Genomic DNA, 55,208 nt, shown 5'->3' on the forward strand with positions numbered 1-55,208 from the left:
CAGTGGCTTCCGCACCCTCGACCGTCGCCGATGCATCCGACAGGAGCTGAACCATGGCTACCTTCATTTCCCTGGTGAATTTCACCGACCAGGGCATCCGCAACGTCAAGGACTCGCCCGACCGCTACACGGCCTTCCGGGCAATGGCCGAGCAGCTCGGTATCTCGGTCAAGGCCGCCTACTGGACGACGGGCGGCTACGACATGGTGCTGATCGTGGAAGGCGCGGAGGACGTCGCCACCACGCTGCTGCTCAAGGTGGCGTCGCTGGGCAACATCCGCACGCAGACCCTGCGCGGCTTCTCGGAGCAGGAGTTCCGTGGGCTGATTGATGCCATGCGTTGAAACGCCAAACGAAAACGGGGCGGCCCGAAACCGGTGCCGCCCCGTGCTTGCCCTGTCCGACCCGCCAGGAGCGGGTCGGAACCTCGACTCAGGCGGTCCTGGCCTTGTCGCGGAAGTAGGGGATGACCTTCTCGCCGATGTTCTTCAGGGTTTCCAGCTGCGCCCACTGCGGCACGGTGCCCATCTGGCAGATGAAGAGGATTTCATCGGCGCCGGCGTCGATCAGGCGCTGCACGTAGCCGATGCAGTCGTTCACGGTGCCGTAGGCGTGGTTGGGGTTCATCATCGCCATGGTCGGGTCGGAGAAGTCCACGGCGACTTCCTCGGAGGCGAAGCGCGAGCGGATCACCGCCTGGCCGTTGCCGTCGACGAAGGTGTCGTCCTGCCACTTGGCCGGGTCCGGGCGCTCGCCGCCGGCGTACCAGTACGCCAGGGATTCCATGAAGTAGCGCTGGCCACGGATGCCGATGGCGCGGGCTTTCTCGTTGTCGTCCAGGACGATGGCCGGGCACAGGGCGGCGATGTGGCGGTTGGGGCGGAAGCCGACCTGGCTGGCTGCGTCACGGTTGTCCCAGGCCTCGTGGTACACGGCCACTTTCTTGGCGATCTCTTCCGGGCCGCCGAAGCCCAGCACCAGGGCACCCATGCCACGGCCGCCGGCGTTCTTCAGCGACTCGGTGTTGGTGCAGGCCAGGTACATCGGCGGGTGCGGATCCTGGTAGGGCTTGGGATGGATCGGGCGCTTGGGGATCTTCACGTATTCGCCGTTATGCTCGATCTCGTCCTGCACGAACATCTTCGGGATGAGGTACATGGCTTCGTCGATCTGCGGCTGCAGGGTGGCCAGGTCGTAGCCGAAGGTGCCGGCTTCCTGCTGGGTGCCGCCCTTGCCGACGCCGAAGTGCACGCGGCCCTTGGACAGCAGGTCGAGGGTGGCGATGCGCTCGGCGACCTTCACCGGGTGGTTCATCGCCGGCGGCAGGCAGACCACGCCGTGGCCGATACCGATGCGCTCGGTCTTGCCCGCGACGAAGGCCAGCATGGTCTCCGGGGCGGACATGTGGGAATAGTTGGTCAGTGCGGTGTGCTCCACGCACCAGAAAGTGTCGAAGCCAAGCTTGTCGGCCAGCACGGCCTGTTCGACGGTGTCGTCGAAGACGCGACGGTCGCCTTCACGGGTGCTGTCCAGGGTCTGGGCTTCGTAGATCAGAGAGAATTTCATGGGATGCGTCCCTTGTTAGTATGGGCGGCCAACGGGTTCGGCCTCGTGGGCCATGTTCTGTGTTCGCCGGCGCCTCGGAATCGCCCGAATGGACTACGCCGAAACGCCGGATAGTTCTTGTGTGTGGGTCAGAGGAAGAAGTCGGTGGAGTCCATACCCATGCTCACGCCGCCCAGGTTCCAGGCGTACTTGGCCGGGCTGTTGGCGACGTGCGCGCGACCGGTGTGGATGTCGCGGAAGGTGCGGTTGATAGGGTGCTCGCGGAAGATGGTGGAGGCGCCGCTGTTGAACATCAGCGCGCCGGCCGCGCGGGCGCACTTGTCCGCCACCAGGGCCGAGTCGTAGCGCATCTTCACCCGCTCGGGCATGGTCAGCGGCTCGCCGTCGCGGGCGCGCTGCATCATCAGTTCGAAGTTGCGCAGCAGCACGGTGCGGCACTCGTCGGCCACCACCATGGCGTCCGCCAGCGCCTGCTGGGCGCCCGGGTCCTGACCCATCTTGCGACCGTCGTTGACGCCGACGCGGGCACGGTTGTGCTCGACGAACAGGTTCACCGCGCCCTGCAGGGCGCCGATGGCGGAAGAGGACACCGCACGCACGAAGATCTGCCCGAACGGCAGGCGGAACAGCGGGGCGGTGTTCACCGCGTTGCCCGGGCTGTTCTGCATGAAGCCGTCGAGGGCGCGGTGGGTGCGGTAGTCCGGGACGAAGGCATCTTCCACCAGCACGTCGTGGGAGCCGGTGGCTTCCAGGCCCATCACGTTCCAGTTGTCGACGATCTGGTAGTCGCTGCGTGGTACCAGGAAGGTGCGGTAGTCCGGCGCGCCGCCCGGTTCGCTCGGCGGCACCATGGCGCCGAGGAAGGCCCACTGGCAGTGCTTGCTGCCGCTGGAGAAGCCCCAGCGACCGGACAGGCGGAAGCCGCCTTCCACCGGGGTGACCTTGCCCACCGGCATATAGGAAGAGGAGATCAGCACGCTGGAGTCCTTGCCCCAGACGTCCTGCGCGGCGCGGTCGTCGAACAGGGCCAGCTGCCAGTTGTGGATGGCCACCACGCCCAGGACCCAGGCGGACGACATGCAGCCCTCGGCGAGGGTCATCTGCACTTCGAAGAAGTCCTTGGGCTCCAGCTCGTAGCCTTCCCAGCGCGCCGGCTGGAGGATGCGGAAGAAGCCGGCTTCGTGGAAGTCACGGATGGTTTCCTCCGGCAGCTGGCCCTGGCGCGCGGCGTCGGCGGCGCGTTCGCGCAGCACCGGTACCAGCTCACGGGCGCGCTGGCGGAGGCGCTGGCGGATCAGTTCCTGGTCGAGCATCTTGTTGTTCTCCTGTGGTCGCCCCGCAGGGCCTGCGCTTGGCCACCGCGCAGCTACGCAGGGGGCCTTCGCTGGCATTTGAACAACGCGCAACTGGCTCGACATCCTACAAACGGACCATATGCCGCCCCGGCTTCGGAGCGCCGGGGCGACTAGTCCCCTCGGACGATGTTGCGCCCTTGGCCCGGTCACAGAATTCATCGCACAACAACAAACCCCAATGAGGCCCGTGCGATGAGCCAAGACACTCTGAAAGCCGACATGATCCAGGCGATGCGCCGGCTGGCCAAGTCGGTGACCATCATCACCACCAGCGATGGCAGCGAGCGTTTCGCCATGTCCGCCACTGCCGTTGATTCGCTGTCCACCGAGCCGCCGTCGCTGCTGATCTGCGTGAACAAGACCGCCTCCCTGCACCGCGTGCTGGATGCCGGCGCGGACTTCTGCGTGAACATCCTCGGCCAGGAGCAGGAGCACCTGTCGCACCTGTGCAGCGGCCCGGTGAAGGGCGAGGGCCGCTTCGCCAGCGGTGACTGGCGCAGCGCCGAGTGCGGCGTGCCGTACCTGGCCGATGCCCAGTCCAGCGTGATCTGCGAGCAGGACGGCAAGTTCGCCTATGGCACCCACACCATCTTCATCGGACGCATCCGCGAGATCCGCAACAACCCGCGCATCACTCCGCTGATCTACATCAACGGCACCTACACCACCGCTGTCGCCGTGCAGCCGGTGAACGTGGCAGCTGCGGGTTGAGAGCCATGAGCGGCATCGGGCCGATTGCGCCGCTGCGTCTGGCCGAAGGCGTGCAGCCGAACTGGCACGCGCACACCGACCTGCTGGTGGTCGGCTTCGGCGGCGCTGGTGCCTGCGCCGCCCTGGAGGCCCGCGAACGCGGCCTGGAAGTGCTGGCCCTGGATCGCTTCACTGGCGGCGGTGCCACGGCGCGCAGCGGCGGGGTGGTCTATGCCGGCGGCGGTACGCCGTACCAGGCCCGTGCCGGTTATAACGACGACGCGCAAGCCATGTTCAGCTACCTGCGCGGTGAAGTCGGCGATGCCGTGAAGGCCGAGACCCTGCGCGATTTCTGCGATAGCAGCGTCGAACAGCTGGCCTGGCTGGAACGCCAGGGTGCGCGCTTCGAAGCCAGCGTGCCGCCGCACAAGACGTCCTATCCCAGCGACCGCTACTACCTCTATTACTCGGGCAACGAGTCGGTGCCGGCCTATGCCAGCCTGGCTCGTCCGGCTCCGCGCGGGCACCGTACGAAAGGTGCTGGAATGTCCGGTGCGGCACTGTTCTCCGCTTTGCGGACTTCCGCGAAGGCGAACGGCGTGCAGCTCTACAGCCAGTGCCAGGTGCGCCGGCTGGTGCAGGATGCCAGCGGCGCCGTGGTCGGCGTCGAAGCCTGGCGCCTGCCGCCGGGCAGCCTGGCTGCGCGCCGGCATGCCTGGCTCGGCCGCGTGGCCACCGCCGTGCATCCCTACGCGCCGCCGCTGGCCGAACGCCTGATCGCCGCGCTGCGACGTATCGAGCTGGAACACGCCGAGCCGATCCTGATCCATGCGCGCAAGGGCGTGTTGCTCAGCGCCGGTGGCTTCGTCTTCAACCGCGACATGCTCGCCGAACATGCGCCGCACTATCTCCCCGCGCTGCCCCTGGGCACGCCGGGTTGCGACGGCAGCGGCATCCGCCTGGGGCTTGGCGTGGGCGCCGCAACGCAACGCCTGGAGAAGGTCAGCGCCTGGCGCTTCATCAACCCGCCGCTGGCCTGGGCCCGTGGGGTGATCGTCAACGCCCGCGGCGAGCGCTACTGCAACGAAGAGGTCTACGGCGCCACTCTCGGCCATGCCATGGTGGAAGAGCAGGGCGGCCGCGCCATCCTGATCCTCGACCGCGCGTTGCTCAAGGAGTCGCTGCGCCAGGTCGGGCCGAGCAAGGTCTGGTCGTTCCAGCGCCTGCCGGTGCTGCTCAACCTGCTGTTCAACCGTCGCCGTGGCGATACGCCCGCCGCCCTGGCCCGCGCCATCGGCGTGCCGGCCGAGAACCTCAAGCACACCCTCGAGGAATACAGCCGCGCCGCCCGGGGCGAACACACCGATGCCTTCGGCAAGTCGCCGGCGATGCTCGCCGACCTGGACGATGGCCCCTGGTTCGCCCTGGACCTGTCGGTGGACAGCAAGCTCTACCCGTGCCCGGCCATCACCCTGGGCGGGCTGCGCGTCTGCGAACGCAGCGGCCGCGTGCTGGACGACGATGGCGCGCCGATCCCGGGGCTCTACAGCGCCGGTCGCAACGCCGTGGGTGTCGCCTCCAATCTTTACGTATCCGGCCTCTCCATCGCCGACTGCGTGTATTCCGGCCGTCGCGCCGCCGCCCATATGGCGGCCCGCGTGCAGGCCCCGATCCCTGAAACCGCCTGAAGGACAACAAGCATGAATCGAGTACAAGGCAAAGTCTGCATCGTGACTGGCGCGGCCAGCGGCATCGGCCGCGAGGACGCCCTGCTGCTGGCCGCCGAAGGCGCCCGCGTGGTGATCACCGATCTCAACGAAGAGGCCGGCCGTGCCGTGGCCGCCGAGATCGGCGGCGACGCGCTGTTCATCCGCCATGACATTTCCAGCGAAAGCGACTGGAAACACGTGATCAAGACCACCGTGGAGCGCTTCGGCCGTCTCGACGTGCTGGTCAACAACGCTGCCATCCTGGCCGTGGCCAGCATCGAGGACACCAGCCTGGAGCTGTGGCGCAAGGTGCAGACCATCAACGGCGACGGCTACTTCCTCGGCTGCAAGTACGCCATCGAAGCGATGAAGGAAACCGGCGGCGGCTCCATCGTCAACATGTCCTCCGTGGCAGCCCTGGGCGGCATGGCGGCGTTCTGCGCCTACTCGGCGTCCAAGGGCGCCGTGGCGGCCATGACCCGTTCCATCGCCGTGCACTGCAAGCAGCAGGGCTACCGCATCCGCTGCAACAGCGTGCACCCGGATGGCGTCAACACCCCCATGACCCAGGCCCTGGCCGGCGGCCAGCCGATTCCCCAGGAAGCGCTCGATGCCGACCCGATGAACCGCATGTGCGCGCCGAAGGACATTGCCAACGTGGTGCTGTTCCTGGCTTCGGACGAGTCGCGCTTCATCAGCGGCGCCGAGCTGCGCGTGGACAACGCCCAACTGATCAGCGGCGTCTGACGGAGCGTGACGATGGGCAGTGCGCAGACCCTGGCGCCGCAAGCGGAGCCAACCGCCGCCGGCACCTACCGCCTGGAAGTGGCCGACGTCATCGAGGAAACCGCCGACGCGCGCTCGCTGGTGCTGCGCGTGCCGGCGGAGCTGGCCGGACGCTTCAAGTACCGCGCCGGGCAGTTCCTCAGCTTTCGCGTGGCGCTCGACGGCAAGACCCTGACGCGCTGCTACTCCATGTCCAGCACGCCCGGGCTGGACGAAACGCTGCGGGTGACGGTCAAGCGCGTGGCCGGTGGCCGGGTGTCGAACTGGATGAACGAACGTGTGCGTCCGGGCGACGAGCTGGAGGTGCTGCCGCCCGCCGGCCACTTCCACCTCGGCGAGCCGACGCGCGACCTGCTGCTGTTCGGCGGCGGATCGGGGATCACCCCAGTGTTCTCCATCCTCCGCGAGGCGCTGGCCCATCGCGACTGCCGCATCCGCCTGGTGTACGCCAACCGCGACACCGACTCGGTGATCTTCCGCGACGCGCTGCGCCGCCTGGTCTCCGAGCACGGCGAACGCCTGCAGGTGATCCACGTGCTGGACAACCTGCAGGGCTTCCTTGCCGCCAGCGATGTGCGCCATCTGCTGCGCGGCTGGGAAGAGGCCGAATGCTTCATCTGCGGTCCCGGTCCGTTCATGGATACCGTGGAAAGCACGCTGCTGGGCGAAGGCGTCGATTCCGCGCATATCCATGTCGAGCGCTTCGTTTCGCCGCCCGACCCGGATGCGCTGGAAGCGGCCAGCGAAGAGGCCCGCAGCGCCGCCGCCGAATCCGGTGCGGAAAGCCTGGTGGTGGCGCTGGACGGCGAGGAGCACCAGGTGCCCTGCATCGCCGGTGAAACCCTGCTGGAAAGTTGCCGCCGCGCCGGCCTTGCGCCGCCGGCCTCCTGCGAGGAGGGCTTCTGCGGCGCCTGCATGTGCAAGGTGGAGCAGGGCGAGGTGCTGCTGCCGCGCAACGACGTGCTCAGCGCCGCCGAGATCGCCGAAGGCTGGACCCTGGCTTGCCAGGGCCGCGCCGGCAGCCGCGAGGTGCGGGTGCGTTTCCCCGATTGAATGGTTTTGTCGAGTTGCTCTCGAGTGTGGGGCTTGTGCCGCCCCTTCCTTCACCCGGCTTCGGCCGGGTTTTTTTTGCCTGTTTTACGGACTGTCGTGGGGATTCGGGAGGTCGGCCTGGCTGGCCGGGGGATGAGTGCCGTGCCGCCAGCGGTCGCTGGCGAGAAACCGTGCGGGCAGCCCGGAGCGGGCCGCCCGCTGCGGGCTAGATCGGTGAGCCCGGCAGGCCGGGGTAGTAGGCGCCGGCGGCCACGCCGCCATCCACCGACAGTTCGCTGCCGTTGCAGTAGCTGGCTTCGTCGCTGGCGAGGAACAGCGTGGCGCGGGCGATCTCCTCCGGCGCGCCGATGCGTTGCTGCGGCACCGTGCGGTACGCCCCGGCCAGCTCGTCGCGGGAGGCGCGGGAGGGGTTGGACATCAGGGTGTCGACGCCGCCCGGATGCACCGAGTTGACCCGTACGCCGTGCGGGCCGAGCTCCAGCGCCGCGACCTTGGTCAGGCCGCGCACGCCCCATTTGCTCGACACGTAGGCGGCCAGGGCATTGACGCCGCGCAGCCCGTCCACCGAGGAAATGTTGACGATCGAACCACGGCCTTGTTCGCGCATGATCGGCGCCACGCTGTGGATGCCGAGGAAGGTGCCGGTCAGGTTGATCGACAGCGCCCGCTCGAACTCCGCCTTGGACAGTTGCTCGATGGCGCCGAACACCAGCACGGCGGCGTTGTTCACCAGCACGTCGATTCGCCCGTGACGCTCCAGGGTGGCCTGTACCACGCGCTGCCAGTTTTCCTCGCAGCTCACGTCCAGGCGCTGGAAGCTGGCCGCGTCGCCCAGCTCGGCGGCCAGGGCCGCGCCTTCCTGTTCCAGGAGGTCGGCGATGACCACGCGGGCACCTTCGGCGACGAATAGGCGCGCGGTTTCGGCGCCCATGCCGCGGGCGCCTCCGGTGACGATGGCGATCTTGTTTTCCAGACGTTGCATGAAAAGCTCCTTGTTCAACCCCAGTAGGCTTGGCCGCCATCCAGCGGGATGGTGGCGCCGGTCAGGTAGCGGGCGTTGTCGCTGACCAGGAAGGCCACGGTGCGGCCGATGTCGGCTTCGCAGTCGCCGACGCGCCGCAGCGGAATGCTCTGGAAGAACGCCTCGGCCTCCGCCGGGTGGGCATCCACCCAGCCGCGCAGGCCCGGCGACAGCGCATGGGGAGCGATGACGTTGACGCGGATGCCGTCCACGCCCCATTCGCAGGCCGCAGCGCGGCTGAGGGAGCGGATGGCTTCCTTGGTCGCGGCGTAGTGGCCGTAACCGGAGGCATCCCAGCGCACGGCGGCGGAGGAGGCCAGGTTGACGATCGAGCCGTTGCCCTTGAGATGGGGGTAGCAGGCGCGCATCAGGCGCAGCGTAGCCATCGGGCCCGAGTCGATGCCCTTCATGAATTCGTCGTCGCTGACATCGAGGATGCGTCCCAGCGGCACGATCTGCGCGTTGTTGACCAGGATGTCGAGGCCGCCGAAAGCCTCCACCACCTGGGCCACGCTACGGTCGAGATCGCTTGCGCTCATCACGTCGCACTCCACCGCGAGCGCTTCGCCGCCACGCGTGCGGATTTCCTCCACGGTCTGTTCCAGCGTGGCGCGGGTACGGCCCGCCACTGCGACCCTGGCACCCTCGGCGGCGAGGGCGAAGGCGATGCCCTGGCCGACGCCCTGACCACCACCGGTGACCAGCGCCACCTTGCCTTGCAGCATGTTCATGCGTGATTTCTCCTTATTCTTGTTGTAAGGAGGCGGCGTTGCCCGTGATCACCCGTACTTCATGGGTGGGGCGGCGGCGAGCCTCCTGGCAGGACCTGCGATGAGGCAGGGAAGGGCAGACTTGCATCGTTCGGGGTGATGGAAATCGGCCGATCGGACTAGGGCTAGTCCCCTTGGACGATGAACGGCGGCAGGTGCGCTGACAGGCTCGTGCTCCCCCCACCGCCGGAGCCAAACAAATGGTCGAGTCCGTCGAAGTCCTTCTTGAGATCGAGCAGATCCGCCAGCTGAAGTACCGTTACTTTCGCGCCATCGATACCCACGACTGGGTGCTGTTCGCCACCTGCCTCGCCGAGGACGTCACCACCCAGCTGGACAGCGGCGCTTACGCGTTCGTCGGCCGCGACGCTTTCATCGCCGGGCTGAAAGGGATGATGGATCGTCCGACCCTGTTGTCGAAGCACCAGGGCCACCATCCCGAGATCGAGCTGCTCGCGCCTGATCGCGCCCGTGGCGTGTGGTACCTGGAAGACCAGGTGATCGATCTGGATAACGACTGGATCGTGCAGGGCACGGCGTTCTACCAGGACGAATACGTCAAGCGCGATGGCGCCTGGCTGATCCTGTCGACCGGCTACCGCCGCGTGCTCGACAACGTCACGACGCCCATCCCGGCGGATTTTCGCGTGGTCAAGAGCTGGTTCGGCGTAGCGGGTTGAGGTGGGCGCGGGCCTCGGTCCGAGGCGCCGCCAGGCGCCGGTGGGCTCGAACGCTTTCCGGGCTTGCCGTCTGGCTAGTCTCAATGGACGATCACCATCTCCCGGCGGCTGATTAGACTTCCGCCGCAGGACACCCTCAGAACAACAAGACCAGAGGTATGCAATGAATCGACTGCAAGGCAAGGTCGCGGTGATCACGGGCGCGGCATCGGGCATCGGCCTGGCGTGTGCACGCTGCTTCGCGGAAGAAGGCGCACAAGTGGTGGGCCTGGACGTAGGCACCGCCCCCGCCGATTTCCCCGGCCTGTTCATGGCCCTGGACGTGAGCAACGAGAGCAACGTCGAGCAGGTGATGGGCGAAGTCGTTTCGCGCCATGGCCGCCTCGACGTGCTGGTCAACGCCGCCGGCGTCGCCAGCCGTGGCAGCGTCACCGATTCGTCCACCCGCGAGTGGCAGCGCGTGCTCGACATCAACCTCACCGGCAGCATGCTCACCAGCAAGCACGCCGTGGGCCAGATGGTCTCCCAGCGCAGCGGCTCGATCATCAACATCGGCTCGATCTTCGGCCTGCAGGGCTGCGACGGCAACGTCGCCTACAACGTCGCCAAGGGCGGCATCAACCAGCTGACCCGCTCCATGGCCATCGACTACGGCCATGCCAACGTGCGCGTCAACGGCCTCTGCCCGGGCCTGATCGAAACCCCGATGACCCAGATGGTGCGCGAACAGGCTGCCTTCCACGCCTTCTTCGCCTCGCAGCACATGCTCAGCCGCGCCGGCCAGCCGGAAGAGGTGGCCAAGGCCGCGCTGTTCCTCGCCTCGGACGATGCGTCCTTCGTCAGCGGGCAGATGATCGCCGTCGACGGCGGCTTCTCCGCCGGCCGGCGTTTCGCTCCGCCGCAGGCTTGATCATCGCTGCAACGGGCCGGCGCTGCGCCGGCCCTTCTTCGGTTTTCGTTCGTGAGTTTTTCCTGCCATGACCAGCCCGCAATCCGCCCTGACCATTCCCCAGCTGCTGAGCGCCACGGCGACCGCCTATGGCGAGCAAGCGGCCATCGAGGACGGCGACGTCCGCCTGAATTACCGAGAGCTCGACCAGTGGCGCCGGCGTGCCGCCCGTGCCCTGCTGGCACTGGGCATCGGCCATGGCGAGCGGGTCGCGGTGTGGGCGCCGAACCACTGGGAATGGATAGTCGCGGCCACCGCGCTGCACAGCGTGGGCGCCGTGCTGGTGCCGCTGAATACCCGGATGAAGGGCGCCGAGGCCGGCCTGGTGCTGCGCGAGAGCGGCGCCAGCCTGCTGTTCGTCATCGGCGACTTCCTCGGCAACGATTACCCGGCGCTGCTGGCCGGCGAGGACCTGCCGGCGCTGCGCCAGCGCGTGATCCTGCGCGGCGAGCGAGCTGGCGCGCTGGGCTGGGACGAGTTCCTGGGCCTGGCCGATGGCGTGTCCGAGGCGCAGCTGGAAGAGCGCCAGGCGGCGGTCGGCAGCGACGACCTGTGCGACCTGCTGTTCACCTCCGGCACCACCGGCAAGCCCAAGGGCGTGATGACCGCCCACGGGCAGAACCTGCGCCTGGTGCGCGACTGGAGCGAAATGGTCGGCCTGCGCCAGGGCGACCGCTACCTGATCGTCAATCCCTTCTTCCACAGCTTCGGCTACAAGGCCGGCTGGCTGGCGGCGCTGATGCGCGGCTGCTGCATCCTGCCGCAGGCGGTGTTCGACGTGAACGTGCTGCTCGAACGGGTGGCCGCCGAGCGCGTCACCGTGCTGCCCGGCCCGCCGACGCTGTACCAGTCGCTGCTGGCGCATCCCGATCGCGGCGCCTATGACCTGGGCTCGCTGCGCGTGGCCGTCACCGGCGCCGCCTCGGTGCCGGTGGAAATGGTCCGGCGCATGCGCAGCGAACTGGGCTTCGAGACCATCGTCACCGCCTACGGCCTGACCGAGACTTGCGGCTTCGTCACCATCTGCCGCCCCGGTGACGATGCCGAAACCATCGCCACCACCAGCGGCCGCGCCTTCCCCGAAGTGGAGGTGCGCTGCGTGGACGCCGAGGGCCGCAGCGTTCCCGCCGGCGAGCCGGGGGAAGTGGTGGTGCGTGGCTACAACCTGATGCAGGGCTACTTCGGCAATCCGGAAGCGACCGCCGAAGCCATCGACGCCGAAGGCTGGCTGCACACCGGCGATGTCGGCGTGCTGGATGAGCGCGGCTACCTGCGCATCACCGATCGTCTCAAGGACATGTTCATCAACGGCGGCTTCAACGTGTACCCGGCGGAGATCGAACAGACCATCCTCTGCTACCCGGGCGTGGCCCAGGCGGCGGTGATCGGCATCCCCGACGAGCGCCTGGGGGAGGTGGCCATGGCCTTCCTGCTGCCGGCGGCCGGGCAGTCCATCGACCTCGACGCGTTCCTCGCCTGGTGCCGCGAACGCATGGCCAACTACAAGGCCCCGCGCCGCGCCATGCTGCTCGACGCGCTGCCGCTGAACGCCGCCGGCAAGGTCACCAAGGCCGCCCTGCGGGAGCTGGCGGCGAGCTGATACAACCGAATCCTTTGGCTGGTCATGCCCCGTGGGGAAATCTACCTGCGGGGCTTTTTTTTGCCTGGCGGTTGGCGGACGCATCGCGGATTGGAATGCCCCTCGTAGGAGCAACTGTCTTCTTATGGACAGTCTGTGCCGACACGCCCCTCACCCCAGCCCTCTCCCAAAGGGAGAGGGGGTAGATCGTGCCGGCTGACGTCATGGTTTCATCCTGCACCGGACGGTCCCCTCTCCCGCTTGCGGGAGAGGGTTAGGGTGAGGGGCTCTTGATCTCGTAGGAGCGGACTTCGTCCGCGATGCTCTGGCTTTACGTAGGGCGGATAACGCCTAGGGCATTATCCGCTGCTTTGTTTTTGGGTGTTTCAGCGCCGCTTCGGTGCGCGCGCGGACGTCCTGTTTCGCCCCCTCGGGCGACCCACTTTGGCAAACGACCCAAAGTGGGCAAAGGTCTTGCCCCTGCATCCGGGTCCCGCTTCGCGGGACTCCCCTCGCTCCATCGAAGTTTCAGGGGCGCGCGTCGACGGGCCATCCATGGCCCAACGACGCTCTCGCGGCATCCATGCCGCTCAACCCCTGAAACTCCGATTCCACTCGGCCTCCTGAAGGGGCGCTCGGAGTGCGCGGATATTTCTCTGGAAGTCTTAGAGAGCCAGAGCGAGAGCCAGGGCGGAGCGGCGCTTCCGTAGGAGCGACGGGGGCGCCTAGCTCTTGTCCGCGAAATCCCTCGCGGCGGAATCTGTGCGGACAGGAAAGCGCCGGTGTTTGTCGCGACCCTGTAGGAGCGAGCTTGCTCGCGAACCGCCCAACACCGATGTGGTCGGATAATTCTGTTCGCGAGCAAGCTCGCTCCTACGAAAAGCCAGGAGCCTCGCGCGGGCCGTATTCCGTAGGGCGAATAACGCGTAGCGTTATCCGCCGTGATGGGTATCGCTTCGCTCCACGCCATCCTACGAAAAGCAATCCAGCATGAAGCAGCCAAAGTCCCAGGCGCGCGCAGAGTCCCGTCAGGAGGCCGAGTGGAGGTATCGCGCAGAGGGGCGAGCGACATGGATGTCGCGAGAGGCGTAAAGGGCCAGGGATGGCCCTTGTACGCCGACCCTCGGAGCGATATCGGAAGGAGGGAAGTCTGAGCGAAGCGAAGACCCGGATGTCGGGACGGGCCCTTTTGGTTCCTTTTGGGGCTCCAAAAGGGACTCGCCCGAGGGGGCGAAACCAAATACATCAGCACACACCGAAGCGGCGCAGGAACGCCGAACAAGACGGCGGATAACGCCAAAGGCGTTATGCGCCCTACGAAAAACAAAGGCCCGCCCCGGTGAGGGGGCGGGCCTTGGTGCCTTACCGCTCGTATCAACCCTTCAGCAGGATCTCCACGATCCGCTCCGCAGCCGCCTCCGCCGATTCATGGCGGGTATCGATGCGAATCTCCGGGCTCAGCGGCGCCTCGTACGGCGAGTCGATGCCGGTGAAGTTCTTCAGCTCGCCGCGCCGGGCCTTCTGGTACAGGCCCTTGGGGTCGCGCTCCTCGGCCAGGCTCAGCGGCGTGTCGACGAAGATTTCCAGGAAATTGCCTTCGCCGGCCAGGTTGCGCGCCATGTCGCGTTCGGCGCGGAACGGCGAGATGAAGGAGACCAGGGTGATCAACCCGGCATCGAGCATCAACTTCGCCACCTCGGCCACGCGGCGGATGTTTTCCACGCGGTCGGCCTCGGTGAAGCCCAGGTCGCGGTTCAGGCCGTGGCGGACGTTGTCGCCGTCGAGCAGGTAGGTGTGCCGGCCGAGGGCGTGCAGCTTGCGTTCCACCAGGTTGGCGATGGTCGACTTGCCGGCGCCGGACAGCCCGGTGAACCACAGCACCCGTGGCGTCTGGCCCTTGAGCGCGGCGTGGGCCTCGCGGTTCACGTCGATGGCCTGCCAGTGCACGTTCTGCGCGCGGCGCAGGGCGAAGTGCAGCATGCCGGCGCCAACGGTGCGGTTGCTCAGCCGGTCGATGACGATGAAGCCGCCGGTGTCGCGGTTGTCGGCGTAGGCATCGAAGGCGATCGGGCGGTCCAGGTTGAGGTTGCACACGCCGATCTCGTTCAGCTCCAGGGTGCGCGCGGCCAAGTGCTCGAGAGTGTTCACGTCGACCCGGTGCTTGAGGCTGGTGCAGCTCATGCCGACGGTGCGGGTGCCGATCTTCATCAGGTAGGGGCGGCCGGGGAACAGGGCGTCCTGGTCCATCCATACCAGGGTGGCCTCGAACTGGTCGGCCACTTCCGCCGGGGCGTCGGCCAGGGTGAGCAGGTCGCCGCGGCTGATGTCGATCTCGTCTTCCAGGGTCAGGGTCACCGCCTGGCCGCAGACGGCTTCCTGCTGCTGCCCGGCGGTACCGAGAATGCCGCTGACCACGCTCTGCTGGCCGGAAGGCAGCACGCGAATGCGCTCGCCGACGCGGATGCTGCCGGCGGCGATGTTGCCGCTGAAGCCCCGGAAGTCCAGGTTCGGCCGGTTCACCCATTGCACCGGCAGGCGGAACGCCGCCTGGCTCTGCCGTGACTCCTCCAGCGGCACGCTTTCGAGGTACTGCAGCAGGCTCGGTCCCTGGTACCAGGGGGTGTTCGGGCTGGGTTCGAGCATGTTGTCGCCGCGCAGCGCCGAGAGCGGGATGCACTGGATGTCGTCGAGGCCGATCTGCGCGGCGAAGGCGCGGTAGTCACGTTCGATGCGGTCGAAGACGTCCTGCGAGTAGTCCATCAGGTCGAGCTTGTTGATCGCCAGCACCACCTTGCGGATGCCCAGCAGGGACACCAGGTAGCTGTGCCGGCGGGTCTGCACCAGCAGGCCCTGGCGGGCGTCTACCAGGATCACCGCGAGGTCGGCGGTGGAGGCGCCGGTCACCATGTTGCGGGTGTACTGCTCGTGGCCGGGGGTATCGGCAACGATGAACTTGCGCTTGTCGGTGGCGAAGAAGCGGTAGGCCACGTCGATGGTGATGCCCTGTTCGCGCTCGGCGGCCAGGCCGTCCACCAGCAGGGCGAAGTCCAGCTCCTCGCCCTGGGTGCCGAGCTTCTTCGAGTCGGCCTCCAGCTGGCCGAGCTGGTCTTCGAACAGCACCTTGGATTCGTAGAGCAGGCGGCCGATCAGGGTGCTCTTGCCGTCGTCGACGCTGCCGCAGGTGATGAAGCGCAGCAGTTGCTTGTGCTGTTGCTGGGCGAGGTAGGCGGTGAGGTCGTCGCGTGCCGATTGGGTGATGGCGTTCATCAGAAGTACCCCTCTTGTTTCTTCTTCTCCATGGAGCCGGCCGAGTCGCTGTCGATCAGGCGGCCCTGGCGTTCGGAGGTGCGGCTGACGAGCATCTCCTGGATGATCGCCGGCAGGTCGTCGGCGTCGCTGTCGATGGCGCCGGTGAGCGGGTAGCAGCCCAGGGTGCGGAAGCGCACCTTGCGCAGCTCCGGGGTTTCCCCGTCGCGCAGCGGCAGGCGTTCGTCGTCGACCATGATCAGGGTGCCGTCGCGGCGCACCACCGGGCGCTCCTTGGCGAAATACAGCGGCACGATGGGGATCTGCTCCAGGAAAATGTATTGCCAGATGTCCAGCTCGGTCCAGTTCGACAGCGGGAATACCCGCAGGCTTTCGCCCTTGCGCTTGCGGGTGTTGTACAGGCTCCAGAGTTCCGGACGCTGCTGCTTGGGGTCCCAGCGGTGCTGCTCGGAACGGATCGAGAACACCCGCTCCTTGGCCCGCGATTTCTCCTCGTCGCGGCGCGCGCCGCCGAAGGCCGCGTCGAACCCATGGTGGTCCAGCGCCTGCTTCAGGCCCTGGGTCTTCCAGATGTCGGTGTGCAGCGCCGAACCGTGCTCGAAGGGGTTGATGCCGCGCTCCACACCCTCGGGGTTGATGTGCACCAGCAGCTCCAGGCCCAGGCGTTTGGCGGTCTGATCGCGGAAGTCGATCATCTCGCGGAATTTCCAGGTGGTGTCCACGTGCAGCAGGGGGAAGGGCGGCTTGCCCGGGGCGAAGGCCTTCATCGCCAGGTGCAGCATCACCGCGCTGTCCTTGCCGATGGAGTAGAGCATCACCGGGTTCTCACACTCGGCGACCACTTCGCGGATGATCTGGATGCTTTCCGCTTCCAGCCGTTGCAGATGACTCAACATCACTTACCTCCTCGTGTCTTGCCGTCCTCGGGGCCGGCGTGACACCACGGTAGGTAATGCGCCGTCGCGGGTTCTTCGTCCGAGCGGACGAAAAAAACCGCGACGGCCAGAATCAGGCGGGTATCGCGACCAATGCCTCGGCACGCGCCTTGAGCGCCAGGGCCACGGCGTCGAAGCCCTGCTTGACCCACGGGCCGTGGTTGGCCATCACCTGATCGGCGGTGGGGCCGAGGAACTGGTCGGTGGTGTGGTAGCGGCAGCTGTCCGGGCCGGTGGCTTCGATGATCTGCTCGCGGCGCGCGGCGTCCGGGTTGTCGGCGCTGGCGATCATTTCCCAGGCGAGCAGGCGGTGCGGCTCGAAGTCCGCCAGGTGCTCGACCACATGAATCAGTTCGCCGGGCTGCGCCGGGTCGGGCAGGAACAGGTTGACCGGCTCGCCCAGGCGCAGGCTCGATTCCACCTTGACGGTGTAGGGGTTCCATTTCGGATAGTTCGGCAGGTCAATCAGGATCGACCAGACCAGCTCGGCGGGTGCCGCGATCTCCACGCTCAGCGAGCGCACCAGATTTTTCTCTGTGCTCATGGGAGTCTTCCTCCAGACGTGCGCATCGCACCGCGCGACGCGTCAGAGTCGATACTCGGCGCAAGCGTCTTCGCGCTCCTCGTCCGCTCGGACGAAGAATCCGAATGTCGCTCCTCCCTAAGGTCTGTTCAGTCCCACTGGAGGAGACCGAAATGCCCACCGACAGGATCGAACACGAAGTCATCAGCGGCGAAAGCTGGAACCTTTTCTGCGAACAACTGCGCCGCAGCGGCGAACAGATACTCCGCGCCGAGGCGCCCGCCGACGGGCAGACCCGCGCCGAAGGCTTCCGCTACCTGACCCGCCTGCTGCGCATCGCCCTGGAAATGCACCTGGAGTTCGCCGACCCGGACTTCCCCGGCTTCATCACGCCCTCCCACGAGACGGCGAAGATCGGCGCCGACAACCCGGACAACCTGTACCGCTACGCCCGTCTCAACGGCGAGCACCAGTACCGCGTCAGCGGCAGCCGCGGCAGCGTGTCCTACCTGAGCTTCGGCACCCAGAAGGGCGGCTACGAGACCGACGGCAAGATGATCCAGACCGGTTTCATCGACGCCAGCCAGCTGGAGATCGACGCCGACGGCAACTTCGAGATCATCCTCAGCCAGCACCGCCCAGCCCTTGGCAACTGGCTGCCGATGGAAGGCGCGAGCAACGCCCTGGTGGTGCGTCAGACCTTCCTTGACCGCTCCGCCGAGCAACCGGCGCAACTGCGCATCGAGCGGCTGGACGGCGCCCAGGCGCCGGAGCCCCTGACCCCGCAGCGCCTGCAGCAGGGACTGACCCGCGCCGCCTCCTTCGTCGAAGGCACCGCACGGCTGTTCGCCGACTGGGCCCAGGGCTACCAGGCCCACGCCAACCAGCTGCCGCTGGCGGACCAGGCGCTGTGCCAGTCGGTCGGCGGTGACCCGAACATCATCTACTACCACTCCTACTGGGCGCTGGCCGACGACGAGGCCCTGGTGATCGAGGTGGACCGGGTGCCGCAGTGCGACTTCTGGAACCTGCAGATCAACAACTACTGGATGGAGTCGCTGGACTACCGCTACCACCGCATCTGCCTGAACAAGCATTCGGCGCAGTTGGACGGGAAGGGCGGCGTGCGCATGGTCCTCAGCGCCCGCGATCCGGGCCTTCCCAACTGGCTGGAAACCGCCGGCCATCCCATCGGCACCCTCTGTCTGCGCTGGGTTGGCGCGAAGCAGCCGGTGCAGCCGACCACCCGCGTGCTCAAGCTCGCCGAACTCAAGGACCTGCCGTGATGGACGATTTTTCCGCTAAAGCCCTGCTGGCCGAAGCCAGCGCCCGCAACGGTGGGCTCGATGACTTCGGCGAGGGCGACTTCCGCGAGGCGCTGGACGTGCTCGCCGTCGCCCTGCGCGACGAGGCCAGGCTCTCCGCCCAGGGCCGCGCGCTGCTGCGCGAGAAGCTGCTGGCGCAACTGGGCAACCGCCTGGTGCTGGAGGACTACTGCAAGCGCCATCCGGAAATCCTCGAACAGCCCATCGATGACCCGCTGGTGATCGTCGGCCTGCCGCGCACCGGCACCACGCTGCTGCAGCGCACCCTGGCGGTGGACCCGCAGTTCAGCAAGGCGCAGTGGTGGGAAACCCGCTACCCGGCGCCGCTGCCGGGCGAAGCGGTGGAGCAGCCGAGCCAGCGCATCGAACGGGCGCGTATCGAAGTGGCGGGTATGATCGAGTTCCTGCCGCAGCTGCTGGCCATCCACCCACTGGATGCCGAGCAGCCGGACGAGGAATTCATGCTCATGGAGCATTCCTTCCTCTGCGCCATGGACTCCTACGTCAACGTGCCGAGCTACACCGCCTGGCTCGACCGCCAGGACCAGGCCCAGGTCTACCGCTACCTGAAGAAGACCCTGCAGTTCCTGCAGTGGCAACAAGTGCGCCGGGGCATCGCGCCGGGGCGCCGCTGGCTGCTGAAGAGCCCGCAGCACCTGCACACCGTCGAGCTGCTGTTCGAGGTGTTCCCCCGCGCCCAGGTGGTGCTGACCCACCGCGACCCGGGCAAGACCATCCCGTCCCTGGCCAGCTTCGTCCATACCCTCTGGCAGCTCTACAGCGAGCAGGTGGATGCCCGCGCCGTCGGCGGCCAGTGGAACCAGCGCATGGCCCGCGCCCTGCGCCACACCATGCAGGTGCGTGACGACCTGCCGGCCGGCCGCTTCCTCGACGTGCGCTTCGAGGACACCGTGAGCGACCCGCTCGGCGTGGTCGAACGCATCTACGCCTTCGCCGGCCTCGACCTGACCCCGGACTGCCGCGCCGCCATGCAGCGCTGGCTGGCCGACAACGGCCGCGAGAAGCGCGCCGCCCACCAGTACAGCGCCGAGCAGTTCGGCCTCGACGAGGCCACCCTCGCGCGCGACTACGCCGACTACCGTCGCCGGCACATCCAGGCCTGAGCCGCCCAACACAGGAGAGATTCCCCATGCTGCTGAAAGACAAGGTCGTGATGATTTCCGGCATCGGTCCGGGGCTGGGCATCAAGCTGGCCCTGGAAGCCGCCCGCGAAGGCGCGTGCGCCGTGGCCATCGGCGCGCGCAGCGAAGCGCGGCTGGTCGAGGCCGAGGAGCGCATCCACACCATCGCCCCCGACTGCGAGGTGCTGCGCCTGCCCACCGACATCACCGATCCCGCCGCCTGCAACGACTTCGCCCAGGCCACCGTGGCGCGCTTCGGACGCATCGACGCGCTGATCAACAGCGCCTTTTCCCATGGCGGTTTCCAGGCCGTGGAAGAGGGCGACAACGACCCGCTGCGCGAGGCCCTGGAGGTCAATCTGCTGGGTTCGCTGAACATGAGCCGCGCGGTGCTGCCGGCGATGCAGGCGCAGCGCGCCGGCGCCATCGTCATGATCAACACCCTCGGCGTGCACAAGCCCTATCAGGGCGGCGCCGCGTACTCGGCGTCCAAGGCCGCGCTGGCGGCGTCGGTGCGCTACCTGGCGAGCGAGCAGGCCGTGCACGGCCTGCGCGTCAACGCCGTGGCCTGCGGCTGGATGTGGGGCGAACCGGTGCAGGCGGTGGTGCGCCAGACCGCCGCCGCCCGTGGCGTCAGCGAGGAGCAGGTGCGCGCCGAGTTCAGCGCCGGCATTCCCGGTGGGCGCATGCGCACGGACGAGGAATGTGCCCGTGCGGCGCTGTTCCTCGCCTCGGACTACGCCAGCGCGATCAACGGCGCGCAGCTCGACGCCAATGGCGGCGAGCTGATGGGCTGAGGAGCGGACATGAGCCTGATCGACCACTGCGCCTTCAACGGCGACGCTGACGGCCTCTGTGCCCTGCAACAGCTGCGCCTGGCCGGCGAGCTGGAGGCGGGCGTGAAGCTGGTCAGCGGGGTGAAGCGCGACATCGACCTGCTGCGCCGGGTGCAGGCCGGCGCCGGCGAGCGGGTCACGGTGCTGGACATCTCCCACGCGCAGAACCATGACGACACCCGGCGCCTGCTGGAAGCCGGTGCCGTCTTGCGCTACTTCGACCACCACCACGCCGGCGAGCTGCCGACGCATGCGGCCTTCGAGTCCTTTATCGATACCGCTGCCGACGTCTGCACCAGCATCCTGGTCGACCGTTACCTGGACGGTCGCTTCCACCGCTGGGCGGTGGCGGCGGCCTTCGGCGACGGCCTGGCCGGCCCGGCGCGCGCGCTGGCGCAGCGGCATGACCTGGCCGCCGACGAGGTGGCGGCACTGGAAGAGCTGGGCCTGCTGCTGAACTACAACGCCTACGGCGAAAGCCTGGCGGACCTGCACTTCGATCCCCTGGTGCTGGCCGCCGAGCTGCTGCCTTATGAAGACCCGCTGGAGTTCATTCGCGACAGCCCCAGCTTCACCACCCTGCGCGCGGCCCACGCCGCAGACATGGCGGCCGCCCAGGGCCAGAGCCCCTGGCGCGAGGGACCGGGCGCGTCGATCTATCGGCTGCCCGGCGAAGCCTGGGCGCGGCGGGTGAGCGGGGTGCTGGCCAACCGGCTGGCGAGCCGCGAGCCGCAGCGGGCCATCGGCCTGCTCAGCGCCAAGGCCGAGGGCGGCTGGCTGTTCAGCCTGCGCGTACCGGCGGGCGCGGAATTGGCGGCGGACGCCTTCTGCCGTGGTTTCCCCACCGGTGGCGGGCGGGCCCGCGCGGCCGGCATCAATCATCTCGACGACACGCAACTGGACGAACTGGCCAGCCGTCTGCTGGCTGACTATCCGCAACTGGCCGGGCAGGCCGCTGAGGAGGCAAGTGCATGAAGCGACTGGATGGAAAGGTAGCCCTGATCACCGGCGCCGCGCGCGGGCAGGGCGCGGCGGAAGCGCGCCTGTTCGTCGAACAGGGCGGCCGGGTGGTGATCGCCGATCTGCTCGACGAGGAGGGCGCGCGCCTGGCCGACGAGCTGGGTGACGCGGCGCTCTACCAGCACTTGGACGTGACTTCGGCGGAGCAGTGGGAGGCGGCGGTGCGGGTGGCGGAAGCACACTTCGGCCGGCTCGACGTGCTGGTCAACAACGCCGGCATCCTGCTGCTGGCGCCGCTGGAAGAATGCTCGCTGGAGAGCTACCGCAAGGTCATCGAGGTCAACCAGGTGGGCTGCTGGCTGGGCATGAAGGCCGTTGTGCCGGCGCTCAAGCGTGCCGGAGGCGGTTCCATCGTCAACCTCTCCTCGACGGCGGGCATGGAAGGCGTGGCTGGCGGCAGCGCCTACGTCGCCAGCAAGTTCGCGGTGCGCGGCATGACCAAGTCCGCGGCGCTGGAGCTGGGGCGCCATGGCATCCGCGTCAACTCGGTGCATCCGGGCGGCATCGACACGCCCATGGCGCGCCCGCCGGAGATGGCCGAGATCGATGCCTCGGCCTTCTACAGCGGCCTGCCGATTCCGCGTATCGGCCAGCCGGAGGAGGTGGCCCGGCTGGTGCTGTTCCTCGCCAGCGACGAGTCCAGCTACTGCACCGGCGCCGAGTTCGTGGTCGACGGCGGCATGCTGGCGGGCGCGACGTTCGGCTGAGGCTGCCTCCTGTGTCGTGGTTGGGCTGGGTGATGGTTTCCGGCTCGGCCCCGAGTGGGGCATTGCCCAGGTCGGCGTATAACGCGGAGCGTTATACGCCCTACACAAAGCTTGACCTCGGCGTAGGGCGTACAACCGTTCGAGGTTGTACGCCGCTGCTCCGGGGGTATCGCTCAGGTCGTGAGTGAGCTCGGAGGAGGGTGACATGCTGTCCCTGCAGGAAATTTCGGATCGGCTGGAGATCCAGCAACTGGCAGTCGACTATTCCACGGCCATCGACAGTCGCGACTTCGATGCATTGGACCGGGTGTTCAGCGCCGATGCCTACATTGACTACCGCGCTATGGGCGGCGTCGATGGGCATTACCCGGCGATGAAGGACTGGCTGCGCGAGGCCTTGGGCAACTCCCCGGCCTATCAGCACATGATTTCGAACGTTTCCATCCAGCTGGAGGGCGACCAGGCCAGCGGTCGCATCCTCTGCTTCAACCCGATGCAGGTGGACCTGGCCGATGGTACGCGGCAGACCTTCTTCCTCGGGCTCTGGTATCACGATCGCTATCGGCGGACCGCCGAGGGGTGGCGTATCGAGCGGCGCAGTGAGGAAAAGAGCTATGCCTTCAATGTGCCGGAGGGGTTACCGATCTGATTGCCGTACCCCTCCCCGTAGGAGCGGACTTCGTCCGCGATGCTCTTTCTTTTCGTGGGGCGAATGATGTCTTTGGTGTCATCCGCCGTTTTTGGGGGGCGGTGTTTCTGCGCCGCTTCGGCGTGTGCTGGGAGATTTTGTTTCGCCCCCTCGGGCGAGTTACTTTCTCAAACGACAGAAAGTAACCAAAGGTCTTGCCCCATCATCCGGGTCCCGCTTCGCGGGACTTCCCTCGCTCCATCGAAGTTTCAGGGGCCCGCCGCGAAGGGCCATCCCTGGCCCATCGCGGCTCTCGCGGCATCCATGCCGCTCAACCCCTGAAACTCCGATTCCTCTCGGCCTCCTGAAGGGGCGCCCCGGTGCGTGCGGATATCTCTCTGGAAATCGTTAAATCCAGAGCCAGAGCGGTGCGCATGTTCCCGTAGGAGCGGACCTTGTCCGCGAAATCCATCGCGGCGGAATTTGTGCTGCCGGCAATGCGCAGGTATTTGCCGCCCACTTGCAGGACCGGGGGAACGCCCGGTCCGTGCTCGCGAACCGCCCGGTACGATGCGGTTCGCGTCCTCCCTTACGCCAACGACGCCACACTATTGAGCAGCGTCTTCACCAGCTCCGCCTGCCGTGTCACGCCAGTCTTGGCGAACACACCGCGCAGATGCGCGCGTACCGTATTGCGCGACACGCCCAGGGCGTCGGCAGTTTCGTCCAGGGTCAGGCCGTCCATCATCTGCATCGCCACTTCGGTTTCCGTGCGGGTCAGCTGGAACAGGCTGCGCAGCAGGGTGCGCGAGGCGCGGGGGGAGTCGGCCGGGTTGCGGATGAACACCGCCACTGCCGGCTGGCGGGCGTCGCCGTGGCTTTCGTGGTTCAGCGCCAGGGGCCGCAGCAGCAGGTTCAACGGCATCCCGCCGCTGGGCCGGGACAGCGCCAGGACCTCCACATCGTCGACGTTTTCCCGCCGCTGCAGCAGCGCCTGGATGGCGGTCTGCAGGTTGCGGTTGTCCTGGCGGCCGAAGGCGTGCAGGCGTTCCTGCCGGCACTCCAGGCCGTCGCGGCTGTCGAGCAGGCGTTGCGCCGCGTCGTTGCAGCGCATCAGCCGGCCCTGGGTGTCGAGGATCGCGGTGCCCACCAGCAGGCGGTCGATGGTCAGGGCGTAGAGACGGCGCTCGGATTCCAGCTGGTCGACCGTCGAATGCAGGTCCACCGCCTGTTGCAGGTGCGGCAGCAGCAGGCGCACCAGGGACCGTTCCGCCTCGTTGAAGTCCTCGCCATCCGGGCCCCGGCAGGCGAACAGCGCGCAGTGCATGCCGCCCGGCGTGCGCATGTGGGCGACCAGCACGTAGCGCAGGTCCAGCGGCGCCAGGTACTGGCGGTAGAAGTCGTGCGCCAGCCAGGCGTCGGTGCCGATCACCTGGTCGGCGCTGGCGACCTGGCCCACGGGCCAGTCGAGGAAGGGGCAGATGGCGTAGTAGTGCTCGCTGTACGACGGCTCGCCGGGCAGGTGCGGGCCGTGCACCGAGGCGTTGACGATCAGCCCCGGCCGTTGCTGCGCGGGGTTGCGCAGCACCAGGGTGAAGTAGCTGGCGCCGCAGCGCTGGCGCAGGTGCTCCAGCAGGCTCGCCCAGGGCGTGCTCTCCTGCGGGCCGCGGTAGACCAGGTGGAGCAGTTCGCCCAGGGCGGCGGCGTCGATGCCGGCGCTGGCGCAGAGCGCCTGGCTGTCGGGGGTGGAAAGGGTCATCTGTGCAGTGCCCGTCCTTTATTGTCGTGGGCGGAGTATCGGTGCCGCCCGCATCCGGCAAATCGTCCGTTCGGCCTAGGCAGCGACCTGCCCGTTCAGGTACCCCGTTTGCCCTGCAGCGCCCGCGCCATGCCCCTTTAGCGCTAGTCCCATTGGACGATGTTCGGCTTTGCCCGCGCTGTTTGAATCCTCATCACCAGCCATTCCGCCAGGCGGAGCGGCAATAACGATGAGGAGAGCACCCATGGATATCCGAGGACTGGGCTACGTGACCGTCCTGGCCAGCGACCTTTCGCGCTGGCGCAGCTATGCCAGCGACGTGCTGGGCATGATGGTGGACGACGCCGCGCCGGAAGGTGCGCTGTACCTGAAGATGGACGAGCGTCACTACCGCGTGCTGGTGCTGCAGGATGGGCGCGACGGCTACGGTGCCAGCGGTTGGGAAGTGGCCGGCAAGGCCGCCTTCGAGCAGGCCATCGCCGAGCTGGCCCGGGCCGATGTCGAGGTTGTCCGTGGCAGCGCTGCCGACTGCGCGGTGCGCAAGGTCCAGGAGCTGGCGCTGTTCCGCGATCCGGACGGTAACCGCCATGAGCTGTTCTGGGGGCCGTGCCAGGACTTCCGTCCGTTCGTATCCCCGGCGGGCGTCAGCGGCTTCGTCACCGGTTCCATGGGCATGGGCCACGTGGTGCTGCCGGCGCCGGCCTTCGAGCGCTGCCGCGACTTCTACGAGCAGGTGATGGGCTTCGGTCTCTCCGACCTGATGAAGGTGCGTTTCACCCCCGACCCGCAGGAGCCGGAGAAGCGCATCCACTTCATGCACTGCAACAACGCCCGCCACCATTCCCTGGCGATCTTCGAGTGCCCGATCCCCAGCGGTTGCGTGCACATGATGCTGGAGACCGCCTCCCTCGACGACGTGGGCCGCGCCCTGGACCGCATGCACGCCAACGGCGTGAAGCTCTCGGCCACCCTCGGCAAACACACCAACGACCACATGGTCTCGTTCTACATGCAGAGCCCCGGCGGCTTTGACATCGAATACGGCCACGGCGGCCTGGAAGTGGACTGGGAGGCGCACACGCCTTTCGAAAGCACCGTGGTCAGCCATTGGGGCCACGACTTCAGCGTCGGCCGCCAGTAAGGAGCGCAACATGGATAAACGCATGACGGCGGCCGAGATGGTCGCCCAGCTGCGCGACGGCATGACCATCGGTATCGGTGGTTGGGGCCCGCGCCGCAAACCCATGGCCCTGATCCGCGAGATCGTTCGTTCGGACCTCAAGGACCTCACCATCGTCGCCTACGGCGGCGCCGACGTCGGCATGCTCTGCGCCGCCGGCAAGGTGAAGAAACTGGTGTTCGCCTTCGTCTCGCTGGACTTCATCCCGCTCGAACCCTACTTCCGCAAGGCCCGCCAGGCCGGTGAACTGGACGTGATGGAAATCGACGAGGGCATGATGCTGCTGGGTCTGCGCGCCGCGGCGATGAACGTGCCGTTCATTCCCACCGCCGTGGGCCTGGGCACCGATGTGCTCAAGCACAACCCGCAGATCAAGCTGGTCGCCTCGCCCTACGCCGATGGCCGCGACTGGGTCGCCATGCCGGCGCTGAAGCTGGACGCGGCGCTGGTCCACGTCGACCGTGCCGACGCCCGTGGCGTGTGCCAGATCGACGGACCGGACCACTACATGGACGACCTGTTCGTCCGCGCCGCGGCGAAGACCTTCGTCAGCTGCGACGAGCTGGTGGAGTCCGCGCACTTCCACGCCAACCCGCAGGCGGCACGCACCGTGTTCTGGGAGCGCAACCTCACCGACGGCGTGGTCCACGTCCCCGGTGGTGCCCATCCCAGCTCCTGTGCCCCGCTGTACGGCTTCGACGTGCCGCACTTCCAGCGCTACAACGCCTCCGTCCAGGAAGAGGACGGCTGGCAGCGCTACTACGACGAATTCATCCGCGACGGCGAAGCCGCCTACCTGGAAAAGGTCGGTGGGCTCGAGTCGCTCCGCAAGCTGCCCCTGCCGGTGTTCTGACCATGACTGACGCAACCGCTTCCTGCAGCCTCGCCGAGCTGTTGATCTGCGCCGCCAGCGAATGCTGGCGTGACGACGGCGAAGTGCTCGCCACCGGCATCGGCGTGGTCCCGCGCCTGGCCGCATCCCTGGCCATGCTGACCAGCAACCCGGACCTGCTGATGACCGATTCCGAGGCCTTCATGGTCGCCGAACCGGTACCGCTGGGCGCGCGCAACGGCTATGTGCCGAAGTTCGACAGCTGGATGGGCTTCTCGCGCATCTTCGACAACGTCTGGGGCGGCCGCCGCCACGCGCTGGTCGGCCCGACCCAGATCGACCGCTTCGGCCAGGCCAACATTTCCTGCATCGGCGACTACGCCAAGCCCAAGGCGCAGATGCTCGGCGTGCGCGGCTTCCCGGGTAACTCCATCAGCCACGCCAACTCCTTCTTCGTGCCCTCGCACAGCCGCCGGGTATTCGTCGAAGGCGAGGTCGACATGGTCGCCTCGGTCGGCTACAACCCGGCGCGCCTGGCCCGTGGCTGGTCGCTGGACGACATCGACATCCGCCTGATCGTCACCGACCTCTGCGTGCTCGACTTCGGCGGCCCGCAGCACCAGATGCGCGTTCGCTCGCTGCATCCGGGCGTGGAGCTGGCGCAGGTGCTGGACAACACCAGCTTCGACCTGGCCCTGCCGGCGCAGATCCCGACCACGGCCATGCCCACGGCCGGGCAGCTGGCGATCCTGCAGCAGCTCGACCCGCACAACCTGCGCGGCCGCCAGCTCAAGGACAACCCGCCGGCGCTGCGCAGCGCCAAGGAAGCCTAGTCATGAGCGAAGTCGAAGAGGTCGTTCTCTACGAGGTGCAGGGCCCGGTGGCCCTGGTCACCATGAACCGTCCCGAGTACCACAACGCGCAGAACTCGAAGATGACCTACGCGCTGGACGCGGCCTTCCGCCGCGCCTGCGACGACGATTCGGTCAAGGTCATCGTCCTGCGCGGCGAGGGCAAGCACTTCTCCGCCGGCCACGACATCGGCACCCCGGGCCGCGACGTGAACGAAAGCTTCGACCGCGCGAGCCTGTGGTACGACCACGTGAACAAGCCGGGCGGCGAGTTTCTCTACGCCCGCGAGCAGGAGGTCTACCTGGGCATGTGCCGGCGCTGGCGGGAAATGCCCAAGCCGACCGTGGCCATGGTGCAGGGCGCCTGCATCGCCGGCGGGCTGATGCTGGCCTGGGTCTGCGACCTGATCGTCGCCAGCGAGGATGCCTACTTCCGCGACCCGGTGGTGCGCATGGGCATCCCCGGCGTCGAGTACTTCGCCCACGTGCATGAACTCAGCCCGCGCATCGCCAAGGAGTTCCTCTTCCTCGGCGAGCGCCTGGGCGCCGACCGCGCCTGGCAACTGGGCATGGTCAACAAGGTGGTGCCGCGCGACGTGCTGCTGGACGTGACCCTGGACATGGCCCGCCGCGTGGCCGAGATGCCGCGCCTGGGCCTGCAGCTGGCCAAGCAGGCGGTGAACAACGCCGAGGACCTGATGGGCAAGCGCGCCACCATGGACATGGTGTTCGGCCTGCATCACTTCGCCCACGCCCACAACGAACTGGTCAGCGGCGACCGCCTGGGCGGCTACGATGCCCGCGCCATGGCCAGCTCGCAGCGCGAGCCGGTGGAGGGCGGCCGATGAGCCTGGACCTGAGCACCCGCGTTACCGAGCTGCTCGGCTGCCGCTACCCGATCATCCAGACCGCCATGGGCTGGGTGGCCGATCCGCGCCTGGTGGCCGCCACCGGCAATGCCGGCGCGTTCGGCTTCCTCGCCGGCGCCACCATCGAGCCTCACCAGATGGAAGCGGCGATCCTCGAAACCCAGTCGCTGACCTCGGCGCCGTTCGGCGTCAACTTCCACATGTACCAGCCCAACGCCGCCGAGATCGTCGAGCTGGTGCTGCGCCACGGTGTGAAGGCGGTGAGCTACAGCCGCTCGCCGGGCAAGCAGATGGTCGCCCGGCTGAAAGAGGCCGGGGTGATCTGCATGCCCACCGTCGGCGCGCTCAAGCACGCGCAGAAGGCCGTGGAGATGGGCGCCGATATCGTCACCGTGCAAGGTGGAGAGGGCGGCGGTCACACCGGTTCCGTGCCCACCTCGCTGCTGCTGGCGCAGGTGCGCGAAGCGGTGCAGGTGCCGGTCGTCGCCGCTGGCGGCTTCCATGACGGCGCCGGTCTCGTGGCCGCGCTGGCCCTGGGCGCCGAAGGCGTGGCCATGGGCACGCGCTTCCTGATGAGCCAGGAAAGCCCGGTACCCGACGCCACCCTGGCGCGCTACCTGGGCGTGAAGGACCCGGCGAAGGTGATCGTCAGCCGCGCGCTCGACGGCCTGCCGCAGCGGATGATCCGCAACGAATTGCTCGACGCCCTGGAGGCCGCCGGCCCCTGGCGTCGCCTGGGCCTCGCCGTGCAGTGCGCGTTGGCCTACCGCCGCCATTCCGGCATCAGCATCGGGCAGATGCTCCAGGCCCTGCGCAACCGGGGCGAGCTGACCCTTTCCCAGGCGCTGCTGGCTGCCAACGCACCCATGGTGATCCAGAAGGCCATGGTCGACGGCCAGCCCGAAGACGGCGTGCTGCCGGCCGGCCAGGTCGCCGCGCTGCTGGGCAGCCGTGCGCCGTGCGCCGAGATCATCCAGAACATCGTCACCCAGGCCGAGGCCCGGCTCACCGAGCTGGCCCGCCGGGTGGAACCGCAACAGACCCAGGAGAGCCTCCATGCAGCCGTTTCGCGTTGAGATCAACGAGTACATCGCCGAGATGGTGTTCGACCGTCCGCCGGTGAACGCCTTCAACTGCGCCGGCTGGGCGGCCATCGCCGCCGAGCTGGAACGCCTGGGCCGCGACGACGCGGTGCGGGTCATCGTCATCCGCGCCGAGGGCCGGGGCTTCTGCGCCGGCGTCGACATCAAGGAACTGGCCGCCGACGGCAACCTGATCGTCGCGGTGAACAAGGGCAACTACGACAGCTTCAAGGCCGTGCACCGCAATCCCAAGCCGGTGATCGCCGCCGTGCATGGCTTCGTCCTCGGCGGCGGCATCGGCCTCTGTGGCGCGGCGGACATCGTCGTCGCCAGCGAATGCGCGACCTTCGGCGTGCCCGAGGTGGACCGTGGCGCCATGGGCGGCGGCGCCCACCTGCAGCGCCTGTTCCCGGTGCAGAAGGTGCGCCACATGTACTTCACCGGCGAGCCCATCGACGCCTACGAAGCCTACCGCCTGGGCGCGGTGGAGCGCGTGGTGCCGCGCGACAAGCTGCGCGACGCGGCCCTGGAAGTGGCGCGCAAGATCGCCGCCAAGAGCCCGGCGATGATCGCCCTGGCCAAGGAAGCGCTGACCGGCATCGAGGACGGCAACCTCGAAGACAAATACCGCTGGGAGCAGGGCTTCACCCTCGAAGCCTACCGCTCGCTGGATTCCCAGGAAGCGCGCGACTCCTTCGTCGAGAAGCGCGAAGCGCAATTCAACTGATCAACCACAGGCACAGCCCATGGACCTTAACTACAACAAAGAGCAACAGGCCTTCCGCGAGGAAGTCCGCGCCTGGCTGGCGGCCAATGTGCCGAAGAATCCCTTGCCCTCGTACGACACCGAAGAGGGTTTCCGCCTGCACCGCGAGTGGGAAGCTCGCCTGCATGACGGCCACTGGGGCATGGTGACCTGGCCGGAAGCCTACGGCGGCCGCGGCTGCGACCTGATCGAGTGGCTGATCTTCGAGGAAGAGTACTACCGCGCCGGCGCCCCCGGCCGGGTCAACCAGAACGGTATCTTCCTGCTCGGCCCGACCCTCATGGAGTTCGGCACCGAGGCGCAGAAGGCGCGCTTCCTGCCGCGCATGGCGCGTGGCCAGGACGTCTGGGCCCAGGGCTGGTCCGAGCCGGGCGCCGGCTCCGACATGGCGGCCATCCGCTCCCGTGCCGAGCGCGTCGGCGACCACTACGTGATCAACGGCCAGAAGACCTGGTCGACCCGCGCGGTGTGGGCCGACTGGCTGTTCGGCATGTTCCGCACCGACCCGGCGTCCAGCCGCCACCACGGCCTGACCTTCATCCTGGTGCCGCTGAACTCGCCGGGCATCACCGTCCGCCCGATCGCCCAGCTCGACGGCCTGCCGGGCTTCGCCGAGATCTTCTTCGACGACGTCAAGGTGCCGGTGGAGAACGTCCTGGGTGGCGAAGGGCAGGGCTGGCACGTGGCGATGTCCACTGCCGGCTTCGAGCGCGGGCTGATGCTGCGCTCCCCGGCACGCTTCCAGGAAACCGCGCGGCGCCTGCTGCAGTTGTACCTGGAGAACCGCGAAGCCGCCGACCGCGACCCGGCCATCGGCGAGGCGGTGATGCGCGCCTGGCTGGACGCCGAAGCCTACACCCTGAGCACCTACATGACTGCCTCGCGCCTGCAGCAGGGCGGCCGCATCGGCCCGGAATCCTCGACCAACAAGATCTTCTGGTCGGAGCTGGACCAGCGCATGCACGACACCGCCCTGAGCATCCTCGGCGCCCGCGCCGAACTGCTGCCCGAAGCGCCGCTGGCGGGCGAGGTCGGCCGCTGGCTGGACGGCTTCCTGTTCTCCCTGGCCGGCCCGATCTACGCCGGCACCAACGAAATCCAGCGCAACATCATCGCCGAACGCATGCTCGGCATGCCGCGCGCCTGAGGAGCCAGGACCATGGACTTCACTTTCAACGACGACCAGCTGAGCTTCCACGACAGCGTGCGCGCCTTCCTCACCAACCAGGTGACCCCCGAGCGCCTGCGCGAACTGTGGGACAGCGAGAGCGGCCGCAGCGACGAACTCTGGGCGCAGCTCGCCGAGCTGGGCCTGACCGCCCTGAACCTGCCGGAAAACTACGGCGGCCTGGGCCTGGACGAAACCGACTGGATGCTGCCGGCCCAGGAATGCGGCTACGCCGCCCTGGCCGAGCCGCTGCTGGACACCGTACTGGTGGGCGCGCCGCTGCTGGCGGCCCTGGGCGCCGAGCACGAAGCGCTCAAGGCCGAGTGGCTGGGCCGCATCGCCGCCGGCGAGGCACGCCTGGCGGTGGGCCACCCGGACAACCTGCTGGTGGCCGACGCCCACGTCGCCGACCTGCTGATCCTCGGCAGCAGCGACGACATCCACGCGGTCCCCCGTGAGGCCGTGCAGCTCACCCGCAACCCGGCGCTGGACCCGTCGCGCCATCTGTACAGCGTGACCTGGACGCCCAGCGACGCCACCCGCGTGGCCAGCGGCGAGGCGGCCCGCAGCCTGTGGAGCGCCGCCTTCGAGCGTGGCGCCCTGGCCTGCGCCGCGCAGCAGCTGGGCCTGGCCCGGCGCATGGTGGACCTGGCGGTGGACTACAGCTTCGAACGCAAACAGTTCGGCAAGCCGATCGGCAGCTTCCAGGCGGTCAAGCACCTGATGGCCAACGTCGCGGTGCTCATCGAGTTCGCCAAGGCGCCGCTGTACCGCGCCGCGCAGTCCCTTGCGCAGGGTCATCCGCAGGCCGCGCTGCACGTGTCCCAGGCGGCCCTGGCGTGCTCCGAGGCCTCCCAGCTGGCGGCGAAGAACGCCATCCAGGTACACGGCGCCATGGGGTACACCTGGGAAGTCGACCTGCAGCTCTACATGAAGCGCGCCTGGGCCCTGGACAAGGTCTGGGGCGACCGCAGCCTGCACAAGGCGCGGCTGTGCCAGGCGCTGTTCGGCGGGGCGGTCAGCGCCGGCGCCGGCCACACCTTCGCTCTTTGAGGAATTTGAAATGGCAGAAGCCTACATAGTCGACGCCCTGCGCACGCCCACCGGCAAGCGCAAGGGTGGCCTGTCGCAGATCCACGCCGCCGACCTGGGCGCCCACGTGCTGCGTGAACTGGTGCAGCGCAACGGCATTCCGGATGCGGACTACGACGACGTCATCTTCGGCTGCGTCGACACCATCGGCCCGCTGGCCGGCGACATCGCCCGCACCGCCTGGCTGGCCGCCGGCCTTGACCAGGGCGTGCCCGGCACCACCATCGACCGCCAGTGCGGCTCCTCGCAGCAGGCCGTGCACTTCGCCGCCCAGGCGGTGATGAGCGGCACCCAGGACGTGGTGATCGCCGGTGGCGTGCAGACCATGACGCAGATCCCGATCTCCTCGGCCATGACCGCCGCCGAGCCGCTGGGCTTCACCGATCCCTTCAGCGGTTCCGAAGGCTGGGTGAAGCGCTACGGCTCCACGCCGCCGAGCCAGTTCCGTTCGGCGCAGATGATCGCCGAGAAGTGGAAGCTCAGCCGCGAGGCCTTGGAAGCCTACTCGCTGGAATCGCACCGCCGCGCGCTGCGCGCCATCGAGGCCGGCCACTTCGCCCGGGAGATCGTCCCGCTGGCCGGTGTGCAGCACGACGAGACGCCGCGCCAGACCAGCCTGGAAAAAATGGCCGAGCTGGAAGCGCTGTTCGGTTGCGACCGCGTCACCGCTGGCGTATCCAGCCAGACCTGCGACGCCGCCAGCGCCATGCTGATCGTCTCCGAGCGCGCCCTGAAGCGTTACAACCTGACGCCGCGAGCGCGCATCCACCACATCAGCGTGCGCGCCGACGACCCGGTGTGGATGCTCACCGCGCCGATCCCGGCCACCGAGTACGCGCTGAAGAAGGCCGGCATGCGCCTGGACGACATCGACCGGGTGGAGATCAACGAAGCCTTCGCTTCGGTGGTCATGGCCTGGCTGCAGGAAACCGGCTACCCGCACGAGCGCACCAACGTCCACGGCGGCGCCATCGCCCTCGGCCACCCGCTGGGCGCCACCGGCACCCGCCTGATGACCACGCTGCTCCACGAGCTGGAGCGCACTGGCGGCCGTTATGGCCTGCAGACCATGTGCGAAGGCGGCGGGCAGGCCAACGTGACGATTATCGAGCGTCTCTGACACCGTTGTAGGAGCGGGCCATGCCCGCGAACAGCGCCTGTAAGGCGCTCCTTTCCGCGGCGCCCGATGTATTGACGCCGCCGGCCCTGCCGGCGGATCGCGGGCATGGCCCGCTCCTACAGGCGGGCGCTGCCCGCGACTCTCTCGAAACTGATTGACCGGAGAACCCCATGTCCATCTGCAAAGACCGCGTCGTGATCATCACCGGCGCCGGCGGCGGCCTCGGTCGCGCCTATGCCCTGGCCCTGGCCGCCGAAGGCGCCAAGGTCGTGGTCAATGACATCAACCGCGAAGCCGTTGCCGGCGTGGTCGCCCTGATCCGCGACCAGGGCGGCCAGGCCATCGGCGACAGCCACGACATCACCAGCTACGCCGAAGCCGGCGAGATCGTCCGCGCCGCCATCGACGCCTTCGGCGACCTGCACGCCGTGGTCAACAACGCCGGCATCTGCCGCGACCGCATGTTCGCCAGCCTCACCGAGGCCGACTGGGACGCGGTGATGTCGGTGCACCTCAAGGGCCACTTCTGCATTGCCAGCCATGCCGTGCATCACTGGCGCGACCAGGCCAAGGCCGGCGTGAAAGTGCAGGCGCGCATCATCAACACCAGCTCCGGCGCCGGCCTGCAGGGCTCCATCGGCCAGTCCAACTACTCGGCGGCCAAGGGCGGCATCGCCTCCCTGACCCTGGTGCAGGCGGCGGAACTGGCGCGCTACGGCATCACCGCCAACGCCCTGGCCCCGGCCGCGCGCACCGGCATGACCGAGCAGGTGTTCGCCGAGGTGATGAAGAAGCCCGAAGACGGCTTCGACCACTTCGCCCCGGAAAACGTCGCACCGCTGGTGGCCTGGCTGGTGTCCGAGGACTCCCAGCACGTCACCGGCCGCCTGTTCGAAGTCGAAGGCGGCAAGCTCTCCATCGGCGATGGCTGGCGCCGCGGCCCGGAACGCGACAAGGGCGCGCGCTGGCTGCCGGCAGAGGTTGGCGGCGTGGTGGCAGAACTGATCGAACGCGCCGTGCCGGCACAGAAGGTCTACGGCACCTGACGGAGCCAACGCTCTTCGTAGGACCGAGAGGGGCGCCTAGCCCTTGCTCGCGAACCAAACCCCGCTGCGGGGCCGTTCGCGAGCAAGCTCGCTCCTACAGGGTGGATACCGAGCCTGAGGCGCTCTTGTAGGAGCGCGCCATGCGCGCGATTCGCGGGCATGGCCCGCTCCTACAGGGGGATTCCGGCGTCCGTCGAGCGCACCGAACGGTTTTCGCGCCCGCAGTCTTTTCGCTCCAACTTCATCGCTTCCCCCACGTCCATTCGGACGATTCCCGCCCGACCATCTCCCGCCAGACTGCCCTGCATCTGAACCCACAGGGCCGCTTCCCATGGAATTCGCCTTCACCGACGAGCAGGAGATGATCCGCGACAGCGCGGAAAGCTTCCTCGCCGATGCTTCACCCTCCAGCGCCGTGCGCGCGGCCATGGCCGCCGGCGGTCATGACCTGGCGCTCTGGCAGCGCATTCGCGATGAACTCGGCTGGCAGGCGCTGCTGGTGCCCGAGGCCCACGGCGGCCTGGGCCTGGGCTTCGTCGAGCTGGCCATCGTCCAGGAGCAACTGGGTCGTCGCCTGGCGTCGCTGCCGTTCTTCGCCAGCACCCTGGCCGTGTGCGCGCTGCGCGTGCTTGGCAGCGAGGAACAGCAGGCGCGCTGGCTGCCCGGACTGGCCGAAGGCAGTCTCACCGCCACCCTGGCCCTCGGCGCCCAAGGCGCGCCGGAGGCGAGCGCGGTCCAGGTGCAGGTACGCCCGGAAGGCGACGGCTTCGTCCTCGACGGCCGCCTGCGCCCGGTACTCGACGGCCACAGCGCCGACCTGCTGCTGATCCCCGCGCGCCTGGCCGGCAGCCGGGGCGAGGAGGGCGTCTGCCTGTTTGCCGTGCCCGCTGACAGCGAGGGCCTGCAACGCCGCGGGCTACCGACCCTGGACCAGACCCGCCAGCTGGCCGAGGTCGAACTGAACGGTCTCTACCTGCCCGCCGAGGCCCTGCTGGGCGCGGCCGGCGGCGCCTGGCCGGCGCTGGACAAGGTCCTGCAACTGGCCGCCGTGACCCTGGCCGCCGAGCAGGTCGGCGGCGCCCAGCAGGCGCTCGACCTGACCGTCGCCTACACCCAGGAACGGCGCCAGTTCGGCCGTCCGGTGGGCAGCTTCCAGGCGCTCAAGCACCGCATGGCGGACATGATGCTGCAGGTGGAATGCGCGCGCTCCGCGCTCTACTACGCCGCCTGCGTGGCCCAGGAGGCGCTGGACGGGCAGGGCGACACCGCGCTGGCCGCCGAGCTGCCGCTGGCCGCCGCGCTGGCCAAGTCCCAGGCCTCGGAAGCCTTCTTCCACGGCGCCGCCGAGTCGATCCAGCTGCACGGCGGGGTCGGCTTCACCTGGGAATACGACCCGCACCTGTATTTCAAGCGCGCCCGCGCCAGCGAAAGCCTGTTCGGCACGCCGGCCTGGCACCGCGAGCGCATCGCCGCCGCCATCCTGGAGGAACGCCCATGAAGATCGGATTCGACGCCGCCGACGAGGCCTTCCGCGCCGAAGTCGCCCAGTGGCTGGCGGACAATCTGCGTGGCGAGTTCGAGCCGCTGCGCTTCCGTGGCGGTCCGGGCGACGAGCACAGCTTCCCCGAGGAACGCAAAGCCTGGGAGCGCAAGCTCGCCGAGGGCGGCTGGACCTGCGTGGGCTGGGCCAAGGAACATGGCGGGCGCGGCCTGTCGATCAACCAGCAGGTGATCTTCCACGAGGAATACGCCCGCGCCGGCGGGCCCGGCCGCATGGGCCACATCGGCGAGGGCCTGGCCGGGCCGACCATCGCCGCCTTCGGCACCGACGAGCAGAAGCGCCGCCTGCTGCCGGGCATCGTCAGCGGCCGTGAGTTCTGGTGCCAGGGCTACTCCGAGCCGGGCGCCGGCTCCGACCTGGCCGCCGTGAAGACCCGCGCCACCTTCGATGCCGAGCGCAACGTCTGGCGCATCAACGGGCAGAAGGTGTGGACCTCGCTGGCCCACGAATCCGACTGGTGCTTCGTCATCGCCCGCAGCGAGCCGGGCAGCGTCGGCCACCACGGCCTGGCCTTCCTGCTGGTGCCGATGAACCAGCCGGGCATCACCGTGCGGCCCATCGAGCAACTCACCGGCACCTCCGAATTCAACGAGGTGTTCTTCGACGACGCCGAGACCGCTGCCGAGAACCTGCTCGGCGCGCCGGGCGACGGCTGGAAGATCGCCATGGCGCTGCTGGGCTTCGAGCGCGGCGTGTCCACCCTCGGCCAGCAGATGCAGTTCCAGAACGAGCTGGACGAGATCATCCGCATCGCCCGCGCCAACGGCGCCGCCCGCGATCCGCTGCTGCGCCAGCGCCTCGCCGAGGCCTGGGGCGGGCTGAAAGTGCTGCGCTACAACTCGCTGCGCATGCTCTCCGGCGGCCAGGACAGCGGCCTGCGCCGAGAAGCGCTGATCTACAAGCTGTGCTGGTCCGACTGGCATGCGCGCCTGGGCAAGCTGGCGATGGACGTGCTCGGCGCCGAGGCGGAAATCCTCGACGGCGGCCCCTACCAGCTGAGCCGCCTGCAGGGCCTGTTCCTGTTCAGCCGCTCCGACACCATCTACGGCGGCAGCAACGAGATCCAGCGCAACCTCATCGCCGAGCGCGCCCTCGGCCTGCCCAAAGAACCCAAGGCGCCCCGCCAGGGCCCGCAGTAAGGAGACTCACCATGCTCAAACCCGAATACGTATCCGGCCGTGGCCTGCTGCGCGGCAAATCGGTGCTGATCACCGCCGCTGCGGGCGCCGGCATCGGCTTCTCCGCCGCCCTGCGCGCCGCCGAGGAAGGCTGCCGCGCGCTGATGATCAGCGACATCCATGAAGGCCGCCTCAACGAGGCGGTGGAGCGCATCCGCCAGGCCTGCGGACTGCAGGCGGTGTACGGGCAGGTCTGCAACGTCACCAACGAGGAACAGGTGCGCGCCCTGGTGGCCGCCGCCGAGGAGCGCCTGGGCGGCGTCGACGTGCTGATCAACAACGCCGGCCTGGGCGGCTCGCGTTCGCTGGTGGAGATGGTCGACGAGGAGTGGAACCGCGTCCTCGACGTCACCCTCACCGGCACCATGCGCATGACCCGCGCCATGCTGCCGTACATGATGGAGCGCCGCGCCGGCGCCATCGTCAACAATGCCTCGGTGCTCGGCTGGCGCGCGCAGAAGGAGCAGAGCCACTACGCCGCGGCCAAGGCCGGGGTGATGGCGCTGACCCGCTGCGCCGCCGTGGAAGCGGCCGAATACGGCATCCGCATCAACGCGGTGAGCCCGAGCATTGCCCTGCACGACTTCCTGCGCAAATCCGCGCCGCAGGAGCTGCTGGACAAGCTGGCCGCCAACGAAGCCTTCGGCCGCGCCGCCGAGGTCTGGGAAATCGCCAACGTGATGATGTTCCTGGCCAGCGACTACAGCTCCTACATGACCGGCGAAGTGCTGTCGGTCTCCAGCCAGAGGGCCTGACATGGCGCGCATCTTCGAGCATCCGGAAGAGCTGCTGGCCTGCGTCGGCGAGGTTCTCGGCGAGAGCGAGTGGATCACCGTCGAGCAGTCGCGCATCGACCAGTTCGCCGAGGCCACCGGCGACCACCAGTGGATCCACGTCGATCCGGTTCGCGCGGCCAGTGGCCCCTACGGCACCTGCATCGCCCACGGCTACCTGACGCTGTCGCTGGTCAACTTGTTCCTGCCGCAGATCGTCGAGGTGCGCGGCATTTCCATGGGCGTGAACTACGGCTGTGACCGCGTGCGCTTCCCCAACGTGGTCAAGGCCGGCGCCCGCGTGCGCGGTCGCGCCGAGCTGGTCGCCGCCGAGGCGGTGAAGGGCGGCGTGCAGTCCACCGTGCGCGTCAGCGTCGAGATCGAGGGCGAAGACCGCCCCGGCTGCGTGGTGGACACCATCAGTCGCTATTACCCACTTTGAAGAGCTACCCCCGTCTGAGGAGCTGCTCGTAGGGCGAATAACCTGGAACAGGTTATCCGCCGGCCATGGGTCGGCGGATAACGCTGGCGCGTTATGCGCCCTACGAAGGCCGAAACCCGGAACTACCTGAGGATTCGCAATGAGAGAAGCCGTAATCGTCTCCACCGCCCGTACCGCCATCGGCAAGGCCTTCCGTGGCGCCTTCAACGACACCGAGGCCCCCGCCATGGGCGGCGCCGTGGTGGCCGAGGTGGTCCGTCGCGCCGGCATCGAACCGGGCGAAGTGGAGGACGTCATCATCGGCGCCGCCGCGCAGCAGGGCACCCAGGCCTACAACCTCGGCCGCCTCTGCGCCATCGCCGGCGGCCTGCCGTCGAGCGTTGCCGGCATGGCGATGGAGCGCCAGTGCGCCTCCGGCCTGATGAGCATCGCCACCGCCGCCAAGTCGATTGCCTGCAACGAGCTGGACATCGCCGTGGCCGGTGGCCTGGAGTCCATCTCCCTGGTGCAGAACAAGCACAAGAACGCCTACCGCAACCAGTCGCAGGCCGTGCTGGAGCGCGACCCGGCGGCGTACATCCCGATGATCGAGACCGCCGAGATCGTCGCCGCCCGCTACAACATCAGCCGCGAAGCCCAGGACGCCTACTCCCTGCTCAGCCAGCAGCGCACCGCCGCCGCGCAGAGCAGCGGCCTGTTCGCTGACGAGATCCTGCCGATGCGCGCACAGCGCCTGGTGGTGGACAAGGCCACCGGCGAAAGCCGCCACGAATCCGTGCTGATCGACCGCGACGAATGCAACCGCGCCGACACCACCTTGGCCAGTCTCGCCGCGCTGGAGCCGGTGTGGCAGGGTGGCCAGTGGAGCGGAGCAGGGCGCTTCATCACCGCTGGCAACGCCTCGCAACTGTCCGACGGCGCCTCGGCGTCGCTGCTGATGGAAGCCCGCGAAGCCGAACGCCGTGGCCTGCAGCCGCTGGGCATCTACCGTGGCCTGGCGGTGGCCGGCTGCAACGCCGACGAGATGGGCATCGGCCCGGTCTTCGCGGTGCCCAAGCTGCTCAAGCGCCACGGCCTGAAGGTGGACGACATCGGCCTGTGGGAAATCAACGAAGCCTTCGCCTGCCAGGTGCTGTTCTGCCAGGACAAGCTGGGCATCCCTGACGAGCGCCTGAACGTCAACGGCGGCGCCATCGCCATCGGCCATCCGTTCGGCATGTCCGGCGCGCGCATGGCTGGCCACGCGCTGCTGGAAGGCCGTCGCCGTGGCGTGCGCTACGTGGTGGTGAGCATGTGCATCGGTGGTGGCATGGGCGCGGCCGCGCTGTTCGAGGTGGCCTGATGGACGCTCAGCTGATCCGCCGGCGCATGGCGCGCTACGTGGAGCTGGTGGATGCCGGCGACATCGACGGCATCCTCTCGCTCTACGCCGATGACGCGGTGGTCGAGGACCCGGTGGGCGCCAAGCCCCTGGTCGGGATCGAGGCCATCGCGCGTTTCTACCGTGAAGGACTGGGCCGCGCCGAGGCAAGCGCCCAGCTCACCGGGCCGGTGCGGGTTACCGGCAACGGCTGCGGCGCCATGCCGTTCCGTGTCGACCTGAACTGGAACGGCGCGCCGTGCAGCCTGCACGTGATCGACGTGATGGAGTTCGACGAACAGGGCCGCATCCGTTCGATGAAGGCCTACTGGGGTGACCTCAACGTGGAACGGAGACCGGAATGAACCTGGAGCAACGAATCGAGCGCCTGGAGGCGCTCGAAGCCATCCGCCAGCTCAAGCACCGCTACCTCAATGCCTGCGACCTGAAGGACGTGGAGGCGATCCGCGCCTGCTTCGTCTCGGGCGAGGTACTGATCGACTATGGCCCGCTGGGTGTGTTCCGCGACCGCGAGCCGTTCCTGGCGCTGTACCGGGAGCTGGCCTGCGTGCCGCGGGTGATCGACCTGCACCACGCGGCCAATCCGGAGATCGAGCTGGAGGATGCCGACAACGCCCGTGCGCGCTGGGCGCTGCATTACCAGAACCGTGACGGCGAAACCGGGGCGACCCGGCAACTGGGTGGCTTCTACCAGGACCGCTACCGGCTCGTGGATGGCCAGTGGAGGATCGTCGAGACGACCTTCCGTGGGCATTTCGAGGTGGCGCGGGATTGAATACGCGGCTTCCCTGTAGGAGCGCGCCATGCGCGCGAATCGCGGGCATGGCCCGCTCCTACAGGTCGGCAGGGCACCCGTAGGAGCGGACTCCGTCCGCGATGGTATCCGGCGCGATGCGGACCGATCGCGGACGGAGTCCGCTCCTACGCACAGCTCATCTCACGGAGCAGGCGCGTAATCCGGATTCTGGTTCTTGCCTGTCTCGTAAAACGCCTTGAGGTTCACCGCGATCTTCGCCACGGTCTTCTTCAGCGCACCCGCCAGCAGCCATTCGCCCAAACGCCCGCCACGCAGGTCGCCATCCAGGCTCAGGCTCAGCCGGGTACGCCCGCCGCTTTCCGGATGCAGCGCGTAACGGAAGCTGGCCTCGCGGAAGGGGAAGGGCGGCCCCTGCTCGGCGCGGTGCAGGCGCAGCACCAGGCCCTGGCCTTCGCGCCACTCGACCACGCTTTCATCGAGGAAGCCGCGCTTCATCATCACCCGGCGGCTGGCGCCCAGCCCGTCGCGCGGGCCGGGGTGGAATTCGCAGCCGGTCAGGCCGGGCACGTAGTGCGGCGCCAGGCTCAGGTCGCGCAGGCGGGCCCAGGCCGCTTCGGGGGTGAGGTCGAGAACGAGATCGTGACGGGCGCTGAGCATGCTCTTATCCCTGTGCCGCTTCGAGGAAGGCCGGACGTTCGCCGCCGCCGTGCACGGCGATCTCGGCGCCGCTGACGTAGGAGGCCATCGACGAGGCAAGGTACAGGCAGGCATCGCCGATGTCGCCCGGCTCCGCCAGACGTGCCAGCGGAATGGTGTCGGCCACGCGCTGAATGCCCGCTTCGTCGCCGTAGTGCAGGTGGCTCTGTTCGGTGCGGATCAGGCCGCCGATCACGGCGTTTACCCGTACCTTCGGCGCCCATTCCACCGCCAGCGAGCGGCCCAGGTTGAGCAGCCCGGCCTTGGCCGCGCCATAGGCGGCGGTGCCCGGCGAGGGGCGCACGGCGCTGACGCTGCAGATGTTGACGATGGCGCCGCCGCCGGCCTGCTTCTGCATGCGCTGGTTGGCCAGCTGGCAGAGGTTCAGCGGGGCCAGCAGGTTGAGCCGGACGATGGCCTCGGAGAAGCGCGGCGAGGCTTCGGCGGCATCGGCGTAGGGGGCGCCGCCGGCATTGTTGATCAGCACGTCGAGGCGGCCATGGCGCTCGTCGATGGCGGCCATCAGTGCCTGCAACTGCTCGAAGTCGCGCACGTCGCAGGGGATGAACCAGGCTTCCCGGCCGTTGTGGCTGGGCAGCTGCTCGGGGGCTTCACGGCCGCAGATCACCACCTCGGCGCCCTGTTCCAGGAAGCGCTGGCTGATGCCCCGGCCCACGCCCTTGCCGCCGCCGGTGACCAGTACCACCTGGCCGCTGAAATCCAATGCTCGTGTCATGTCCGCACCTCGATGGGAAAGGCTTCCAGCCTAGGCGCGCCGGCGTCTCGCGCCCACGTCCGAAGGGACTAGAACGGCCTGCGTAGTTCGCCGTAGGAGCGGGCCATGCCCGCGATCCGCCGGCAGGGCCGGCGTCAATCCGGAACGGGGTAGCCGGGAAGTTCGGTACGCGTGTGTGGCAATCGCGGGCATGGCCCGCTCCTACAGGTGTGCCACCCGGCTCGAATCCCCCGTAGTCCTCTCGGACGATGTGGCCCCCGCCAAGGCGCCCGAATAATCCCGGCACATTCCCCTCCCTGGAGCGACGCCATGGCCGCCTTGCCGCAAGGGCACTTCGTCACCCTCAACGACGGACTCCGATTGCATTACCTGGACAACGGCAGCGGCGACGCCGTGCTGTTCATCCACGGCAGCGGCCCCGGCGCCAGCGGCCACAGCAACTTCAAGCAGAACTACCCGGACTTCGCCGCCGCCGGCCACCGCGTGCTGGTGCCAGACCTGCCCGGCTACGGCGCCAGCGACAAGCCGGAAACCGACTACACCCTCGACTTCTTCGTCGACGCCATGTTCGGCCTGCTCGACGCCCTGGACATCCCGCGCTGCACCCTGGTGGGCAACTCCCTGGGCGGCGCCATCGCCATGAAGATGGCCCTTGACCAGCCGCAGCGCATCGCGCGCCTGGTGCTGATGGCGCCGGGCGGGCTGATGGAGAAGGAGCAGTACTACCTGCAGATGGAAGGCATCCAGAAGATGGGTGCCGCCTTCGCCAACGGCGAACTGAACGACGCCGACGGCATGCGCCGCCTGCTCTCGCTGCAGCTCTTCGACGCCTCGCAGATCAGCGACGAGACGGTCAACGAGCGCGTCGCCGTGGTCAAGGAGCAGCCGCGCTGCGTGCTGACCCGCATGCAGGTGCCGAACCTCGCGTCGCAAGTCGCCCAACTGAGCTGCCCGATCCTCGGATTCTGGGGCATGAACGACAAATTCTGCCCGTCCAGCGGCGCACAGACGCTGATGGACGCCTGCAGCAACATCCGCTTCGTGCTGCTCAGCGAGTGCGGGCACTGGGTGATGGTCGAGCACCGCGCGCTGTTCAACCGCGAAGTGCTGGCCTTCCTCGAGGAGACCCCGGCATGAGCCAGCAACTCCAGCAGCAGTATGCCGAGGAACTCTACCGCGCGCTGGTCGAAGGCCGCAGCGTGGCGCCGCTGACCGAGCGCTGGGAGCAGATCGGCGTCGAGGACGCCTACCGCATCTCCCACCTGATCCTCGAACAGCGCCTGGCCGATGGCGACGAGCTGGTCGGCAAGAAGATCGGCGTCACCTCCGAGGCCGTGCAGCGCATGCTCAACGTGCACCAGCCGGACTTCGGTTTCATCACCCGCAAGATGTGGTTCGCCAATGGCGCCGACATCTCGCTGTCGGAAAACAACCTGATCCAGCCGCGCGCCGAGGGCGAGATCGCCTTCCGCCTCAAGCACGACCTCAAGGGCCCCGGCGTCACCGAGGCCGACGTGCTGGCCGCCACCGAATGCGTGGTGGCCTGCTTCGAGATCGTCGACTCGCGCATCCACGACTGGAAGATCCGCATCCAGGACACCGTGGCCGACAACGCCTCCTGCGGCGTGTTCGTGATCGGCGAAACGGAGCGCGACCCGCGCGAGCTGGACCTGCCCAACCTGCGCATGCGCGTGCGCAAGAACGGCGTGCAGATCAGCGAGGGCCTGGGCTCCGCGGTGCAGGGTAACCCGCTCACCGCCGTGGCCTGGCTGGCCAACACCCTGGGCGCCTTCGGCATTCCCTTCAAGGCCGGCGAAATCATCCTCTCCGGCTCGCTGGTACCGCTGGAGCCGGCGAAGGCGGGCGACCGTTTCGAACTGGACATCGACGGCCTGGGCAGCGCCCAGGTGTCCTTCCGTGCATAGGAGTCATCCATGAGCAAGAAACTCAGGGCCGCGATCATCGGCCCCGGCAACATCGGCACCGACCTGCTGATGAAGATGCGCCGATCCGAGTGGATCGAACCGGTCTGGATGGTCGGCGTCGACCCGTCGTCCGACGGCCTGGCGCGCGCCCGCGAATTCGGCCTGAAGACCACCTCCGATGGCGTCGACGGCCTGCTGCCGCACGTGCTGGACGACGACATCCGCATCGCCTTCGATGCCACCTCTGCCTACGTGCACGCCGAGAACAGCCGCAAGCTGAACGCGCTGGGCGTGATCATGGTCGACCTGACCCCGGCCGCCATCGGCCCGTTCTGCGTACCGCCGGTGAACCTCGCCGAGCACGCCGGCAACCTGGCGATGAACGTCAACATGGTCACCTGCGGCGGCCAGGCCACCATCCCGATGGTGGCGGCGGTATCGCGGGTACAGCCGGTGGACTACGCCGAGATCGTCGCCACCGTGTCCTCCCGTTCGGTCGGCCCGGGCACGCGCAAGAACATCGACGAATTCACCCGCACCACCGCCGGCGCCATCGAGCAGGTGGGCGGGGCGAAGCAGGGCAAGGCGATCATCGTCATCAACCCGGCCGAGCCGCCGCTGATGATGCGCGACACCATCCACTGCCTGACCGCGACCGCGCCGGACCAGGCGGCCATCCGCGCCTCGGTGCACGAGATGATCCGCGAGGTGCAGCGCTACGTGCCGGGCTACAAGCTGATCAACGGCCCGGTATTCGATGGCAATCGCGTCTCGGTGTACCTGGAAGTGGAAGGCCTGGGCGACTACCTGCCCAAGTCCGCCGGCAACCTCGACATCATGACCGCCGCCGGCCTGCGCACCGCCGAGATGTTCGCCGAACAAGCCCACCAGGGCGCCCTGCAACTGCCGGCCCGCTGAGGAGAGACAATCCATGAACCTGCAAGGCAAGCGCGTGCGCCTGCACGATATGAGCCTGCGCGACGGCATGCACGCCAAGCGCCACCAGATCAGCCTGGAGCAGATGGTTTCCGTGGCCACGGGCCTGGACGCAGCCGGCGTGCCGCTGATCGAGATCACCCACGGCGACGGCCTGGGCGGCGCCTCGGTGAACTACGGCTTCCCGGCCCACACCGACCGCGAATACTTCGAGGCGGTGATTCCCAAGCTGAAGCAGGCCAAGGTCTCGGCGCTGCTGCTGCCCGGCATCGGTACCGTCGAGCACCTGAAGATGGCCCACGGCTGCGGTGTTTCCACCATCCGCGTGGCGACCCACTGCACCGAGGCGGACGTCTCCGAGCAGCACATCGGCATGTCCCGCGAGATGGGCCTGGACACCGTCGGCTTCCTGATGATGGCGCACATGGTCAGCGCCGAGCAGCTGCTGGAACAGGCGCGGCTGATGGAAAGCTTCGGCGCCAACTGCATCTACTGCACCGACTCGGCCGGCTACATGCTGCCCGATGAAGTCAGCGAGAAGATCGGCCTGCTGCGCGCCGAGCTGAGGGCGAGCACCGAGGTCGGCTTCCACGGTCACCACAACATGGGCATGGCCATCGCCAACTCCCTGGCCGCCATCGAGGCCGGTGCCGCGCGCATCGACGGTTCGGTCGCGGGCCTGGGTGCCGGCGCCGGCAACACCCCGCTGGAAGTCTTCGTCGCCGTGCTCAAGCGCATGGGCGTGGACAGCGGCGTGGACCTGTACCGCATCATGGACGTGGCCGAGGACCTGGTGGTGCCGATGATGGACCACCCGATCCGCCTCGACCGCGATGCGCTGACCCTGGGTTATGCGGGCGTGTACAGCTCCTTCCTGCTGTTCGCCAAGCGCGCCGAGGCCCGCTACGGCATCTCCGCCCGCGAGCTGCTGGTGGAGTTGGGTCGCCGTGGCACCGTGGGCGGCCAGGAAGACATGATCGAGGACCTGGCCCTGACCATGGCGGCCAAGGCTGGTCTGCTGCCGACCTGAGAACCTGTTTACGATCTGCCGAGATCGTAAACAGATTCTGATTCGCGGCAACCACGACAGGGTGACTCCTGAGTAATCAGGGTCACCCTGTTTTCATTTTCGGCCCGCTCAGTGTGCGTCGGCGGACGGCTGCGGCGGCGCGGCGATCTTGTGCATCAGCGGGATCAGCACCAGCGTAACGGCAAAGCACGCGCCGATGAGCAGGAAGGCGTCGCCGAAGGTCATGGTCTGCGCCTCGCGGTAGGTGAGGTTCCACAGTTGCCGCAGGGCCTGCTGGCTGGCTTCACCGGTGGCGTCCAGATGCGGCGCCAGCCAGTTGCCGAGGGCCTGGTTTTGCGCGTTCAGGTGTTCGGCCAGGCGCAGGAAGTGCAGGTTGGTGCGGTCGTTGAGCACGGTGGCGCAGGCGGCGATGCCGATGGCGCCGCCGAGGTTGCGCATCAGGTTGAACAGCCCGGAGGCCAGCTTCAGTCGCGCCGGCGGCAGCGAGCCGAGGGCCAGGGTCACGGTGGGCGCCACGCTGAATTGCTGCGCCATGCCGCGCAGCGCCTGCGGCAGCATCAGCTGGGCGGCGCCCCAGTCATGGGTGATCGGGGAGAACTCCCACATCGACAGGGCGAACATGCCCAGGCCCAGCGCCAGTATCCAGCGCAGGTCGAAGCGCTTGGCCAGGGCCGCGTAGATCGGGATACTCATGACCTGGAAGATGCCCGTGGAGAACACCGCCAGGCCGATGTCCAGCGCGCTGTTGCCGCGCACCCGGCCGAGGAACAGCGGGGTCAGGTAGATGGTGGCGAAGATGCCGATGCCGGTGACGAAGGAGAACAGGCAGCCGAGGGCGAAGTTGCGTTCCTTGAGTGCGCGCAGGTCGACGATGGGGTTCTTCGCGGTCAGGCTGCGGGCGATGAAGGCCACGCCGGTGATGGCGGAAATCCACGCGGTGACGAGGATGGTGTCGTCGCTGAACCAGTTCCAGCGCGGGCCTTCCTCCATGGTGTATTCCAGGCAACCAAGGAACACCGCCATCAGCAGCATGGCCGGGTAGTCGGCGCCTTTCACCAGCGACCAGTCGGGTTTGTCGATGCGCACCATGATCGGCACGATGATGGTGACGAACAGGCCGGGCACCAGGTTGATGTAGAACAGCCAGGGCCAGGAGGAGATGTCGGTGATCCAGCCGCCGACCACCGGGCCGAGGGTCGGCGCCAGCGAGGCGATGGCGCCGATGGTGGCGGCCACTACCACGCGCTGCTTGCCGTCGAAGTAGAGGAAGCCGGTGGTGAACACCATGGGGATCATCGAGCCGCCGAGAAAGCCCTGCAGCGCGCGGAAGGCGATCATGCTCTGGATGTTCCAGGCCACGGCGCAGAGCAGGCTGGTAAGGGTGAAGCCCAGGGCCGAGGCGGCGAACAGCCAGCGGGTGGACATTACCTTGGACAGCCAGCCCGACAGCGGGATGACGATGATCTCGGCGATCAGGTAGCTGGTCTGCACCCAGGCGGTGTCGTCGGCGCCCGCCGACAGGCCGCCGCCGATGTCGCGCAGCGAGGCGGAGACGATCTGGATATCGATCAGCGCGATGAACATGCCCACGCACATGCAGGCGAAGGCGATCACCTTCTGCCGGGTGGAGAGGCTCTCGACCGGCACCACCTCATCCGACCAGAAGTTCACGGCCGCAGCTCCTGGGCGACGCGCGGGTCGGCCTCATGGCGCTGCCCGCGGGTGTCCACCTCGACCACCACCGAGAGGCCGGGGCGCAGATCACCCAGCTTGCCGTCCTCCGCGTCGAGGTAGACGCGCACTGGCACGCGCTGGACGATCTTGGTGAAGTTGCCGGTGGCGTTCTCCGGCGGCAGGATGCTGAACTGTGCGCCGGTGGCCGGGGCCAGGCTGTCCAGATGGCCGTGGAAGACCTTGCCCGGCAGAATGTCGGCCTCGATGGTCACCGCCTGGCCGGCGCGCATGTGCGCCAGCTGGTCTTCCTTGAAGTTGGCGTCCACCCACAGCCCTTGCGCGGGCACCACGGCGAGCAACTGGGTGCCGGCGCTGACGTAGCCGCCGACCCGCCCACGGCGGTTGCCGATATAGCCGTCGACCGGCGCGCGCAGCTCGGTGTAGCCCACGTCCAGTTGGGCCCGGTCACGCTCGGCGACGGCCTGTTCCAGGGCGGCCTGGGCCTGCTGCCGCTGGCTCTGGATCACGTCCAGTTGGCGGCGCGCGGCGAGCAGGGTGGCGCGGGCCTTGTCGCTGTTGGCGCGGGCGGTCTTCCAGCTGGCGTCGGCGCGTTGCGCGGCTTCCACCGACACGGCGTTGGTGCGCACCAGGGTGGCGTAGCGGCGCTGGTCGTCGCGGGTGCGGGTTTCCTCGGCGCTGGCGGCATCGATTTCCGCTTGGCTCTGGCGGATCAGCGCATCCTGCAGCGCCGCCTGTGCATCGACGTTGACCAGCAGCGCCTGCTCGGCGTGCACCGCACCTTCGGCCTTGGCCAATGCCGCGCGGTAATCGCGGTCATCGATGCGCGCCAGCAGGTCGCCGGCGTGGACGAACTGGTTGTCGTTCACCCGCAGTTCGGTGATGTAGCCGGCCACGCGCGGGCTGATGACGGTGACGTCGCCGCCGACATAGGCATCGTCGGTTTCTTCCAGGAAGCGTGCATTCAGCCACCAGTGGCCGGCATAGGCGGCGACGCCGAGCAGCGCGGCACCGGCGATGGCCATCTTGAGGGCCTTGCGGGACTTGGGTTTGGCCGTGTCGGCGGCCGGGGTGACGACAATGGAGGCGGGCTGGTTCATGGCGGCTACCGTTCAGGCGTGGGTGGGGGAAGAGAGGGCGCCGTCGCGACGGCGAATCTGGTGCTGCGGGCCGATGGGCTCGCCGTTGCTGGCATCGACCAGGGCGATCTGCACCGGCTGGCCGTTGCGCGTATCGATCAGTTGCACGCCGTCGGCCCCGGCGGCGTGGCGCTTGCCCCACTGCAGCAGGGTCAGCAGCACCGGGCGCAGCTCGCGGCCGGCGTCGGTGAGCAGGTATTCGTAGCGCGGCGGGTGGTCGTTGTAGCGGCTGCGTTCGAACAGGCCGTTGTCGACCAGGATGCGCAGGCGGCGGGTCAGCACGTTGCTGGCGATGCCGAGATTGGCGCTGAACTGCTCGAAGCGGCGGGAGCCGTAGAAGGCTTCGCGCAGGATCAGCACGTTCCAGTTGTCGCCGACCAGATCCAGCGCCTGGGCGACGGGGCAGGGCATGTGGTCGAAGCGGCTTCTGCGCATGGCGGTCAACCTCTTTAGATTAATATCATCATCTAATCGGAGTGCTCTGTAACGACCCCTGCATGGAAGAGGACAAAGCGCTTCGGCTAAATATTATGGTTGTAATCTAATCCGGTAACTTGCTTTGCGCAAGTGACTCCGCGGGGAAGGGACGAACGGCGGAAGGGGATGTTCCATCCCGCCACGCTGGCGGGGTTCACGTTCATGGCGAGGGCTCAGGCGGCCTTGCGGTAGTCCGGCGTCAGTCGTGCGAACAGCGCCGCCAGCAGGTCCAGCGCCGAGCACAGCAGGAAGTAGATCAGCGCGACGAACAGGAAGACTTCCGTGGGGTGCACCATCACCCGGTTGCTCACCTGGGTGGCGACGAAGGACAGCTCGCCGACGCCGATCACGTAGGCCAGCGAGGTGTCCTTGATCAGCGAGACCCACTGGTTGAGGAAGGACGGCAGCATGACCGGCAGCGCCTGCGGCAGGATCACCAGGCGCAGCACCTGCCAGGGCCGCAGGCCGAGCGCGCGGGCGGCGTCCCACTGGCCCTTGGGCAGGCTTTCGATGCCGGCGTGCACCGAGTGGGCGAGATAGGCCCCGCCGATCAGCGACAGCGCGCAGACCACCGTGCCCAGCGCCGGCACGTCGATGTGCAGGACGATGGGCAGCAGGAAGTAGGTCCAGAAGATCAGCATCAGCACCGGGATCGCGCGGAAGAAGCCGAGGAAGGCCACCAGCAGCAGGCGCGGGCGGCCGCCCAGCACCGAAAGCGCAATGCCCAGCACCAGCCCGAGCACCGCCGAGGCGATGCCCGAGGCCAGCGCCAGGATCACGGTGAGCGCCGCGCCGCCCAGCGGGCCGTCCGGGTAGGCGCCGATGAGGAAGTAGGAGAGGTTGTCCTGGATGACGGAGAAGTCCATGTCAGGCTCCCTGGCGGTAGCGGCGGGTCTGCTGCAGCGCCTGGCCCAGCGCCTCGATCAGCGCAATGGCGCCGATGTACAGCAGGGTGGCGATGCCGAAGGCCTGGAAGGTCTTGAAGGTCTGCGTCTCCACTTGGCGCGAGGCGTAGGACAGCTCGGCCAGCCCGATGGCCATGGCCAGCGAGGAGTTCTTCAGCGCGTTCATGTATTGGCCCATCAGCGGCGGCAGCGCGGTGCGCAATGCCTGCGGCAGGATCACCCAGCGCCACACCTGCAGCGGGCGCAGCCCCAGCGCCATGCCGGCCTCGCGCTGTTGCGGGCTGACCGAGGCGATGCCGGCGCGGAACTCCTCGGCGATGAAGGCCGTGGTGTAGAGCGTCAGCCCCCAGGCCGCGGCGAGGAATTCGAACGACGGCCACGCCAGGGCGCCCAGTTCATGGGGCGTGTTCAGCCAGAAGACGAGGTCCTCCGGCAGCAGCGCCGGCACGCCGAAATACCAGAAGAACAGCTGCACCAGCAGCGGCGTGTTGCGGAACAGGGCCAGGTAGGCGCGCGCCGGCCACGCCAGCCAGCGCGACTTCGCCTGCCGGGCCACGGCCAGCGGCGCGCCGAGCAAGGTGGCGAGCAGGCAGCAGAACAGGGAGATACCCAGGGTGAGCAGGAAGCCGTCGAGCAGCCAGCTCAGGTAGGTCTGGGCGAGCAATTCGCCGAACATCGTGGGAGTCCATCAGGGGGAAGAACGGCAACGCCCCACGGAGTGGGGCGTGCGCGGGTGCGGCCTTTGCGGCGAGATCAGCTCTTGTCGCCGATCTTGTACAGGCGCGCCAGGGGCGTCTTGGTGTCCGGGCCGAACCAGGTGTCGTAGATCTTCTGTGCCTGGCCGCTCGCCTCCAGGTCCGTGAGGCTCTGGTTGACGAACTCGGTGAGGGCCGGCTCGCCCTTGGGAATGCCGACGCCGATCAGGTCATTGGAGATGGTGAAGGGCGGCACTTCGTACTTGTCCTTGTCCGGCACGTTGGCCAGCAGGCCGATCAGCTTCGGACCGTCCTGGGTGATGGCCTGGACCTGGCCGTTACGCAGGGCGGTGAAGGCGAAGGGTGTGTCGTCGTAGGCGATGACCTTGGCGCCGGGGAATTTCTCCCGCAGCACGCCTTCGTTGACCGTGCCCTTGTCCACGCCGACGCGCCATTTGTTCAGCTCTTCCGGCGCTTTCAGGCTGCCCTTCTTGACGATGAACTGCTGGCCGGAAGCGAAGTACGGAATGCTGAAGTCGACCTGCTGGGCGCGCTCCGGGGTAATGGTGAAGTTGGCCAGCACCAGGTCCACCTTGTTGGCGGTCAGCAGCGGAATGCGGTTGGCGGGGTTGGTCGGCAGCACCTGCAGCTTCACGCCGAGCTTGTCGGCCAGGGCCTTGGCGTAGTCCACGTCCAGGCCTTCGATCTGCTTGCTCTTGGCGTCGACGAAGCCGAACGGCGGGTTGCTGTCGAAGGCGGCGACGCGCAGCACGCCGGATTTCTTGATGTCTTCCAGGCGGTCGGCGTGGGCGAGGCCGGAGAGCACGGCCAGGGCGAGGGCGGTAACGGCAGTGAGTTTCTTCATGGATGTCCTGCTCCAGTCGGAGCGCGCCAGTGGGGCGTGCTTCCTGATGATCGAGAGCGGGCGTTCAGGGTGTGAGAGGCCCGCCGTAGAGCCGCGGGGGTGGCCCGCTGGCGATGCCGAATATGGCAGGGAGCAGGGTATATGGAGAAAGAATGAATCGGTCTACCTGATAACCATAAGGAATATAAAATTCTGATGACAGGGATTTAATTGAATAAAAATCCGCCGTGCACATCAGGCCAGTGTTTCGGCGAAACCTGTCCGCCGCAGATGCGGCAGACAGGTTTCCGTTCACTGCCGGATCACTGCTTGCGAATGCTCTGGATCGCGGCGCCGCCATTGCCGTTGCTGAACTCGAAGGCCACCTTGTCGCCGACCTGCAGGCCGTCCAGCTGACCCGGCGCGGTCTTGAACGCCATGGTCATGGGCGGCCATTTCAGGGCCGCTACCGGGCCGTGGGCGAGGGTGACGGTGTGGCGCTCGCCGTCGATGGCCTTGATGGTGCCTTCCGCGCTGGCGGTCGGGGCGGCCTTGGGGCTTTCCATGTTCATACCGTCCATGCTCATGCCATCCATCTTCATGCCGGGCATGTCCTCGGCGGTGGCGGCAAAGGACAGGGCGCACAGCAGGGCGCCGGCGGCGACCAATGGGGTTTTCATGCGATTTCTCCAGTGTGGGATTGGGTTGCCAGCTCCGACTGACGACGGCGCATCAGCCAGTAGGCGGCGGGAATGACGAACAGGGAGAGCAGCGGGGCAGTGATCATGCCGCCGACCATGGGCACGGCGATGCGGCTCATCACCTCGCTGCCGGTGCCGCTGCTCCAGAGGATCGGCAGCAGGCCGGCGACTATCACGGCCACGGTCATGGCCTTGGGCCGCACGCGCTGCACCGCGCCTTCGCGGATGGACGCGAGCAGCGCGTCGGGACCGCTGGCGTCCGGGCGTTCGGCCCAGGCGTTCTTCAGGTAGACCAGCATGATCACCCCGAACTCCGCCGCGACCCCGGCCAGGGCGATGAAGCCGACCCCGGTGGCCACCGACAGGTTGAAGCCCATCAGGTACAGCAGCCACACGCCGCCGGTGAGGGCGAAGGGCAGGGTTGCCATGATCAGCAGCGCCTCGTCGAAACGGCCGAAGGTCAGGTAGAGCAGCACGAAGATGATCGCCAGGGTCGCCGGCACCACAAGCTTGAGCCGGGCGTTGGCGCGTTCCAGGTACTCGAACTGGCCGGAGTAGCTCAGGCTCATGCCTGGCGCGAGCTTCACGTCGCGCTCCACCGCCTGGCGCAGGTCCGCCACCACCGAGGCCAGGTCGCGGTCGCGCACGTCGATGTAGACCCAGCCGGAGAGGCGGGCGTTCTCGCTCTTGAGCATCGGCGGGCCTTCGCTGATGCGCACCCGCGCCACGCTGCCGAGGGTGATCTGGCCGCCCTGGGCGGTGTAGATCGGCAACTGCTGCAGCGCATCGACCGAGTCGCGCCACTCGCGTGGGTAGCGCACGTTGATCGGGTAGCGGGCGAGGCCTTCCACCGTTTCGCCGACGTTCTCCCCGCCGATGGCGCTGCTGACGATGGCCTGCACGTCGGCGATGTTCATGCCGTAGCGGGCCGCCGCCTGGCGGTCGATGTCGACGTCGATGTAGCGCCCGCCGGTCAGGCGTTCGGCCAGTGCCGAACTGACGCCCGGAATGCCCTTGGCCACCCGTTCCACCGCCTGGGTGGCGCGGTCGATCTCGGCGAGATCGGTGCCGGCGATCTTCACCCCGATGGGGCTCTTGATGCCGGTGGCGAGCATGTCGATGCGGTTGCGGATCGGCGGAATCCAGATGTTGGTCAGGCCCGGCACCTTCACCACCCGGTCCAGCTCCTCCACCAGCTTTTCGCTGGTCATGCCCGGCCGCCACTCATCCTTCGGCTTGAAACGGATGGTGGTCTCGAACATCTCCAGCGGCGCCGGGTCGGTGGCCGACTCGGCGCGGCCGGCCTTGCCGAATGCGGAGGCCACTTCCGGCACGCTTTTGATCAGGCGGTCGGTGCTCTGCAGCAGCTCCGAAGCCTTCTGCGCGGAGAGGCCGGGCAGAGCCGAGGGCATGTACAGCAGGTCGCCCTCGTCCAGCGGCGGCAGGAACTCGCCGCCCAGATGGGCCAGCGGCCACAGCCCGGTGAGGAAGACCAGCACCGCGGCTGCCAGCGTCATGCGCGGCCGGCGCAGCACCGCATCCAGCGCCGGCTGGTAGAGCCGGATCAGCCAGCGGTTGAGCGGGTTGCGCTGCTCCGAGGGCAGGCGCCCGCGAATCCAGTAGCCCATCAGCACCGGCACCAGGGTCACGGAAAGCCCGGCGGCTGCGGCCATGGCGTAGGTCTTGGTGAACGCCAGCGGGCCGAACAGCCGGCCTTCCTGCGCCTGCAGGGTGAACACCGGGATGAACGACAGGGTGATGATCAGCAGGCTGAAGAACAGCGCCGGCCCGACCTCCGCCGCCGCCTCGGTCATCACCTTCCAGTGCTGCTCGCCCACCAGCGGCGTGCCGGGGTGTTTCTCCTGCCAGGCCTCGACGCGCTTGTGTGCGTTCTCGATCATCACCACCGCCGCGTCGACCATCGCGCCGATGGCGATGGCAATGCCACCCAGGGACATGATGTTGGCGTTGATCCCCTGGTGGCGCATGACGATCAGCGCGATCAGCACGCCCACCGGCAGCGAGACGATGGCCACCAGCGACGAGCGCAGGTGCCAGAGGAAAGCCGCGCAGACCAGCGCCACCACGAGGAATTCCTCGATCAGCTTGTGGCTGAGGTTGGACACCGCGCGGTCGATAAGCTGGCTGCGGTCGTAGGTGGTGACGATCTCCACACCCTCGGGCAGGCTCTTCTTCAGCGACTCCAGCTTGTCCTTCACCCGGAGGATGGCTTCGCGGGCGTTCTTGCCGTTGCGCAGGACGATCACTCCGCCCACCGCTTCGCCTTCGCCATCCAGCTCGCCGATGCCCCGGCGCATTTCCGGGCCGAGCTGGATGCTGGCGACATCGCCCAGGGTCACCGGGCTGCCGTTGGCGGCCAGGCGCAGGGGAATCGCACGGAAGTCGGCGAGGGTCTTCAGGTAGCCCGAGGCGCGCACCATGAACTCCGCCTCGCCCAGTTCGAGCACGCCGCCGCCGGCTTCCTGGTTGGCCTGACCAATGGCCTCGATCACCTGGCCCTGAGTAATGCCCAGGCTGGCGAGGCGCACCGGGTCGAGCAGCACCTGGTACTGCTTGACCATGCCGCCCACGGTGGCGACCTCGGCCACGTCCGGCACCGTCTTCAGCTCGTACTTGAGGAACCAGTCCTGTAGGCCGCGCAGCTGGGCGAGGTCATGCCGGCCGCTGCGATCCACCAGGGCGTACTGGTAGATCCAGCCCACGCCGGTGGCGTCCGGGCCGAGCGCGGTCTTCGCCGTGGGCGGCAGGCGCGACTGCACCTGGTTCAGGTACTCCAGCACCCGGGAGCGCGCCCAGTAGAGGTCGGTGCCGTCCTCGAACAGTACGTAGACGAAGCTGTCGCCGAAGGAGGAGAACCCGCGCACGGTCTTCGCGCCGGGCACCGACAGCATGGTGGTGGCCAGCGGGTAGGTGACCTGGTTCTCGACGATCTGCGGCGCCTGCCCCGGATAGCTGGTGCGGATGATCACCTGCACGTCGGAGAGGTCCGGCAGGGCGTCGATCGGCGTACTGC

53 protein-coding genes (1 of these 53 running past the window's edge) are annotated in these 55,208 nt (G+C 68.0%); 35 read left to right on the forward strand and 18 right to left on the reverse strand.

Annotated features, from left to right (window positions below; all coding sequences use genetic code 11):
* Positions 1–53 precede the first annotated feature (53 nt).
* Complete coding sequence (locus ACQ5BL_RS05985) at positions 54–344, forward strand: GYD domain-containing protein (protein WP_207883409.1); 291 nt, start codon at positions 54–56, stop codon at positions 342–344.
* 88 nt (positions 345–432) lie between these two features.
* Here the strand turns inward: ACQ5BL_RS05985 and ACQ5BL_RS05990 are convergent, their stop codons facing one another.
* Positions 433–1,566, reverse strand: a complete 1,134-nt coding sequence (locus ACQ5BL_RS05990) for an LLM class flavin-dependent oxidoreductase (protein ID WP_243804710.1) — start codon at positions 1,564–1,566, stop codon at positions 433–435.
* A 128-nt stretch (positions 1,567–1,694) separates the two neighbouring features.
* Positions 1,695–2,879 (reverse strand): flavin-dependent monooxygenase, encoded by a 1,185-nt coding sequence (locus ACQ5BL_RS05995; RefSeq protein ID WP_243804708.1) that lies wholly within the window; start codon positions 2,877–2,879, stop codon positions 1,695–1,697.
* A gap of 234 nt (positions 2,880–3,113) precedes the next feature.
* Here ACQ5BL_RS05995 and ACQ5BL_RS06000 point away from each other — a divergent pair, with 234 nt between their 5' ends.
* From ACQ5BL_RS06000 to ACQ5BL_RS06015, 4 genes are read left to right on the forward strand one after another with little or no spacing between them, the layout of a single operon-like run.
* On the forward strand, positions 3,114–3,632 hold the full coding sequence (locus tag ACQ5BL_RS06000) for a flavin reductase family protein (protein WP_207883415.1): 519 nt from the start codon (positions 3,114–3,116) through the stop codon (positions 3,630–3,632).
* A gap of 5 nt (positions 3,633–3,637) precedes the next feature.
* Positions 3,638–5,299 carry an FAD-binding protein gene (locus tag ACQ5BL_RS06005; RefSeq protein ID WP_243804706.1) on the forward strand — a complete coding sequence of 554 codons (1,662 nt, stop codon included), beginning with the start codon at positions 3,638–3,640 and terminating at the stop codon, positions 5,297–5,299.
* A gap of 12 nt (positions 5,300–5,311) precedes the next feature.
* Positions 5,312–6,067: a glucose 1-dehydrogenase gene (locus tag ACQ5BL_RS06010; protein WP_243804704.1), complete on the forward strand. Its 756-nt coding sequence runs from the start codon at positions 5,312–5,314 to the stop codon at positions 6,065–6,067.
* A gap of 12 nt (positions 6,068–6,079) precedes the next feature.
* A complete protein-coding gene (locus tag ACQ5BL_RS06015) occupies positions 6,080–7,159 on the forward strand; it encodes a ferredoxin--NADP reductase (protein ID WP_243804703.1) in 1,080 nt (359 codons plus the stop codon).
* A 205-nt stretch (positions 7,160–7,364) separates the two neighbouring features.
* Here ACQ5BL_RS06015 and ACQ5BL_RS06020 read toward each other — a convergent pair whose 3' ends face one another.
* Positions 7,365–8,141, reverse strand: a complete 777-nt coding sequence (locus ACQ5BL_RS06020; protein ID WP_243804701.1) for a glucose 1-dehydrogenase — start codon at positions 8,139–8,141, stop codon at positions 7,365–7,367.
* Between the two features lie 14 nt (positions 8,142–8,155).
* Positions 8,156–8,911 (reverse strand): SDR family NAD(P)-dependent oxidoreductase, encoded by a 756-nt coding sequence (locus ACQ5BL_RS06025; protein ID WP_243804699.1) that lies wholly within the window; start codon positions 8,909–8,911, stop codon positions 8,156–8,158.
* A 239-nt stretch (positions 8,912–9,150) separates the two neighbouring features.
* Here ACQ5BL_RS06025 and ACQ5BL_RS06030 point away from each other — a divergent pair, with 239 nt between their 5' ends.
* From ACQ5BL_RS06030 to ACQ5BL_RS06040, 3 genes are all read left to right on the forward strand, one after another.
* Positions 9,151–9,630 (forward strand): nuclear transport factor 2 family protein, encoded by a 480-nt coding sequence (locus tag ACQ5BL_RS06030; protein ID WP_243804697.1) that lies wholly within the window; start codon positions 9,151–9,153, stop codon positions 9,628–9,630.
* 163 nt (positions 9,631–9,793) lie between these two features.
* Positions 9,794–10,540, forward strand: coding sequence for an SDR family NAD(P)-dependent oxidoreductase (locus ACQ5BL_RS06035; RefSeq protein WP_243804695.1), 747 nt, complete (start codon positions 9,794–9,796; stop codon positions 10,538–10,540).
* A 67-nt stretch (positions 10,541–10,607) separates the two neighbouring features.
* Positions 10,608–12,179, forward strand: coding sequence for a FadD3 family acyl-CoA ligase (locus tag ACQ5BL_RS06040; protein ID WP_243804693.1), 1,572 nt, complete (start codon positions 10,608–10,610; stop codon positions 12,177–12,179).
* 1,353 nt (positions 12,180–13,532) lie between these two features.
* On the opposite strand, the gene cysN is transcribed toward ACQ5BL_RS06040, so the two are convergent.
* The 3 genes from cysN to ACQ5BL_RS06055 all read right to left on the reverse strand — a co-directional run bounded on the left by cysN (position 13,533) and on the right by ACQ5BL_RS06055 (position 16,904).
* Positions 13,533–15,425 carry a sulfate adenylyltransferase subunit CysN gene (gene cysN / locus ACQ5BL_RS06045; protein ID WP_243804691.1) on the reverse strand — a complete coding sequence of 631 codons (1,893 nt, stop codon included), beginning with the start codon at positions 15,423–15,425 and terminating at the stop codon, positions 13,533–13,535.
* Positions 15,425–16,321 carry a sulfate adenylyltransferase subunit CysD gene (gene cysD / locus ACQ5BL_RS06050; protein WP_243804689.1) on the reverse strand — a complete coding sequence of 299 codons (897 nt, stop codon included), beginning with the start codon at positions 16,319–16,321 and terminating at the stop codon, positions 15,425–15,427. Before cysD ends, cysN begins: the two co-directional genes overlap by 1 nt.
* A 112-nt stretch (positions 16,322–16,433) precedes the next feature.
* The gene (locus tag ACQ5BL_RS06055) at positions 16,434–16,904 is read right to left on the reverse strand and encodes an SRPBCC domain-containing protein (RefSeq protein ID WP_243804688.1); all 471 of its coding nucleotides are present in this window, start codon (positions 16,902–16,904) and stop codon (positions 16,434–16,436) included.
* A 152-nt stretch (positions 16,905–17,056) separates the two neighbouring features.
* On the opposite strand from ACQ5BL_RS06055, the gene ACQ5BL_RS06060 reads away from it, so the two are divergent.
* From ACQ5BL_RS06060 to ACQ5BL_RS06085, 6 genes are all read left to right on the forward strand, one after another.
* A complete protein-coding gene (locus ACQ5BL_RS06060; protein ID WP_243804687.1) occupies positions 17,057–18,169 on the forward strand; it encodes a DUF1214 domain-containing protein in 1,113 nt (370 codons plus the stop codon).
* Positions 18,169–19,332, forward strand: coding sequence for a sulfotransferase family protein (locus tag ACQ5BL_RS06065; RefSeq protein WP_243804686.1), 1,164 nt, complete (start codon positions 18,169–18,171; stop codon positions 19,330–19,332). The genes ACQ5BL_RS06060 and ACQ5BL_RS06065 overlap by 1 nt, the downstream gene beginning before the upstream one ends.
* Before the next feature lie 26 nt (positions 19,333–19,358).
* Positions 19,359–20,147, forward strand: coding sequence for an SDR family oxidoreductase (locus tag ACQ5BL_RS06070; RefSeq protein WP_243804685.1), 789 nt, complete (start codon positions 19,359–19,361; stop codon positions 20,145–20,147).
* A 9-nt stretch (positions 20,148–20,156) separates the two neighbouring features.
* Positions 20,157–21,161, forward strand: a complete 1,005-nt coding sequence (locus ACQ5BL_RS06075) for a DHH family phosphoesterase (protein WP_243804684.1) — start codon at positions 20,157–20,159, stop codon at positions 21,159–21,161.
* Positions 21,158–21,913 carry a glucose 1-dehydrogenase gene (locus ACQ5BL_RS06080; protein ID WP_243804682.1) on the forward strand — a complete coding sequence of 252 codons (756 nt, stop codon included), beginning with the start codon at positions 21,158–21,160 and terminating at the stop codon, positions 21,911–21,913. Before ACQ5BL_RS06075 ends, ACQ5BL_RS06080 begins: the two co-directional genes overlap by 4 nt.
* A 205-nt stretch (positions 21,914–22,118) precedes the next feature.
* Entirely contained in the window at positions 22,119–22,562 is a 444-nt protein-coding gene (locus ACQ5BL_RS06085; protein WP_243804680.1) for a nuclear transport factor 2 family protein, read from the forward strand.
* A 568-nt stretch (positions 22,563–23,130) separates the two neighbouring features.
* Here the strand turns inward: ACQ5BL_RS06085 and ACQ5BL_RS06090 are convergent.
* On the reverse strand, positions 23,131–24,300 hold the full coding sequence (locus ACQ5BL_RS06090) for a helix-turn-helix transcriptional regulator (RefSeq protein ID WP_243807825.1): 1,170 nt from the start codon (positions 24,298–24,300) through the stop codon (positions 23,131–23,133).
* Between the two features lie 244 nt (positions 24,301–24,544).
* On the opposite strand from ACQ5BL_RS06090, the gene ACQ5BL_RS06095 reads away from it, so the two are divergent.
* The 17 genes from ACQ5BL_RS06095 (at position 24,545) to ACQ5BL_RS06175 (ending at position 40,416) form a co-directional block, all read left to right on the forward strand.
* A complete protein-coding gene (locus ACQ5BL_RS06095) occupies positions 24,545–25,441 on the forward strand; it encodes a VOC family protein (protein WP_207886578.1) in 897 nt (298 codons plus the stop codon).
* Positions 25,442–25,451: 10 nt separating this feature from the next.
* Positions 25,452–26,333 carry a CoA transferase subunit A gene (locus ACQ5BL_RS06100; RefSeq protein ID WP_243807822.1) on the forward strand — a complete coding sequence of 294 codons (882 nt, stop codon included), beginning with the start codon at positions 25,452–25,454 and terminating at the stop codon, positions 26,331–26,333.
* 2 nt (positions 26,334–26,335) lie between these two features.
* A complete protein-coding gene (locus ACQ5BL_RS06105; RefSeq protein ID WP_243807821.1) occupies positions 26,336–27,145 on the forward strand; it encodes a CoA-transferase subunit beta in 810 nt (269 codons plus the stop codon).
* Positions 27,146–27,147: 2 nt separating this feature from the next.
* Positions 27,148–28,011 carry an enoyl-CoA hydratase gene (locus ACQ5BL_RS06110; protein WP_207886581.1) on the forward strand — a complete coding sequence of 288 codons (864 nt, stop codon included), beginning with the start codon at positions 27,148–27,150 and terminating at the stop codon, positions 28,009–28,011.
* Positions 28,008–29,108 carry an NAD(P)H-dependent flavin oxidoreductase gene (locus tag ACQ5BL_RS06115; RefSeq protein ID WP_243807820.1) on the forward strand — a complete coding sequence of 367 codons (1,101 nt, stop codon included), beginning with the start codon at positions 28,008–28,010 and terminating at the stop codon, positions 29,106–29,108. Before ACQ5BL_RS06110 ends, ACQ5BL_RS06115 begins: the two co-directional genes overlap by 4 nt.
* Positions 29,089–29,841 (forward strand): enoyl-CoA hydratase family protein, encoded by a 753-nt coding sequence (locus tag ACQ5BL_RS06120; protein ID WP_243807819.1) that lies wholly within the window; start codon positions 29,089–29,091, stop codon positions 29,839–29,841. The genes ACQ5BL_RS06115 and ACQ5BL_RS06120 overlap by 20 nt, the downstream gene beginning before the upstream one ends.
* A 19-nt stretch (positions 29,842–29,860) precedes the next feature.
* On the forward strand, positions 29,861–31,027 hold the full coding sequence (locus tag ACQ5BL_RS06125; RefSeq protein ID WP_243807818.1) for an acyl-CoA dehydrogenase: 1,167 nt from the start codon (positions 29,861–29,863) through the stop codon (positions 31,025–31,027).
* Between the two features lie 12 nt (positions 31,028–31,039).
* Positions 31,040–32,101 carry an acyl-CoA dehydrogenase family protein gene (locus ACQ5BL_RS06130; protein ID WP_243807816.1) on the forward strand — a complete coding sequence of 354 codons (1,062 nt, stop codon included), beginning with the start codon at positions 31,040–31,042 and terminating at the stop codon, positions 32,099–32,101.
* Between the two features lie 10 nt (positions 32,102–32,111).
* Positions 32,112–33,260, forward strand: a complete 1,149-nt coding sequence (locus tag ACQ5BL_RS06135; protein ID WP_243807814.1) for an acetyl-CoA C-acetyltransferase — start codon at positions 32,112–32,114, stop codon at positions 33,258–33,260.
* 170 nt (positions 33,261–33,430) lie between these two features.
* Positions 33,431–34,306 (forward strand): SDR family oxidoreductase, encoded by an 876-nt coding sequence (locus ACQ5BL_RS06140; protein WP_243807813.1) that lies wholly within the window; start codon positions 33,431–33,433, stop codon positions 34,304–34,306.
* 331 nt (positions 34,307–34,637) lie between these two features.
* Positions 34,638–35,804, forward strand: coding sequence for an acyl-CoA dehydrogenase family protein (locus tag ACQ5BL_RS06145; RefSeq protein ID WP_243807812.1), 1,167 nt, complete (start codon positions 34,638–34,640; stop codon positions 35,802–35,804).
* The gene (locus tag ACQ5BL_RS06150; RefSeq protein ID WP_243807811.1) at positions 35,801–37,006 is read left to right on the forward strand and encodes an acyl-CoA dehydrogenase family protein; all 1,206 of its coding nucleotides are present in this window, start codon (positions 35,801–35,803) and stop codon (positions 37,004–37,006) included. Before ACQ5BL_RS06145 ends, ACQ5BL_RS06150 begins: the two co-directional genes overlap by 4 nt.
* An 11-nt stretch (positions 37,007–37,017) precedes the next feature.
* A complete protein-coding gene (locus ACQ5BL_RS06155; RefSeq protein ID WP_243807810.1) occupies positions 37,018–37,800 on the forward strand; it encodes an SDR family oxidoreductase in 783 nt (260 codons plus the stop codon).
* A 1-nt stretch (position 37,801) separates the two neighbouring features.
* Positions 37,802–38,260, forward strand: coding sequence for a MaoC family dehydratase (locus tag ACQ5BL_RS06160; RefSeq protein ID WP_243807809.1), 459 nt, complete (start codon positions 37,802–37,804; stop codon positions 38,258–38,260).
* A 139-nt stretch (positions 38,261–38,399) separates the two neighbouring features.
* A complete protein-coding gene (locus ACQ5BL_RS06165) occupies positions 38,400–39,602 on the forward strand; it encodes an acetyl-CoA C-acyltransferase (protein WP_243807808.1) in 1,203 nt (400 codons plus the stop codon).
* Positions 39,599–39,985: a nuclear transport factor 2 family protein gene (locus ACQ5BL_RS06170; protein WP_347881025.1), complete on the forward strand. Its 387-nt coding sequence runs from the start codon at positions 39,599–39,601 to the stop codon at positions 39,983–39,985. Before ACQ5BL_RS06165 ends, ACQ5BL_RS06170 begins: the two co-directional genes overlap by 4 nt.
* Entirely contained in the window at positions 39,982–40,416 is a 435-nt protein-coding gene (locus tag ACQ5BL_RS06175) for a nuclear transport factor 2 family protein (RefSeq protein WP_243807806.1), read from the forward strand. The genes ACQ5BL_RS06170 and ACQ5BL_RS06175 overlap by 4 nt, the downstream gene beginning before the upstream one ends.
* 162 nt (positions 40,417–40,578) lie before the next feature.
* Here the strand turns inward: ACQ5BL_RS06175 and ACQ5BL_RS06180 are convergent, their stop codons facing one another.
* Both ACQ5BL_RS06180 and ACQ5BL_RS06185 read right to left on the reverse strand, forming a co-directional pair.
* Positions 40,579–41,055 (reverse strand): SRPBCC family protein, encoded by a 477-nt coding sequence (locus ACQ5BL_RS06180; RefSeq protein WP_243807804.1) that lies wholly within the window; start codon positions 41,053–41,055, stop codon positions 40,579–40,581.
* Positions 41,056–41,059: 4 nt separating this feature from the next.
* Positions 41,060–41,830 carry an SDR family oxidoreductase gene (locus tag ACQ5BL_RS06185; protein ID WP_207886595.1) on the reverse strand — a complete coding sequence of 257 codons (771 nt, stop codon included), beginning with the start codon at positions 41,828–41,830 and terminating at the stop codon, positions 41,060–41,062.
* Positions 41,831–42,139: 309 nt separating this feature from the next.
* On the opposite strand from ACQ5BL_RS06185, the gene ACQ5BL_RS06190 reads away from it, so the two are divergent.
* The 4 genes from ACQ5BL_RS06190 to dmpG are packed head-to-tail and all read left to right on the forward strand — an operon-like array spanning position 42,140 to position 45,721.
* Positions 42,140–42,967 carry an alpha/beta fold hydrolase gene (locus ACQ5BL_RS06190; RefSeq protein ID WP_243807802.1) on the forward strand — a complete coding sequence of 276 codons (828 nt, stop codon included), beginning with the start codon at positions 42,140–42,142 and terminating at the stop codon, positions 42,965–42,967.
* Positions 42,964–43,755, forward strand: a complete 792-nt coding sequence (locus tag ACQ5BL_RS06195; protein WP_243807800.1) for a fumarylacetoacetate hydrolase family protein — start codon at positions 42,964–42,966, stop codon at positions 43,753–43,755. Before ACQ5BL_RS06190 ends, ACQ5BL_RS06195 begins: the two co-directional genes overlap by 4 nt.
* Before the next feature lie 9 nt (positions 43,756–43,764).
* Positions 43,765–44,673, forward strand: coding sequence for an acetaldehyde dehydrogenase (acetylating) (locus ACQ5BL_RS06200; protein WP_243807799.1), 909 nt, complete (start codon positions 43,765–43,767; stop codon positions 44,671–44,673).
* A gap of 13 nt (positions 44,674–44,686) precedes the next feature.
* Positions 44,687–45,721: a 4-hydroxy-2-oxovalerate aldolase gene (gene dmpG / locus ACQ5BL_RS06205; RefSeq protein ID WP_243807798.1), complete on the forward strand. Its 1,035-nt coding sequence runs from the start codon at positions 44,687–44,689 to the stop codon at positions 45,719–45,721.
* Between the two features lie 108 nt (positions 45,722–45,829).
* On the opposite strand, the gene ACQ5BL_RS06210 is transcribed toward dmpG, so the two are convergent.
* From ACQ5BL_RS06210 to ACQ5BL_RS06245, 8 genes are all read right to left on the reverse strand, one after another.
* Positions 45,830–47,317, reverse strand: a complete 1,488-nt coding sequence (locus tag ACQ5BL_RS06210; RefSeq protein WP_243807836.1) for a DHA2 family efflux MFS transporter permease subunit — start codon at positions 47,315–47,317, stop codon at positions 45,830–45,832.
* Positions 47,318–47,388: 71 nt separating this feature from the next.
* A complete protein-coding gene (locus ACQ5BL_RS06215; RefSeq protein WP_243807797.1) occupies positions 47,389–48,513 on the reverse strand; it encodes an HlyD family secretion protein in 1,125 nt (374 codons plus the stop codon).
* A gap of 12 nt (positions 48,514–48,525) precedes the next feature.
* Complete coding sequence (locus tag ACQ5BL_RS06220; protein ID WP_243807795.1) at positions 48,526–48,987, reverse strand: winged helix-turn-helix transcriptional regulator; 462 nt, start codon at positions 48,985–48,987, stop codon at positions 48,526–48,528.
* Between the two features lie 215 nt (positions 48,988–49,202).
* Positions 49,203–49,895: an amino acid ABC transporter permease gene (locus tag ACQ5BL_RS06225; RefSeq protein WP_243807793.1), complete on the reverse strand. Its 693-nt coding sequence runs from the start codon at positions 49,893–49,895 to the stop codon at positions 49,203–49,205.
* 1 nt (position 49,896) lies between these two features.
* Complete coding sequence (locus ACQ5BL_RS06230; protein ID WP_243807792.1) at positions 49,897–50,610, reverse strand: amino acid ABC transporter permease; 714 nt, start codon at positions 50,608–50,610, stop codon at positions 49,897–49,899.
* Positions 50,611–50,687: 77 nt separating this feature from the next.
* Positions 50,688–51,494: an ABC transporter substrate-binding protein gene (locus ACQ5BL_RS06235; protein ID WP_243807791.1), complete on the reverse strand. Its 807-nt coding sequence runs from the start codon at positions 51,492–51,494 to the stop codon at positions 50,688–50,690.
* 302 nt (positions 51,495–51,796) lie between these two features.
* A complete protein-coding gene (locus ACQ5BL_RS06240; RefSeq protein WP_243807790.1) occupies positions 51,797–52,153 on the reverse strand; it encodes a copper-binding protein in 357 nt (118 codons plus the stop codon).
* Positions 52,150–55,208 carry the 3' portion of an efflux RND transporter permease subunit gene (locus tag ACQ5BL_RS06245; RefSeq protein WP_243807787.1) on the reverse strand. 94 nt of this gene lie beyond the right edge of the window, so 3,059 of the gene's 3,153 nt are visible here — the last part of the coding sequence; its start codon lies off the right edge, out of view; it ends in the stop codon at positions 52,150–52,152. The genes ACQ5BL_RS06240 and ACQ5BL_RS06245 overlap by 4 nt, the downstream gene beginning before the upstream one ends.

The sequence above is a fragment of the Pseudomonas sp. B1-22 genome (assembly GCF_050474425.1).
Taxonomy (GTDB): domain Bacteria; phylum Pseudomonadota; class Gammaproteobacteria; order Pseudomonadales; family Pseudomonadaceae; genus Pseudomonas.

Excerpts from the sequence above, each read along its gene's own strand:
- ACQ5BL_RS06090 (WP_243807825.1), bottom strand. The coding sequence starts at position 24,300 with ATGACCCTTTCCACCCCCGACAGCCAGGCGCTCTGCGCCAGCGCCGGC.
- ACQ5BL_RS06065 (WP_243804686.1), top strand. The coding sequence starts at position 18,169 with ATGGACGATTTTTCCGCTAAAGCCCTGCTGGCCGAAGCCAGCGCCCGC.
- ACQ5BL_RS06180 (WP_243807804.1), bottom strand. The coding sequence starts at position 41,055 with ATGCTCAGCGCCCGTCACGATCTCGTTCTCGACCTCACCCCCGAAGCG.
- cysD (WP_243804689.1), bottom strand. The coding sequence starts at position 16,321 with ATGTTGAGTCATCTGCAACGGCTGGAAGCGGAAAGCATCCAGATCATC.
- ACQ5BL_RS06000 (WP_207883415.1), top strand. The coding sequence starts at position 3,114 with ATGAGCCAAGACACTCTGAAAGCCGACATGATCCAGGCGATGCGCCGG.
- ACQ5BL_RS06225 (WP_243807793.1), bottom strand. The coding sequence starts at position 49,895 with ATGGACTTCTCCGTCATCCAGGACAACCTCTCCTACTTCCTCATCGGC.
- ACQ5BL_RS06175 (WP_243807806.1), top strand. The coding sequence starts at position 39,982 with ATGAACCTGGAGCAACGAATCGAGCGCCTGGAGGCGCTCGAAGCCATC.
- ACQ5BL_RS06005 (WP_243804706.1), top strand. The coding sequence starts at position 3,638 with ATGAGCGGCATCGGGCCGATTGCGCCGCTGCGTCTGGCCGAAGGCGTG.
- ACQ5BL_RS06095 (WP_207886578.1), top strand. The coding sequence starts at position 24,545 with ATGGATATCCGAGGACTGGGCTACGTGACCGTCCTGGCCAGCGACCTT.
- ACQ5BL_RS05985 (WP_207883409.1), top strand. The coding sequence starts at position 54 with ATGGCTACCTTCATTTCCCTGGTGAATTTCACCGACCAGGGCATCCGC.
- ACQ5BL_RS06110 (WP_207886581.1), top strand. The coding sequence starts at position 27,148 with ATGAGCGAAGTCGAAGAGGTCGTTCTCTACGAGGTGCAGGGCCCGGTG.
- ACQ5BL_RS06165 (WP_243807808.1), top strand. The coding sequence starts at position 38,400 with ATGAGAGAAGCCGTAATCGTCTCCACCGCCCGTACCGCCATCGGCAAG.
- ACQ5BL_RS06015 (WP_243804703.1), top strand. The coding sequence starts at position 6,080 with ATGGGCAGTGCGCAGACCCTGGCGCCGCAAGCGGAGCCAACCGCCGCC.
- ACQ5BL_RS06240 (WP_243807790.1), bottom strand. The coding sequence starts at position 52,153 with ATGAAAACCCCATTGGTCGCCGCCGGCGCCCTGCTGTGCGCCCTGTCC.
- ACQ5BL_RS06075 (WP_243804684.1), top strand. The coding sequence starts at position 20,157 with ATGAGCCTGATCGACCACTGCGCCTTCAACGGCGACGCTGACGGCCTC.
- ACQ5BL_RS06200 (WP_243807799.1), top strand. The coding sequence starts at position 43,765 with ATGAGCAAGAAACTCAGGGCCGCGATCATCGGCCCCGGCAACATCGGC.
- ACQ5BL_RS06105 (WP_243807821.1), top strand. The coding sequence starts at position 26,336 with ATGACTGACGCAACCGCTTCCTGCAGCCTCGCCGAGCTGTTGATCTGC.
- ACQ5BL_RS06120 (WP_243807819.1), top strand. The coding sequence starts at position 29,089 with ATGCAGCCGTTTCGCGTTGAGATCAACGAGTACATCGCCGAGATGGTG.
- ACQ5BL_RS06020 (WP_243804701.1), bottom strand. The coding sequence starts at position 8,141 with ATGCAACGTCTGGAAAACAAGATCGCCATCGTCACCGGAGGCGCCCGC.
- ACQ5BL_RS06055 (WP_243804688.1), bottom strand. The coding sequence starts at position 16,904 with ATGAGCACAGAGAAAAATCTGGTGCGCTCGCTGAGCGTGGAGATCGCG.
- ACQ5BL_RS06035 (WP_243804695.1), top strand. The coding sequence starts at position 9,794 with ATGAATCGACTGCAAGGCAAGGTCGCGGTGATCACGGGCGCGGCATCG.
- ACQ5BL_RS06125 (WP_243807818.1), top strand. The coding sequence starts at position 29,861 with ATGGACCTTAACTACAACAAAGAGCAACAGGCCTTCCGCGAGGAAGTC.
- ACQ5BL_RS06150 (WP_243807811.1), top strand. The coding sequence starts at position 35,801 with ATGAAGATCGGATTCGACGCCGCCGACGAGGCCTTCCGCGCCGAAGTC.
- ACQ5BL_RS06010 (WP_243804704.1), top strand. The coding sequence starts at position 5,312 with ATGAATCGAGTACAAGGCAAAGTCTGCATCGTGACTGGCGCGGCCAGC.
- ACQ5BL_RS06235 (WP_243807791.1), bottom strand. The coding sequence starts at position 51,494 with ATGAAGAAACTCACTGCCGTTACCGCCCTCGCCCTGGCCGTGCTCTCC.
- ACQ5BL_RS06230 (WP_243807792.1), bottom strand. The coding sequence starts at position 50,610 with ATGTTCGGCGAATTGCTCGCCCAGACCTACCTGAGCTGGCTGCTCGAC.
- ACQ5BL_RS06040 (WP_243804693.1), top strand. The coding sequence starts at position 10,608 with ATGACCAGCCCGCAATCCGCCCTGACCATTCCCCAGCTGCTGAGCGCC.
- ACQ5BL_RS05990 (WP_243804710.1), bottom strand. The coding sequence starts at position 1,566 with ATGAAATTCTCTCTGATCTACGAAGCCCAGACCCTGGACAGCACCCGT.
- ACQ5BL_RS06060 (WP_243804687.1), top strand. The coding sequence starts at position 17,057 with ATGCCCACCGACAGGATCGAACACGAAGTCATCAGCGGCGAAAGCTGG.
- ACQ5BL_RS06025 (WP_243804699.1), bottom strand. The coding sequence starts at position 8,911 with ATGAACATGCTGCAAGGCAAGGTGGCGCTGGTCACCGGTGGTGGTCAG.
- ACQ5BL_RS06215 (WP_243807797.1), bottom strand. The coding sequence starts at position 48,513 with ATGAACCAGCCCGCCTCCATTGTCGTCACCCCGGCCGCCGACACGGCC.
- ACQ5BL_RS06195 (WP_243807800.1), top strand. The coding sequence starts at position 42,964 with ATGAGCCAGCAACTCCAGCAGCAGTATGCCGAGGAACTCTACCGCGCG.
- ACQ5BL_RS06130 (WP_243807816.1), top strand. The coding sequence starts at position 31,040 with ATGGACTTCACTTTCAACGACGACCAGCTGAGCTTCCACGACAGCGTG.
- ACQ5BL_RS06100 (WP_243807822.1), top strand. The coding sequence starts at position 25,452 with ATGGATAAACGCATGACGGCGGCCGAGATGGTCGCCCAGCTGCGCGAC.
- ACQ5BL_RS06030 (WP_243804697.1), top strand. The coding sequence starts at position 9,151 with ATGGTCGAGTCCGTCGAAGTCCTTCTTGAGATCGAGCAGATCCGCCAG.
- ACQ5BL_RS06160 (WP_243807809.1), top strand. The coding sequence starts at position 37,802 with ATGGCGCGCATCTTCGAGCATCCGGAAGAGCTGCTGGCCTGCGTCGGC.
- cysN (WP_243804691.1), bottom strand. The coding sequence starts at position 15,425 with ATGAACGCCATCACCCAATCGGCACGCGACGACCTCACCGCCTACCTC.
- ACQ5BL_RS06085 (WP_243804680.1), top strand. The coding sequence starts at position 22,119 with ATGCTGTCCCTGCAGGAAATTTCGGATCGGCTGGAGATCCAGCAACTG.
- ACQ5BL_RS06185 (WP_207886595.1), bottom strand. The coding sequence starts at position 41,830 with ATGACACGAGCATTGGATTTCAGCGGCCAGGTGGTACTGGTCACCGGC.
- ACQ5BL_RS06220 (WP_243807795.1), bottom strand. The coding sequence starts at position 48,987 with ATGCGCAGAAGCCGCTTCGACCACATGCCCTGCCCCGTCGCCCAGGCG.
- ACQ5BL_RS06115 (WP_243807820.1), top strand. The coding sequence starts at position 28,008 with ATGAGCCTGGACCTGAGCACCCGCGTTACCGAGCTGCTCGGCTGCCGC.
- ACQ5BL_RS06145 (WP_243807812.1), top strand. The coding sequence starts at position 34,638 with ATGGAATTCGCCTTCACCGACGAGCAGGAGATGATCCGCGACAGCGCG.
- ACQ5BL_RS05995 (WP_243804708.1), bottom strand. The coding sequence starts at position 2,879 with ATGCTCGACCAGGAACTGATCCGCCAGCGCCTCCGCCAGCGCGCCCGT.
- ACQ5BL_RS06155 (WP_243807810.1), top strand. The coding sequence starts at position 37,018 with ATGCTCAAACCCGAATACGTATCCGGCCGTGGCCTGCTGCGCGGCAAA.
- ACQ5BL_RS06080 (WP_243804682.1), top strand. The coding sequence starts at position 21,158 with ATGAAGCGACTGGATGGAAAGGTAGCCCTGATCACCGGCGCCGCGCGC.
- ACQ5BL_RS06135 (WP_243807814.1), top strand. The coding sequence starts at position 32,112 with ATGGCAGAAGCCTACATAGTCGACGCCCTGCGCACGCCCACCGGCAAG.
- dmpG (WP_243807798.1), top strand. The coding sequence starts at position 44,687 with ATGAACCTGCAAGGCAAGCGCGTGCGCCTGCACGATATGAGCCTGCGC.
- ACQ5BL_RS06210 (WP_243807836.1), bottom strand. The coding sequence starts at position 47,317 with ATGTGCGTGGGCATGTTCATCGCGCTGATCGATATCCAGATCGTCTCC.
- ACQ5BL_RS06070 (WP_243804685.1), top strand. The coding sequence starts at position 19,359 with ATGCTGCTGAAAGACAAGGTCGTGATGATTTCCGGCATCGGTCCGGGG.
- ACQ5BL_RS06140 (WP_243807813.1), top strand. The coding sequence starts at position 33,431 with ATGTCCATCTGCAAAGACCGCGTCGTGATCATCACCGGCGCCGGCGGC.
- ACQ5BL_RS06190 (WP_243807802.1), top strand. The coding sequence starts at position 42,140 with ATGGCCGCCTTGCCGCAAGGGCACTTCGTCACCCTCAACGACGGACTC.